Raw genomic sequence first — 57,671 nt, forward strand, 5'->3', positions numbered from 1 at the left:
GCGAAGACCACGGCAGACAAGAGCGCGGCACGACGCGAGCAGGCCGCCGCACTGCACGAGAGCATCACCGCGAAAGTCGCCCAGCTCACCGACACCGACGCATGGGCCGCCTACCTGACCGCCGCACAGCGTTCCACTCCTACAGCTTCAACAACGTCATGTTGATTTTCTCGCAGGCCCCGGACGCCAGCCAGGTCGCCGGATTCCGCAAGTGGCAAGAACTTGGACGCCAGGTCCGCAAGGGCGAAAAGTCGATCAAGATTTTCGGCTACTCGACCAAGAAGATCACCGAAACCGAAACCGAAACCGAAACCGACACCGACACCGAGACCGGCGAGGAAACCACCTGCCGCGCAGCAAGGTTCCCGATCCTGTCCGTGTTCGACATCGCCCAAACCGACCCGATCGAAGGACACCCCGCAGCAGCCGCCGACACCATCATCACCCGACTTGAAGGCGAAGACCCCGCCGCGATCTACACCCGCATCGCGGACGTGATGACCGAGCAGGGATGGACCGTCACCCGCGAGCACATCGCCGGAGAATCGAACGGCCGAACCAGCCTCGACGGATCGCGCCGCATCATCGTCGACGACACGATCAGCGACGCCCAAGCCGCTAAAACGATGATTCACGAAGCCACCCACGCGCTCATGCACGCCAGCGGAGACATCGCGCCCGCCGAGCTGCACCGAGGCCGCGCCGAAGTGGAAGCCGAATCAGTCGCCTACGTCCTGGCCGGACTGCTCGGACTGGATACCACCGATTACAGCATCGGCTACATCGCCGGATGGGGAAACGGAGACCTCGAGGTCATCACCGACACAGCCCGCGCAGTCCTGGCGACAGTCCACACTCTCGCCGAGGCACTCGAACCCGACGCCGAGGATGCCGAGGACACCGCAGCCGCATAGACGCCAGCGCCCCGAACACAGGTGCGATACCGGGCGGTAGGAGACCGCCCGGTGTCGCACCCGAAAGTCTACGAAAGGGCAACGACATGAGCACCACGACCGACGAGCTGCGCGCCGACACGATGTACAGCAACACCATCGACGCCGCGTACCCCGCGATCACACCCTCAGGAATGGCGGCCCCCGAGATCCTCGAGACACTGACCGCAAAGATCACCGCCGCCACGAGCGCGGTAGGGATGCAAGCCGAAATCGGGTGGCTCACCTTCGCGCACGAAGTGACCGCTCGCGAAGCCGTCGCCCTGCTCGCCGTCGCGACCCGCCGCGCCTACGACGCCGGACAGATCGCACCCTCACGGGTGAATCGGGTTTACGGCCGAGTCGAGCGCGCCGCTGCACCGCACGGAATCCGATTCCGATGGTGAATGCCGCGAAGGCAGAGACGATGGTGGATCCGCAGATGTTCACGGGATGCGTTCTCGCGGGATGCTCGAACATCGTGGCCGAGGTCGGAGAGATCTGCTCGGAGTGCCGCCGCATTTTCGGAGACATGATCAGGCCCGTATCCGAGCGAGAGCGCGCCGAGGACTCTGACTACCCACGGCCCGCCGCGACCGGAGGTCAGGTGTTGAGCCGACGCAATCAACGGTGCTGGCGGTGCGAGCAACGCCGCACCTGTACCCGCGTCGGTGGTCAGTGGGAGTGCCGCGACTGCACGCTGCCGGCGGAAAGGTGACGCCTGCCCGGCGGCCGGCCACCTTCGGTGTCCCCCGACATGAACTCCGCTGCGCTCCGTTCTGTGAAGAACATTGATTTGTTTCTCCTTCTGGCCTTCCGATTCTCGTCGGCGGTGACCTGCGCGCAACCCCTCGCGGCGCAAGCGCCGGCCGATGGCTCCGAGAAATTTTCGCCACTCGCAAGCTCCCGTCAAAATTTTCTCGGCCCAGGGGTGGCACTCCGGCCCTTCATGCCGACGCGATTCTCCTTTGCCAGAAGGCGAAAAGAATTGGCGGGGCACGAGGCCCGGTCACTTTCACAGCAAGGGGAACGACATGCAGAACATCCGTTTGAGGACCGCCACCGATGTCTTGGCCGCAATCCCGGCATTGCTCGGATTCGTCCCCGCCAATTCCGTCGTGATGATCGCTCTCACCGACCACCCTCGCGCTTGTCGCGAACCGATGTCATCGGTGCCGATGCGGCAACCCACTACCGCGTCGCACTTGAGCAAGCCGTAGCCACGTCCGTCATCTGGCATCTGGGTTGTCATCGGCACCGGTCCGGGGGCAGCCGCCGGACTTGACCAGATCGAGGCAGCTCAGCGCGAGCTCGACAGCATGGGAATCCGCAGCATCCGCACTCTTGTCGCGGAATCCCTCGAGGTCGGAGCGGGGTAGTTCGACACCAACAGCGAGGTGCCTGACCAGCAATGCATGTTCTGCGTCTCATGCCATTAGTTGCTCTGTCGTGGGTTCGCTGCGGCCACTGGGCCGGGCATCTTCGTTTCGTCCGTGTGGGCCGGCTGAGTCAGGGACTCCTCCGAAGGCGTTGTCCGAAATGTCGTCCCCATCGGGGACGCCTCAACCCCGAGCTTTCAGCGCCGCCCGCGCAGCATTGAACCCACCCATCCCGTGGACCCCGCCGCCCGGGGGAGTTGCGGACGAGCAGAGGTACACGCCCGGGGCGCCGGTGGCATAGGGGTCGAGCCCGAACCGGGGGCGCGCGATGATCTGCCGCGCAGTGTTCGCCCCCGCGGAGATGTCGCCGCCCACGTAGTTGGGGTTGTAGGCCTGCATTTGCGGCACATTGCGCACGTGGATGCCCACGATCCGGTCCCGGAACCCCGGCGCAAACCGCTCGATCTGACGCGTGATCGCATCGGTGGCGTCACCCGGATAGCCGTGCGGCACATGCGCATACGCCCACACTGGGTGGATGTCTCCGACGGAACGGGAGGGGTCGGCCAAGAACTGCTGGCCCAACAGAATGAAGGGCTTGTCCGGCATCTGACCCCGGACGGTCTGGCGTTCGACAGCAGCAGTTTGCGAAATCGTCCCGGACAGGTGCAGGGTGCCGGCCTTGCGGGCGTGCGGATTCGTCCACGGCACGACGCTCCCGTCGGAGTCACCACGCACGGCGTAGTCGACCTTGTACGCGGCGGTGCCGTAGCGGAATTTGCGGTAGGCCCGGGCAATGCGGTCGGGCTGCCGGCCGTCGAGCAGACGACCGGCCGCGTCGGGGGCGATGTCGAGCATGACGATGTCGTAACCGGCGATCTGGGAGTAGTTGGTGACCCAGTTCCCGGTTTCGATGGTGCCACCGAGGCTGCGCAGAATCGACGCGAGCGCCGCAGCAATTGATCCTGAACCACCCTGCGCCACAGGCCAACCGTGAGCATGAGCGGCCGCTGTGAGCATCGAGCCGACAGCACTGGAGAGTGGAAGGGTGAGCGTCCCGAACATGTGCGCCGCGACGCCGCCGAACAGCGCCCGCCCCTGTGGAGTCTTGAACATCCGCGCGAAACCCGTCGCGGGAAGCAGAGCGCCCGTCCCGAAACGGGCGAGCATCAGCGGGTGCTTCGGGACGTGGACGATCGGCTTGAAGACGTCCTGCACCAACTCGTCGAAGTTCTCGGCGAGGTATCCGAAGACGTCGAGCCACCTCTTACCGTCGGCACCCAATTCGTCAGCGGTCCGGTTGATGTCACGCCACAGAACCCCGGCGGTGCCGTCGTCGAGTGGATGGACCAGATCGATCTCGGGCCACAGCCACGTCAGGCCATGCTTGGCGAGCCCGAATTCGCGATCGAGTTCCTTGAAGTAGGGAGAAGCCAAGGCCGTGGGATGGAAGGCGGAGCAATCGTCGTGGACGAGTCCGTCGACTATGTATTCGCTACTGCGGGTGCCACCGCCGATCTTGTCCGCACCCTCGATGACATGGACGTCGATTCCGGCGCGGGCGAGTTCGATCGCCGCCGCGAGACCGTTGGGACCACTGCCTACCACTACTGCTGTTGTCATTTGCTCTTCGCCACCCGTCTTCTCAAGGGTGAGCCTACGGAAATTACAGCGATGGCATTCTGCGAGCAAACAATTCAGGCCTAGACCTTGGTTGATCGATCAACTTTTGTTACAGTTCGAGGCGCACTGGCCGCAGCTGATTCTTATCGCTGCGGCCAGTTGTTGCATTCATCGCCCATCGCGCCTGTTTCCTGCGGATTCGGTATCCTGTGAATCGGAACTTCTCTGCACAGACGCAGCTCCGAAATCTGTCGAGGGGCCTTCTGGCTCCCTGCATCGCCGCAGTTCAGAGCAATTATAGGGCTACCTTAGTTGCGCCCGTGCCGGGGTTCTGAATTATCGTTTTCGTTACACGGTTGACTCACAAAAGTTTCAACCGACCGAAGACTCACGTCGCCGGGTGGCAGAACGCACACCATCGCGTCTGCGCAGGGCGGCTACTTCGGTGGTACCGAACACATCGTCGTGTCGGTGCTTTGAAGGACTTGCATTGCAAGTTGATGGCCATCAGCGCTGCTGGTCGTCGGTGCATCTTTATGGCATACGAAGGCTGGGTATGAAGCAACTTCCAGGCCCCCAGGGCCTCTATCACCCGTCCAATGAGCACGACTCCTGTGGAGTCGCATTTGTTGTCGACATGCATGGTCGCCGCAGCAGGGACATCGTCGAAAAGGCGATCACCGCTCTGGTCAACCTCGAGCATCGCGGCGCTGCCGGATCAGAACCCAACACGGGTGACGGTGCGGGCATTCTGCTGCAGGTTCCCGACAAGTTCTTCCGAGCTGTCGTGGACTTCGCGCTGCCCGCCGAAGGCGCGTACGCAACCGGTATCGCATTCCTCCCGCAGGGCGACGCCGATGCACACGAGGCTGCTGCTGCAGTCGAGAAGATCGTCGTCGAAGAGGGCCTGAAGGTTCTCGGCTGGCGCGAGGTCGGAACCGACGACTCCTCGCTTGGCGCATTGGCGCGCGACGCGATGCCGACGTTCCGTCAGATCTTCATCGGCTCCGAGGGTGACAAGTACACCGGCATGGATCTCGAGCGTCGTGCATACGTGGTGCGTAAGCGCACCGAGCACGAACTCGGCTCCGAAGGCGCCGGCAAGGGTGGCCCGGGTAGCGAGACCGTGTACTTCCCCAGCCTGTCCGGCCAGACGTTCGTCTACAAGGGCATGCTCACCACCCCGCAGCTCAAGGGTTTCTACCTCGATCTGCAGGACGATCGTGTCGAGAGCGCACTGGGCCTGGTCCACTCGCGCTTCTCCACCAACACGTTCCCGTCGTGGCCGCTGGCGCACCCGTTCCGCCGGGTCGCTCACAACGGTGAGATCAACACCGTCACCGGCAACGAGAACTGGATGCGCGCTCGCGAGTCCCTGATCGACAGTGACGTCTTCGGCGGCCGCGAGAACCTGGACAAGATCTTCCCGATCTGCACCCAGGGCGCCAGTGACACCGCTCGTTTCGACGAGGTGCTCGAGATGCTGCACCTCGCCGGCCGCAGCCTCCCGCACGCGGTTCTCATGATGATCCCGGAAGCCTGGGAGAAGCACGAGAGCATGGACCCCGCACGTCGGGCGTTCTACGAGTACCACTCGGCACTCATGGAGCCCTGGGACGGACCGGCGTCGGTGTGCTTCACCGACGGCACCGTCATCGGCGCCGTGCTGGACCGCAACGGTCTGCGTCCGTCGCGTCTGTGGATCACCGAAGACGGCCTCGTCGTCATGGCGTCGGAGGTCGGCGTTCTGCCGATCGATCCGTCCACCGTGGTCCGCAAGGTCCGCCTCCAGCCCGGCCGCATGTTCCTCGTGGACACTGCGCAGGGCCGGGTCATCAGCGACGAGGAACTGAAGAACGAACTCGCTGCCGAGCACCCGTACCAGCAGTGGATCGACGAAGGTCTGATCCACATGGACGACCTGCCGGACCGTCCGTACACGTACATGTCGCACGAGCGCGTCGTGCTGCGTCAGCAGCTCTTCGGTTTCACCAACGAAGAGGTCAACCTGCTGGTCAAGCCGATGGCACTCTCCGGTGCCGAGGCACTGGGCTCGATGGGTACCGACACTCCGATCGCCGTGCTCTCGTCACGTCCACGGATGCTGTTCGACTACTTCTCGCAGCTCTTCGCTCAGGTCACCAACCCGCCTCTCGACGCGATCCGTGAAGAGGTTGTCACCAGCCTCGGCGCGACCATCGGCCCCGAGGGTGACCTGCTGCACCCGAATGCGGACTCCTGCAAGCAGATTGCGCTCCCGCAGCCGATCCTGCACAACGACGACCTGTCGAAGCTCGTTCACGTCAACGACGACGGCGAATTCCCGGGCTTCCGCAGCGTCGTGATCCGCGGCCTGTACCCCGTCAAGGAAGGCGGCGACGGTATCCGTCGTGCGCTCGAGGGCATCAAGTACCAGGTCTCGCAGGCAATCGAGGGTGGCGCACGCATCGTCGTGCTCTCGGACCGTGAGTCCACCGAGGACTACGCGCCGATCCCGTCGCTGCTCCTCACCTCGGCCGTGCACCACCACCTGGTTCGTGAGAAGTCGCGCACCAAGGTCGGTCTCATCGTCGAGGCCGGCGACGCCCGCGAGGTGCACCACATGGCGCTCCTCATCGGCTTCGGTGCCGCAGCGGTCAACCCGTACATGGCTTTCGAGACCATCGACGAGTTCCTGCAGAACGGCGAGCTCGAGGGTCTGACCCTCGAGAAGGGCATCGCGAACTACATCAAGGCAGCCGGCAAGGGTGTCCTGAAGGTGATGTCCAAGATGGGCATCTCGACGCTCGCGTCGTACACCGGTGCTCAGTTGTTCCAGGTCATCGGCCTCTCGCAGGAGCTGACGGACGAGTACTTCACCGGTCTGCAGTCGCAGCTCGGTGGCATCGGCCTCGACCAGATCGCAGCCGACGTCCAGGCACGTCACGCCGTCGCATACCTCGATCGCCCCGAAGAGCGCGCTCACCGCGAGCTCGAGGTCGGCGGCGAGTACCAGTGGCGTCGTGAAGGCGAGTACCACCTGTTCAACCCGGACACCGTCTTCAAGCTCCAGCACGCAACTCGCACAGGTCAGTACGAGGTGTTCAAGGAGTACACGACCATGGTCAACGACCAGTCGGAGCGCCTTGCCGCTCTGCGTGGTCTGTTCGACTTCAACATCGGCAAGCGGCCGTCGATCTCGATCGACGAGGTCGAGCCGGCCAGCGAGATCGTCAAGCGTTTCTCGACGGGTGCGATGAGCTACGGCTCCATCTCCGCCGAGGCTCACGAGACTCTCGCCATCGCGATGAACCGTCTGGGCGCCCGCTCCAATTCCGGTGAGGGCGGCGAACATCCGTCGCGCTTCACGCCGGACGAGAACGGCGATCTGCGTCGCAGTGCCATCAAGCAGGTCGCGTCGGGACGCTTCGGTGTCACCTCGCACTACCTGAGCAACTGCACCGACATCCAGATCAAGATGGCGCAGGGAGCCAAGCCCGGTGAGGGCGGCCAGCTTCCGGCTCACAAGGTGTACCCGTGGGTGGCCGAGGTTCGGCACTCCACGCCTGGCGTCGGGCTGATTTCGCCGCCGCCGCACCACGACATCTACTCGATCGAGGATCTCGCTCAGCTGATCCACGACCTGAAGAACGCCAACCCGCAGGCCCGCATCCACGTGAAGCTGGTCTCCGAGGTCGGCGTCGGAACCGTCGCGGCCGGTGTCTCCAAGGCACATGCCGACGTCGTTCTGATCTCCGGTCACGACGGCGGCACCGGTGCCACCCCGCTGACCTCCGTCAAGCACGCGGGCGCACCGTGGGAACTCGGCCTCGCCGAGACCCAGCAGACGTTGCTGCTCAACGGTCTCCGTGACCGCATCGTCGTGCAGGTCGACGGCCAGCTCAAGACGGGTCGCGACGTCGTCGTCGCTGCCCTGCTCGGCGGCGAGGAGTTCGGTTTCGCCACCGCACCGCTGGTTGTCTCGGGCTGCATCATGATGCGCGTCTGCCACCTCGACACCTGCCCCGTCGGTGTCGCGACGCAGAACCCGTTGCTGCGTCAGCGTTTCAGTGGCAAGCCGGAATTCGTCGAGAACTTCTTCATGTTCATCGCCGAAGAGGTTCGCGAGCTTCTCGCGGAACTCGGTTTCCGCACGCTGCTCGAAGCCGTCGGCCAGGTCGACATGCTGGACACCACGCGCGCTCTCGATCACTGGAAGGGAAGCAAGGCAGGCAATCTCGATCTGTCGCCGATCCTCACCCAGGTCGAGTCCGCGTTCATGGACCAGGACGTCCACTGCACCGGCACGCAGGATCACGGTCTCGACAAGGCACTCGATCAGCAGTTGATCGTTTCGGCCCGCAACGCACTCGACAAGGGTGAGGCGGTCTCCTTCGAGTCCGCGATCACCAACGTCAACCGCACGGTCGGCACCATGCTCGGCCACGAGGTCACCAAGGCGTTCGGTGGAGAGGGCTTGCCCGACGGCACCATCGACATCACGTTCACCGGTTCCGCCGGTAACAGCTTCGGTGCTTTCGTGCCCAGCGGTATGACCTTGCGCCTGCACGGCGACGCCAACGACTTCGTCGGCAAGGGCCTCTCGGGTGGACGCATCGTCGTACGCCCGCCGCTCGATGCAGCGGAAGGCTTTGTCGCCGAGGACAACATCATCGGTGGCAACGTCATCCTGTTCGGCGCCACCAGCGGCGAGGCTCTGCTTCGCGGTGTCGTCGGCGAACGCTTCGCAGTCCGTAACTCCGGCGCCACTGCCGTCGTCGAGGGTGTGGGCGATCATGGTTGCGAGTACATGACGGGTGGAAAGGTGGTCATCCTCGGAGCCACCGGACGTAACTTCGGCGCCGGCATGTCCGGTGGCGTCGCGTACATCTACAACCCCGACAAGGCATTCGAGAAGAACCTCAACACCGAACTGGTGGACCTCGAGGATCTTTCGGGCGACGACTTCACCTGGTTGAAGGGCGCCATCGAACGTCATCGCGACGAAACCGGCTCCGAGGTTGCCACGCGCATCCTCGCTGACTGGTCGCAGCAGGTGGGTCACTTCGCAAAGGTGATGCCCCGCGACTACAAGAAGGTTCTTTTGGCCATCGCGGCCGCAGAGAAGGATGGCAAGAACGTGGACGAGGCAGTTATGGAGGCAGCTCGTGGGTGATCCAAGCGGCTTCCTGAAGCACACGTCGCGCGAACTTCCGGTTCGCCGGCCGGTGCCGTTGCGCCTGCTCGACTGGAAAGAGGTCTACGAGGAGTTCCCGAAGGAAACCCTCAAGACCCAGGCCAGCCGTTGCATGGACTGCGGAATTCCTTTCTGCCACAACGGTTGCCCTCTCGGAAACTTGATTCCCGAGTGGAACGACCTGGTCTACAAGGACCACTGGCACGACGCCATCGAGCGTCTGCACGCGACCAACAACTTCCCGGAGTTCACCGGTCGTCTGTGCCCCGCACCCTGTGAGGCGTCCTGTGTCCTGGGCATCAACCAGGATCCGGTCACCATCAAGCAGGTCGAGGTCGAGATCATCGACAAGGCCTTCGACGAAGGGTGGGTCAAGCCGGTTCGCGCCGCGCACGCCACCAACAAGAAGGTTGCGGTTGTCGGCAGTGGTCCGGCCGGTCTGGCTGCAGCGCAGCAGCTGACCCGCGCCGGTCACGCAGTGACGGTCTTCGAGCGGGCAGACCGCATCGGCGGCCTGCTGCGCTACGGCATCCCCGAGTTCAAGATGGAGAAGCGGCACATCGACCGCCGTCTCGAGCAGATGGAAGCCGAAGGCACCGTCTTCAAGACCAACGTCAATGTCGGCGTGGACATCACCGCGGACGAGCTGCGTGAGCAGTTCGACGCAGTGGTTCTGGCCGGCGGCGCCACCGCAGCTCGCGATCTTCCGATCCCGGGCCGCGAACTGGACGGCATCCACCAGGCGATGGAGTTCCTGCCGATCGCCAACCGCGTGCAGTTGGGTGACCTCGACGCTCCCACCATCACCGCTGAGGGCAAGAAGGTTGTCATCATCGGCGGCGGCGACACCGGAGCGGACTGCCTCGGCACCTCGCACCGTCAGGGTGCGGCCAGCGTCCACCAGTTCGAGATCATGCCGCGTCCGCCGGAGACTCGCGCCGAGCAGACTCCGTGGCCGACGTACCCGCTCATGTTCCGCGTGGCTTCGGCTCACGAGGAGGGCGGCGAGCGTCTGTTCTCCGTCAACACCGAGAACTTCGTCGGTGAAAACGGCAAGGTCACCGGACTCAAGGCTCACGAGGTCGAGATGAAGTCGGGTCGCTTCGAGAAGGTGGAGGGCTCGGACTTCGAGCTCGAAGCCGATCTCGTGCTCCTGGCAATGGGCTTCGTCGGTCCCGAGAAGCCGGGTCTGCTCACCGATCTCGGTGTCGACTTGAACGAGCGCGGCAACGTCGCCCGCACGTCGAAGTGGAACACCAACGTCGACGGCGTGTTCGTCGCCGGTGACATGGGCCGCGGTCAGTCCCTGATCGTCTGGGCCATCGCCGAGGGACGTTCCGCAGCAGCCGCTGTGGACACCTACCTCGAGGGTGTCACGGCCCTTCCGTCACCGATCCACCCGACAGCGGCTCCGCAGCGCTAGAGGCTCTCACAAAACCGCACCCCACCGCATTCGGTGGGGTGCGGCTTTGTTTCTGCAAGCAATTCGCAAGATCTGTAACAAACCTTCATCAATCGTGCATCGGACAGACACAACGCCCAGACAGTATGATTCCGGAGCACCGATAGTGGTGTATGGGTTGCTGAAGGTAAAACAGGGGAGTTTCATGCGTGCGAGGCGTCTCGTTGCGGTGTTGTCGGCACTTGCTGCGGCAGTAGTGGTACCGGTTGTCAGTGCTCCCGTGGCGTCGGCTGATCCCTGCCCCAGCCTGTACGTCGTGGCCATCCCGGGAACCTGGGAGCCCTCGGGCACCAGGCCCGGCGCCGGCATGCTCGCTCCGGTGACCAACGGGCTTCCGGGCTCCGTACGCACCGATTACGTCACCTACTCGGCGACGGCCTTCCCGTGGGAGTCCAACGTCTACGCCAAGTCGAAGCAGCAGGCCGTCGACAATGCCCGCGGCATGATCGGCGCCATGGCCGCCTCGTGCGGTGACACTCGCTTCGCCATCGTCGGATACAGCCAGGGCGCGGACGCGGCAGGCGATCTCGCCGCCGAGATCGGAACCGGCATCGGCGTGGTCCCCCCGACTCGCGTCGAGGGCGTCGGCTTGCTGTCCGATCCCCGTCGTTCCGAGTCCGACGTCCTGATCGGCCCCGCTGTCGGCGGTAACGGTGCCAGCGGCCCTCGCATCGGTGGATTCGGTTGGCTGTCAGGCAAAACGGTGACGCTCTGCGCGGTCGGTGACCTGTACTGCTCGACGCCGAAGGACGATTTCGTGATGCGTCTGGCCGGATTCATGGCTCAGGCGTCCGATCCCACTCCGGCCAGTGCGCTCGCGCTGCGCGACGAGGCCGCCGTGATCGTCAATGATCTGATCACCGCAGGCGGTCTCCCCGCTTTGATGGCCCAGCTCGATCCGGGCGCGAACTCGCGGCGCATCGATCAGTTGGTCGACTTCTACGGCTCGCAGGTCCACACCGACTACACGCGTTACGTCGTTGACGGCGCAGGCAATTCGGCTACATCCTGGCTGCACGGCTGGTTGGCCGGCAAGGCCTGATCAGCAGTACGTCTGCTCCGCCGTGTCGACGTAGATCTCGGCAACGCGCTGCGAGGACATCGGCGTGATCTGTGAGTACACCTCGCCGACGGAGTTGAACTCCGCCAGCACTTCGGACCGAGGCATACCGTCAGCGAGCGCCTTGCAGGTGCCGTCGGCGTAGAGGATCTCGGCGGAATCCATTCCGGCGGGCGGGATCCCGGCCAGACGCAGAGCGGCGATGTACCGCTGTCCCTTCTCGCCCGCGTTCGCGACGATCTCTTCCGGTGAGCGTGCGTCGATCGGTGCGTTCGCCGGAGGCGCTACCGGTAGTGACACCGCCGGCGGAGTCGATTCGACGATGCTCGGCGCTGCTTCCGCAGGTGCGGCGAGTGGGCTGGTCGGCAATTCGGGGAGCGAACTGGGGGCAGTCGAACTCGACGTCGCCGCAACCGACGTGCTGGTGGCCGCAGAAGTGGATTCCGATGCGTCGCTGTCGGACTGGCTGCTGCAGCCGCTGAGGAGTAGGCCCGCTGCCGCGACGCAGAGGACCAGTCTGTTCGTGTTCATCACCCGTGAGTGTTACACACCGTACCGCTTATTTTGTCCGTTTTAAGGAAACTCCCTTTTGCCCTGTTTTTAAGTCGAAGTCCTGTGATATACATCTGTTCAGTTGTTACTTGTGAGTAGGAGCACACCGCGAAGACCTTGTCGGCGGCGGTCGAAACACAAGCAATGACTGCGAGTTTCGTCCCCCATCACATAAACGGCAGGGAGAAATCAGTGCAGAAATCTCACAAGAACGGCAACAGACGTCTCAGCACGCGCGTGGCCGTCATTGCAGGTACCGCAGGTGCGGTCCTCGCGTTCGCAGCGCCGATGGCCTCGGCTCAGGACCCGGTCGACAATTCGGTACCGGGCGCCGCAGTGTGTCCGGCTACTGCCGAATCCTGTGTGTCGGTTGTGGTTCAGAGCGGAACCTTCGACAACAACGGCTTCAACCTCCCGATCGGAAAAGGCGACATGATCATCGCCGCCGAGGCCGGCTCCGGTGAAGGTGAGTCCACCGTTCTTCTCCCGCGCGACGACGGACACCACGGTGTCTACTCCAAGCCGTTGACCGTTCCGGGTGGAGTCCTGGGAATCGATCTTCCGTTCGGCAATCTCTTCGGCCTGGCCGCAGTAACGGCCGAAGTGGAGGCAACGGCTGCGCCGACCCTCAACGGAATCATCACCGACATGGATCTGAGCATCCCGGTGCGGATGAAGATCAACAACGCGTTCCTCGGTGACAACTGCTACCTGGGTTCCGCGGCGGCGCCGGTGAATCTTCGTCTCGCGCCTGACCCGTCGGTGGTACCGACCTACACGGTGCTGCCGGACAATGCACTGAAGGTGAGCCCGGTCGGGAACGAGGCAACCGGCTTCGCGCTGCCCGCCGCCAGTGGTTGCGGACCGTTCGGAGTGCTGAACCCGATCGTCAACTGGCGAGCAAAGGTACCGGCCACGTCCGGAACCTCGCTCAGCACGATCTCCGACGCCTACCTGTACCCGGGCGGCCTCACCGGTAGCGATCCTCTCGACGATCTCGGCGGCGGAACAGGATCCAGCGGTTCCAGTGGCTCGAGCGGTTCGTCCGGAAGCTCCGGTTCCTGAAAAATCGGAAGCCTAGACGCAGCGGTGGTGACGGAATGTCACCACCGCTGCGGCGTCCGACCTGTAATAACCTGTGCCTCAGGGTGGGCGAAGGCGGCACTCCATCAGGAGCACCTGCGCGGCCACGAAATCACAGGGGAGTCCTCAAACATGTTTCGAGACAGCGTTCTTGCCGGTCCGGTCCTGCGCCGGGGTGTGATGGCACTGGCAGTTGCGGCCGCAGCCACCATGTTTGTCGGTACTGCAGCGACGGCGGAGCCGGCGGCAGTTGTCGGTGAGGTGTCCGCGGACTCCATTGCGGCAGCCCGTGCGAAGGCCATCGGAACGACGGTCACCGTCGTGGGAACCGCGACAACGCCGTCGGGAGTGTTCGAATCCAGCTTCTACGACAAGGGCTTTGGTCTCCAGAGCGGCAATTCGGGCATCTACATCAGCGATCCGGACAACTCCGGGATTGCTCTCGGCGATCGGGTTCAGGTCACCGGAGTCCTCGCGGATCAGGAAGGCCTGCTCGTCGTCCGCCCGACTGCCGTCGAGGTAATCGGCACGACCTCCCAGATCAGCCCGGCGCGACTGCCCCTCAATGCAATCGGTGAGGGCAGCGAAGGTCGTCTCGTGACGGTGTCCGGAATCGTGAGCGGACCCGTCGTCGACGATCTGCCGTACGGCCACAAGATCCTGGTCTCGGGCGCCGAGGGAAACACCGTCATCTTCGTCAACACACAGACGGGAATCGACGTCGATGCCGTCGCCGTCGGACGCCCGATCACCGTCACCGGTTTCAGTGGCCAGTACGCCAGCACCTACGAGGTTCTTCCCCGCTCGGAAGCCGATGTGCAGCAGGGTTTCACGGGCAGCCTGAGTTTCGGAAGCTGACCTAGATCTCGAACCGAGCTCCGACGCGCATCGACCCGGGAGACAACCGGCTGATGGTGCGTCCGAGCTTGGCTTCGACGGTCACGGGTACGACGGCCTTGTTCGTGCGAACTGCTTTCACGATGGCACTGGCCACTCGATCAGGAGTGAAGTTCCGCTTGCGGTAGAAGTTGTCGACCTTGGTCTGGTTCTCGAGCTGCTCCTCGGCGGTCGTCCCGGCGAACTCGGTGGTCTTGAGGATGTTCGTGTGAACGAGGCCGGGACAGATGGTGCTGACGCCGATGCCGTGTGGAAGCAGCTCTGCCCGTAGGCAATCCGAGAGCATGAATACCGCTGCTTTGCTTGTCGAATACGCGGTGAGGGCCTTCTGTGGTGTGTACGCGGCGGCCGAGGACAGGTTGACGACGTGCCCTCCTGTTCCGCGGTCGATCATCATCGGGGTGAATGCCCGGCAGCCGTAGACAACTCCCCAGAAGTTGATGTCCATGACGCGCTCGAACTGGCGCTGCTCGGTGTCGGCGAATGTCCCGGAGAACCCGATTCCGGCGTTGTTGACGACGATGTCCGGTACGCCGTGATGTGCCGCGACGGTCTCCGCGAACCGAATCACGGCCTGTTCGTCGGACACGTCCACCTGATAGGCGTGGGCACCGCCACCGAACACTGCTTCGGCGCCGCCGGCTTGCGAAGGGATGTTTACAAGTGCCGCAGTGTCCTGCGCGCTTTCGAGATTGATGTCGGAGACTACGACGATAGCTCCCTGGGCGGCGAAGGCGAGGGCCGTTTCACGCCCGATGCCGCTGCCCGCACCGGTGATCACCACCAGCGTGCCGGTGAGATCGCGCAGTCGACGCTGCAACTTCGTTCCGCGTCGCCAGCCGGTGACGTCCTTGAGTAGCCCCATTGGTTGCCCTTTTCGTGTGTACGTTTGTGGCGTGTGTCTCTAGCTGACTTCCCCTCTGCGAAAGGTATCCGATGAGCGAGCTTCGTGTAGTTGCAACCATCCCGGCCAAGTCCGGTTCCGAGGACGACGTCCGATCGGCTCTGACAACTCTCGCGGAGGCGAGTCGGTCCGAGGACGGCTGTGTGTCGTACGAGTTGTTCGAGTCAGCGGCTGCGCCCGGCACGTTCGTCACGATCGAAACTTGGCGCGGGCAGGAGGAGTTGGACGCTCACATGCAGTCCCCGCATCTGCAGGCCGCGCTGGCCGCTGCCGGACCACTTCTCGACGGCGCTCCGGCGATTCATCCGTTGAAAGGCGCCTGAATCAGAATGAATTCCTGACCTTCGCTAAGGGTCTGACCTGCGAATGTCGCTCGAAAACTGACCAATCGTCGCGCTTCATTCCACTGAGCGGGACCTGCGACTAATACCTGTGCCTTAAGTCACAAACTGTCTCGACAATGCTTCACATCACAGTTTCTGACCTGGAGGTTTTGAATGAGTCGCAGTTCTCGGCGCGGTCACCGCAAGGTTGCCGCCGTCGCGCTGGCAGTCTCCGCCGGCCTGTTCGTCTCGTCGTGCGCTGACAGCGGGAACGGGGGTGGGAGCGGCGACGCACCGGACTCCGGTTCGGGATTGTCCATCGGCCCGGTCAACGAGCAGTCCGGCGAGGGCGATCCGGTCAAGGGCGGCACCCTCACGTTCAGCGGGTACTCCGCCGTCACCAATCTCGATCCGGCGAAGACTCAGATCGCCGGTTCGGTCGCCGGTTCGGAGTTGGGCGCGATCTACGACACGCTCCTGCGGTACGACCCGGCGTCCAAGGAATTCGTTCCGAAGCTCGCAGAGTCGATGGAGCCGAGTTCCGACTTCAAGACGTGGACCCTCGAACTGCGTGACGGTGTGAAGTTCAGCGACGGGACGCCGGTGGATTCGGCGGCCGTCTCGGCGAGCCTCAATCGCTACGTCACCAACAAGGGACCGCAGTCGAGTCTGTACGCGTCGAAGGTCGCGTCGGTCGACACTCCGGATCCGTCGACGGTCGTCTTCAATCTCGTCGACCCGTGGACCGGTATCGAGTCACTGCTCTCGACGGGCCCCGGCATGATCGTCGCGCCGAGCGCCCAGCAAGGTGATCAGTTCACCCCGATCGGCGCGGGTGCCTTCACCCTCGAGAAGTTCGCTCCCAACGAGGAATTGATCCTCGACGCTCGGGAGGACTACTTCGACGGTGCCCCGAACGTGGACAAGCTGCGGTTGATCAGCATCGTCGGTTCGCAGTCCACCACCGAATCGCTCAAGAGCGGCGGCACGGACGTCGCATACATGCGTTCGCTACCGAACGTGCTGGATCTGATCGACTCCGGCTACCCGGGCTTCGTCGACATTCCGTCGCTGTCGTACCTGTCGCTGGTCAACACGGCACCCGGTCGTCCCGGTGCCGACGTGCGCATCCGTCAGGCATTGGCGCTCGCAACCGATCCCGTCGCACTCGACAACCGACTCAACGAGGGCAAGGGTCTGCCCGGACAGGTCATCTTCCAGGACACCTCCCGCTGGCATAACGACGTCGCTCCGATCGGCGTCGACACCGCCAAGGCGAAGCAGCTTCTCGACGAGGCCAAGGCCGACGGTTACGACGGCAAGATCACATACCTGACGCTGCAGGAGAATTCGGCGCAGGCGATGGCTCTCGCACTGCAGTCGATGGCCAACGCCGTCGGATTCGATTTCCAGATCGAGTACGTCAACTCGGTTGCCGACGTCGTCAAGCGTTTGTACGCCGACCGCGACTTCGACATGGCAACAGGTTCCGCCAGCCTCGCGGAAGCCGATCCTTTCGAGCGTCTGTACTCCAATCTCAAGTCGGGTGGACGGAACAACGCCACGAGCTTCTCCGACCCCGAGATGGATACGCTGCTCGATCAATTGGGTGTCGCGACGTCGACCGACTCGAAGATCGAGGTGCTCGCCAAGATCCAGGAGCGCGCCAATGAGGTTGTGCCGTGGCAGGTTTACGGCAACACCCCGTGGCTCGGTGTGTGGGGACAGAACGTCCACGGCATTCAGCAGAGCCTGGACGGAATCATGTTCTTCGACAAGGCCTGGAAGAACTAGACACCTGAATGACTGAATGGACCCGAGAAGCGTCCCTGCGGGGACGCTTCTCGGCATCAGAGAGTGGGATAGATCAAGAAGTGAGATCGAGGGCAGCGCGGACGATGCTGTCGGAGTCGAGGCCGTGGTATCGGTAGACGTCCTCGAGCGAACCGACCTGACCGAACCGGCTCACTCCGAGCGCAGCACCCGGAACGTTGTTGATTCCCGTCAGGAACGCGAGGGTGTGCGGGTGCCCGTCGAGAACGGTCACCATCGGCGCGGACCGGCTACTCGGAAAGACCTGATCCAGGATCCACGACGGACCGTCCGCGAGACCGCGCCGAGACTGGAGTGCTTCGAAGAGCAAGCCGGGGCTGGTCACGCAGACGACGTCGGCGGAAATGCCCTGCTCGCCCAGTCTTTCGGCTGCGACCAGTGTTTCGGTGACAGTGGCACCCATGCCGACCAGGGTGACGGCCGGATCAGGGTTGTGCCGCAGTGTGTACGCGCCGGCCACCACCTGACGTCGACGGCGTTCTCGCGCAGCCGGATCGGTCGGTACCGCGGCCAGGGCCTGATCGACCGGACGGGTCGACAGGCGCAGGTACGACGAGCTGCCGTCCGGTCGGCCCAGGCGTCCGATGCTGTCGAGGAGCGTCCACTCCACGTCGACGGCGAATGCCGGTTCGAAACTGGTGCAACCCGGCTGTTCCAGTCCGATGGACGGGGTCTTGATCGACTGGTGCGCACCACCTTCGGCGGCCAAGGTGACGCCCGACGGAGTGCCGACCATGATCGACTGTCCACCGGCGTAGATGCCGTACGACCACGGTTCGAGAGCCCGCTCGATGAAGGGGTCGTACATCACGCCGATAGGGAAGAGTGGCTGGCCCCAACGACTCCAGGTTGCACCGAGTTCGCCCATCAGTCCGACCAGGTTGGTCTCGGCGATACCGAGTTCCATGTGCTGACCGGTGGGCTTCTCACGCCAGTGCATGATCGTTTCGGCGTCGTCGGCAAACCAGTTGTGCCGCTCGTCGGGGGACCAGACCCCGACCTTGTTCAGCCAGCCTGCGAGGTTGGTGGTGGAACTGACGTCCGGGCTCAGTGTGACAACACGTTTCGCGGCGTCCGGCGCTTCGCGGCTCAGGTCGAGTAGTACCCGGCCGAGAGCTGCCTGAGTGGTGGACGTGCCGGAGGGCGTACGGCCGATGTCTTTCGGAACTGCCGGGGGCACCAGATGCTCCACCTTCGGGCGAGTCAGGCGCCCAGCGGTTTCGGCGCAGATGCGGCCGGACGGGCTGTCGGTCTCGAACCGTTCCCAGGGCTTCGACGGATCCATGCCGAGTTCCGCCGCCAGGTGCTCGAACTGCTCGGCGGTGAGCAGCGACGAGTGGTTCTGCGGATGACCCTGCGTCGGCAGACCCCGACCCTTGATCGTGTACGCGATGATCACGGTGGGACGGGTGTCGTCGATCTGTGCGTACGCCTCTCGCAGAGCGTCGAGGTCGTGGCCACCGAGATTGCGGATGGCCTCGAGCACCGTGGCGTCGTCGAGGTCGTCGATCAGCGCCGTGATCGCGTCGGCGTCCGCCGCGTCGCCGGGCAGTCTCAGACGTACCTCGTCGGCCGTGCATCGCAGCAGACGCTGATACTCCGGATTCGGCATGTCCAGGATTCGTTCGCGCAACGCGGTGCCGCCCGGCCGGGTGAACAGTGATTCCAGCAGCGCACCGACTTCACGGTGATGACCTGCCAGCCGGCACCCGAGAACATGCGCTCCAGGCGGGTTGCCGCGATGTTCGGCACCACCCGGTCGAGTGATTGGCGGTTGAGGTCGACTATCCACACGATCTCACCCAGTTCGGCAACCGAATGATCGAGAACTGCTTCCCACACAGCGCCCTCGTCGAGTTCGGCGTCACCGACCAGGGAGTACTGACGCCCGGTTCCGGCGCCGCCGAGGGAGGCGTCGACGTATCGGCGAGCGATGGCGCCCCAGATGGGAGCCGTCGCGCCGATGCCCACCGAACCGGTCGAATAATCCACCGGATCAGGATCTTTCGATCTACTCGGGTAGCTCTGCAGGCCCCCGAATTCGCGCAGAGTCGTCAGGTAGGACTCGTCGAGTTCACCGAGCAGATAGTTGATGCCGTGGAGCACCGGCGCCGCATGCGGCTTGACGGAAACCCGGTCGCCGGAACGAAGTTGGCCGAACCACAGGGACGTCATGATCGAGACCATCGACGCGCACGAGGCCTGATGGCCGCCGACCTTGAGCCCGCTGGGATTCGGACGGACACGGTTGGCGTGATGGATCATCGCGGTCGACAACCACAGAACGCGCTTCTCGATCTCCGCCAGTGACTCGGGAGCGTTCTGGTCGATGTTGGGGCTGTTCACGGCCGGTCCTGCCTTCAGTAGTGGACATCGATCACCGCACCGCCTGTACCCCAGATCGTGGGGCCGACGATGTGGTTGTGATGTTTGGCAGGACTTCCTGAGGCCGAACCGTTCGGTGCGGCAAAGTCCAGCCGCACCTGTCGATCTGTTGTGCAGATTCTGCGTCAAAGTCCATCATCGGCATACAGATTGAGCAATAGCTACCCGGTGGATTGAGCAATGTGCGCAACACCGAGGGCTGTGCGCCGTGACAGGTGGGCACTATGCGCAGTGCACTGCCAGTCGCGCGCGGTCAGTCCATCAGGTCGTGGACGTAGCACCAGCGCCAGGATTCGCCGGGCTCGTGTGAGCGCATGACCGGGTGCCCGGTTTCGCGGTAGTGGTTGGTGGCGTGCTGATGAGGGCTGGAATCGCAGCATCCGACGTGGCCGCAGGACAGGCACATGCGCAGGTGAGACCAGTTATCCTCACCCAACTCGGCGCACTCCTGGCAGACGCCGGGCGTCAGCGCCGCCGGGTCCGTTTCGGGCGCGTTGGTTAGTTCCTCGCAACCGGTGGGAGCGGGTGCGGGCTGCTGTGTGCGAGCTGTTGCTCGCTTCAGGATTTTCTTCATCGCCTTCCATACTGCATGCTGCCAGGGTGAACGGCATATTACTGGGGGTTGTAGTAGCGGCGTTGCTGGTGGCGGCGGTCGCGCGAAGGTTCGGGCTGTCTTCGCCGCTGATCCTCGTCCTGGTCGGTTTGATCGCCTGTCAGATACCGGGTGTTCCGGAATTGGAACTCGATCCCGACCTCGTCCTGTTCGTCGTGTTGCCTCCACTTCTGTACTCGGCAGCACTGGACAGTTCATACCTGGCTTTGCGCTCGAATCTGCGTCCGATCGGATTTCTCGCGGTGGGGCTTCCGCTGGCGACGACGGCTGCGGTGGGCTTTGTCGCCTTCCTGATCGTGCCGGAGTTCTCGATAGCGGCTGCTCTGGTTCTCGGCGCCATCGTGGCGCCGCCGGACGCGGTGTCCGCGAGCGCAATCGGACGCAAGCTCGGCCTGCCGCGCCGGATCATGACCCTGCTGGGCGGGGAGAGCCTGCTCAACGACGCCACCGCTCTGACGGCGTACAAGGTCGCTCTCGCGGCTGCCGTCGGTACGGGTGCGACGCTGATCGGCGGCTTCGAGACCTTCCTCGTCGCGGCGGTCGGTGGAACGGTGATCGGCCTCGCGGTGGGGTTCGTCATCTCGAAGGTTCGCGGCAAGCTCCAGGATCCGGTGATGGAGAGCGGAATCGGATTGGTGGTGCCGTTCTTCACCTACCTCGCTGCGGAAGAGGTCCACGCGTCGGGCGTCATCGCGGTCGTCGTAGCCGGATTGTTCCTCGGCCAGCGCTCCACCCGCGCGAGTTATGCGACGCGTTTGCAGGACACGGCAGTGTGGAGGGCCGTCGACCTGATCCTGGAGTCGTTCGTCTTCCTGTTGATCGGTCTCCAATTGCCCAGTGTCGTCAACGGATTGCAGGGGTACAGCACTTCGATCGTCGTCTGGGCGTCGGTTGCCGTTCTCGTGACCGTCGTGGTGGTCCGAATCGCCTGGGTGTTCCCGTTCACGTACGTACCGCGCTGGCTGTCGCCGCGTATTCGAGCGAGGGAGCCGGAGATTTCGGCGCGGGCGGTGTTCGTCGTGTCGTGGGCCGGTATGCGAGGGGTCGTGTCGCTGGCAGCTGCCTTCGCCATTCCGCTGACGGTCAACAGTGGGGAGGACTTCCCGGGCCGTTCGCTGATCCTCTTCCTGACGTTTGTCGTCGTGGTCGGCACACTGTTGCTGCACGGCCTGACGTTGCCGTGGGTGATCCGTGTCCTCGGCGTGCAGGGGGACGAAGAGCAGTCCGACGCCCGCGCCGAGGCGGCAGCCCAGGACAAGGCTGCACGGGCCGCTGCGGCGCGGCTGGACGAATTGGTCGGAGCCGACGCCGACGACGTCCCTCAGGTCCGCAATCGTGCCGCGGACATCTTGCGAAGCTGGAACACCCACCGCGCGAACTCGGCGTGGGAGCGACTGGGACGCAGCGACGAGGATCTGGGGGAGAGCCCGTCGAACGCCTTCCGCTCGCTGCGCCTCGAGATGATCGATGCCGAGCGAGGCGTCTTCATCGCCGAACGCGATGCCGGCCGGATCGACGACGAGGTCCTCCGGAAGGTGCTTCGCGAGCTCGATCTCGAGGAAGCGACGCTCGACCGGGACTAGACCGGCTGGTCTGCTGTCCACGAAGGTAACCGCTGGCCAGGGTCGGTTTACCTGACTGTTGAGGCCTGCAACTTAACCGATTCCACTGAGCGAGACTCGATCCAATTTTCTGTGCCTCCCATCACAGACTGTTTCGTGTTCAACATCACGTCACGGTCTTACCCCGCCTTGGAGGCATTCGAATGAGTCGTAGTTCCCGCCGCGGAAGTCGCAGATTGGCTGCGGCTGCGCTGGCGATCACCGCAAGTATGTTCCTGGCGTCGTGCGCCGACAACGGCTCGAGCAATGGCGGCGGCGAATCCGCTGATTCCGGTTCCTCGCTGAAGATCGGCATGGTCAACGAGCAGGCTGATCCCGGCACTCCCACCAAGGGCGGCACGCTGACGTTCAGCGGTTACTCGGCGGTCACGACTCTCGATCCCGCGAAGGCTCAGGTTGCCGGCGCCACCGGTGGCAGCGAGCTCAGCGCCATCTACGACGTGCTCATGCGTTACGACCCCATCGGGCAGAAGTTCGAGCCCAAGCTCGCTCAGTCGCTCGAAGCGAGTTCGGACAGCAAGACCTGGACGCTGAAGCTCCGCGACGGTGTGAAGTTCAGCGATGGTACAGCTCTCGACTCGAAGGCCGTCGCCGACAGCATCAACCGCTACGTCACCAACAAGGGACCTCAGTCGAGCCTGTGGGCTTCCAAGGTTGCCTCGATCGACACCCCCGACGCGACGACCGTGGTCTTCAACCTCGTTGATCCGTGGACAGGCATCCAGTCGATGCTCGCCACCGGACCCGGCATGATCGTCGCCCCGAGCGCCCAGCAGGGTGACCAGTTCACCCCGATCGGCGCCGGCGCCTTCACCCTCGAGAAGTTCGCTCCCAACGAGGAACTGCTGTTGGCTGCTCGCCCCGACTACTACGACGGCGCACCGAACATCGACAAGCTCAAGCTGATCAGCATCGTCGGAGCTCAGCCCACCGCCGAAGCACTCAAGACGGGCGGCATCGACGCCGCGTACATGCGTACGCTCACCCCGATCCTGGATCTGATCGAGTCGGGTTACCCCGGCTTCGTCGACATCCCGTCGCTCGGTTACATCGCCAACGTGAACATGGCCCCGGGCCGCCCGGGCTCGGATGTCCGTGTCCGCCAGGCGATGGCGCTGGCCGTCGATCCGGAGACGCTCAACACCCGCGTCAACAACGGCAAGGGACTGCCCGGCCAGGAGATCTTCCAGGACACCTCGCGCTGGCACAACGACGTCGCACCGATCGGCGTCGATCCCGCCAAGGCGAAGGAACTGCTCGATCAGGCCAAGGCCGACGGCTACGACGGAAAGATCACCTTCCTCTCCATCCAGGAACCGTCCGCACAGGCAACGGCTCTGGCCATCCAGGCGATGCTCAACGCAGTCGGCTTCGACGCTCAGATCGAATACGTCACCGGTGCAGGTGATCTGGTCAAGCGGATGTACGCCGATCACGACTACGACATGAGCACCGCAGCACTGAGCCTCGCCGAGGCCGATCCCTACGAGCGTCTGTACACGGGCATCAAGTCCGGTGGCCGTAACAACGCGACCGGCTACTCCGACGCCGAAATGGATGCTCTCTTGGACAAGTTGGGCGTCGCAACCACCGACGAGGACAAGAAGGCAGTCCTGGCACAGATCCAGGAACGCGCCAACGAGACCGTCCCGTGGCAGGTGTGGGGCAACGTCGCCGCACTCGACGTGTGGAACCAGAACGTTCACGGACTCGAGCAGAGCCTCGACGGAATCGTGCTCTTCGACGGAGCTTGGAAGTCCTAGAGAGCCTGAAGTTCACAGCCGGCCCCGCGCCCGTATTGCAGCGGATCGGGGCCGGCTGCGAACGAAGAAATGAAATCAGAGGAACTGCTGTGTATTGCGAGCTCGCTGTCCGAAGGAGACGAAATCGATGAACATCGGCGCAATAGGTAAGAAATTGGGCCAGCTCGTCATTGTGATCCTGATCGTCAGCTTCGGAACCTTCGTGCTGGCATCACTGATCCCCGGCGATCCCGCTGTCTCCGTTCTCGGTGAAGGCCGAACGCCTGCCGAGTACGAGGAAGTTCGGCAGCAGCTCGGACTCAACGATCCACTCCTGGTTCGCTATTGGGACTGGCTGACCAGCGCTCTCCAGGGCGACCTCGGCAACTCGCTCGTTCCCCCGCAGCAGGACGTCCTCACCGCGATCAGTTCCGCTCTCCCCGTCAGCGTTCAGTTGGCAGTGATGGGTCTGGTCATCGCACTCGTCGTCGCAGTTCCGCTCGCACTCTGGTCGGCGCACCACGAAGGCGGCGTCATCGACCGCGTCATCAGCGCCGCGACATTCGGTGTTCTTTCCGTCCCGAGCTTCCTCGCCGGTCTGTTGCTGATCATGGTCACCGTCAACTGGCTCGGCTGGTTCCCGCGATCACAGTGGGTGCGCATCGGCGACAGCCTCTCCGGAAACCTCTCACACGCAATACTTCCCGCGATCACCATCAGCCTCCTCGAGATGGCGATGTTCACTCGCGTTCTCCGATCCGACCTGGTGACGACGCTCCGTGAGGATTACATCCTCGCGTCGAAGGCCAAGGGAATGCCCACGCTGCGAGTGCTTTTCAGTGACGCGCTCCGCCCGTCGTCGTTCTCGCTCATCACGATGATGGGTCTGGCTCTCGGCGGCATGATCGGCAGCACCGTGATCGTCGAGACGCTGTTCTCGCTGCCCGGAATGGGCACGCTCATCGTCCGCGCAGCGCAGCAGGGTGATTCGCCGATGCTGCTCGGCGCGGTGGTCGTGATCGCGGTCATCTACGTCCTCGTCAACAGTGCGATCGATGTTCTGTACACCTATCTTGACCCGAGGAGTCGTCGTGTCCATGTCTGAAGTGACGCCAGACGGAGCGGCCCCGTCGCCGGCCCCGTCCGAGGTGATGACATACCGGCAGCAGACAGTCCTGCTGGCTCCCGGTCCCGTCGAGACGCTGGAACAGCCCAAGAATCTGGTCCTGATCGGATCGATTCTCACAGTGGTCGGCGTTGCGCTGCTCGGCACCGCACTCTTCGGTTCAGCGATCATGATGACCGTCCGCATCGTGCTCGCGCTCGTTGCCCTGGTTTTCCTCTTCAAGGGGCTCGGCAAACTCGGTACGTCCAAGTGGGGCAGTCAGTTCGATCTCTCGTACTGGTTGGCGTGCATCTGGCTGGTCGCGCTGATCCTGGCCGCGATCTTCGCGCCGCTGCTGCCGCTCGGTGAGTACAAGGACACGGTCAAGACCTTGGCCGAGCCGGGCTTCGCATCGCCGAGCCTGCTCTCCGATCATCCGTTGGGTACCAACAACTTCGGTCTCGACCTGCTCGCCCGCGCCCTGTTCGGTGCGCGCGCTTCCTTGACTGTCGCCATCTGCGCCGTGCTGATCGGCATGATCATCGGTGGCACCATCGGCGTCATGGCCGGCTATTTCCGTGGCAAGGTCGACGCCGTGGTCGGAATCCTGACCAACTCGCTGCTGGCCATTCCTTCTCTGGTGCTGCTCATCGCACTGGCCGCGGTGCTCACGTCGAACCTGCGCAACATCACCCTCGCACTGTCGATTCTCTGCATTCCCAGCATGGTTCGAATCGCCAGGGCAAACACCATCGTCGTCGCCCAACGGGAGTTCGTGCTTGCCGCGAGAGCCATGGGCGCCACCAAATGGCGCGTCATCTGGCGCGAGTTGGTTCCCAACGTCCTCGTTCCCGTCGCCGCGCTCGGCCTGGTGGCCGTCTCCGGCCTGATCGTCGCGGAAGCATCACTGAGCTTCCTCGGACTCGGTATCGCACAACCTGATCCGACCTGGGGCAACATGATTGCGGAAGGTCAGGGCGGGATCGTGGAGAAGCATCCGTTCATCGTCCTGGTACCAGGCGTCTTCCTCTTCCTGACGGTGTTCTCCTTCAACCTCATCGGCGAGAAGTATCGGAGTAAGCTGTGACCACTTCAGCTCAGCACGGCGTTCCGCTACTGCAGGCGGACAACATCAGAACCGTATTCGCCACTCCCCGTGGCCAGTTGCGAGCAGTCGACGGTGTCTCGATCCACGTCTCCGCCGGCGAGACTCTCGGCATCGTGGGTGAATCCGGTTCCGGCAAGTCGGTTCTCGGGCGCACCATCATGGGACTGCTCCAGAAGGGTCCGGCTCTCGACATCAGCGGGACGGTGACGTTTGCCGGCCGCGACATGTCGACGATGAAGAAGTCGGAGATGAAGCACTTCTGGGGACCCGAGATCGCCATGGTCTTCCAGGATCCGATGACCTCGCTCAATCCGTTCAAGCGCATCGGTACCCACATCACCGAATCCTTGAAGTTCCACCTGGGTCTGAAGAAGGACGCGGCGCGCGATCGCGCAGCGGAACTCCTGTCGATGGTGGGTATCCCCGAGCCCAAGCGTCGGCTCGACCAGTACCCCCACGAACTTTCGGGAGGTATGCGACAGCGTGTGGTCATCGCGATGGCGCTGGCCTGCGAGCCGAAACTGCTGATCGCCGACGAGCCGACCACCGCTCTCGACGTGACGGTGCAGAAGCAGATTCTCGATCTGCTCGCCTCACTGAATGACAAGCTCAACATGGCCGTCATCCTGATCAGCCACGACCTCGGTGTGGTCTCGGGGCGATCGGACCGTGTCGCCGTCATGTACGCCGGTTCCGTCGTGGAAACGTCGGCAACCGAAGAGTTGTTCACTCGTCCTCGCCACCCGTACACCGAAGCGCTGATGGCCGCGATTCCGCGACTCGAATCACCGACGCACACAGTGCTGCAAACAATTCCGGGTGGGCTCCCGGACATGACGAAGCCGATCACCGGTTGCCGCTTCGCCGCTCGCTGCCGGTACGCCCAGGACGACTGCCTGACCGGCGACCCGGCCCTGGCTCCCGGCGGACCGGGGGACAACACAACCGAAAGCCACACGTTCGCGTGCCACTACCCGGTCGACACCCCCGAAGGCACAACGGCATTGGTCGCCAACGAGAAGGCCGGCACTACCGCAGCGGGCCTGACGCTCGCGGTGAAGGAGATGGTCTGATGACTGCATCAGTGGATACCAGGAAGTCCGAGACGGTGGACGCGGCCCTGACGGTCGAGGACTTGGTCGTCGAATTCAACGTCGGCAAGGGCCAGACCGTTCACGCCGTGTCCGGGATCAGCTTCACCGTCGCTCCGGGCGAAACCTTGGGCGTGGTCGGTGAATCCGGCTGTGGCAAGTCCACGGCGGGCCGGGCGATCATGCAGTTGCCCTCACCGACCTCGGGCTCGATCCGCCTCGGAGAGACGGAAATGACGGCACTGGGCGCGGAAGAATTGCGTCGCAGCCGCACTCAGTTGCAGATGATCTTTCAGGATCCCATCTCCTCCCTGAATCCCCGTCGCAAGGTCAAGGCTCTCATCACCGAGGGTCCGTCGATCTGGGGTGGAAAAGACAAGGCTGCCATCGAAGCTCGGGCGCGCGAGGTTCTTGCCGAGGTCGGTCTGGACCCGGACATGGTGTGGGATCGAACCCCACGCGAACTCTCGGGTGGTCAGTGCCAGCGCGTGTGCATCGCCCGCGCATTGATGCTCGACCCCAAGGTCCTGATCTGTGACGAGCCGGTCTCGAGCCTCGACGTGTCCGTGCAGGCGCAGATTCTGAACCTGCTCGAGGACGCGAAGAAGCGTCACGGGCTGTCTTTGCTGTTCATCGCGCACAACATGGCCGTCGTGAAGAACATCAGTGACCGCGTGATGATCATGTACTTGGGTCGCGTCTGCGAAATCGTTCCCGCAGAAGACATGCAGAACCGCGCGCTGCACCCGTACACGCAGCTACTGCTGGCGTCGATTCCCGATCCCGACGCCACCGTCACCGCGGCGCAGAACGTCGAGCAGAAGGTCATCGAACTGCCCTCGCCGCTCAATCCGCCCAGTGGCTGCCGCTTCCGCACGCGGTGCCCGCTGGCTACTGATCTCTGCGCCGAGGAAGTTCCCGAGCTGCGTCTCGTCGAGGGCGGCCATCAGGTGGCGTGCCACAACGTGTGACTACACGCGAAGCATGTTGCGTACGTGACCGGTTTCGTTGATCGACCCGACCCTGCGGCTTCCGTTTCGCGACACGAGAATGCGCGTGACGGACACGTACTCGATCGGGAAGGTCAACGGGCGCTCCAGTCCGAGCAGTTCCTGCAGAACGATGTTGACGACGCCGCCGTGGCAGAAGATCGCCACGGTGGCGTCGTTGTCCGTTGCCGCGACGATCTCGTCGATCGCACCGAGGACTCGCGCACGAAAGGCGTCGCCGTCCACCGACTCGGGGAGCCAGCCGGCTTTGATTCGCGCATAGGTTTCCGGCGCCCGCTCCAGGACCTCGTGCATCGGGATGTAGTGCGGCTGCTCGTAGTCGTATTCCGCCAGACCCTCGCGCTGGGTGACCGGAAGGCCCAATATCTGCGCTACCGGGGCTGCGGTCTCGAGTGCGCGCTTTTGCGGGCTGCTGAAGAGCCCGGTGATCCGGTACGGCGCCAGTGCTGCGGGCAGCCGTAGTGCCTGGGCACGACCTTCGTCGGTCAGCGAGGGATCTGCGCGGCCTTCGGTGACCTCGGCCAGTTCGGGGAGCGCGTGTCGGATCAGGAGTAGTTGCACCTACGTCACCTTGCCATGTAGAGATCGAACGCCACCACGAGGTTTCGGCCGTCGCGTTTTGCCTGGTACATCGCGTTGTCGGCGATATCGAGCAGAGTCTCCATGCCCGGCATCGCGCGATCGGCCCAGGCGACGCCGATACTGACCGTTCCCGCGAAACCGCGAATGGATCGCGCGTGGGCCTCTTGCGCCTCTCTGATGCGCTCCGCGAGCTGGATGGCTTCCTCGAAGGTGCAGTCGGCGGCGGCGACGGCAAATTCTTCACCACCCAGTCGGCCGGAGAGTCCCAGTCCTTCGGTAGCGGCGAGGAGGGTGTTTCCGAACTGTTCGAGGACCGAATCGCCGGTGAGGTGGCCGAGGTTGTCGTTGATCGATTTGAAGTGGTCGAGATCGAGCATCATGACGGCGATCGGTCGTTGTGCCGCGTGCTGGGCGTCGAGGAGTTCCTGCGATTGGGTCCAGAACGCGTGGCGACTCAGCGTTCCGGTGAGGGCGTCGCATTCGGCGATGCGTTGGAGTTCTCGCTCAGCGCGCCGCTGTGCGCCAGTGGCGACGGCTACGGCGATGGGGGAGAGTGCCATCAAGATGACGGAGATCCGGGTGGTCACCCCCTCACTGAGTAGGTGCACCGGATCTGCCAGCGCCAGACGTCCCTTACCCGCCATGACCAGTGCCCACGCGCTCCATCCGGCTGCCAGGAGCGAGGTGCTGAACAGTGAGACACGCATTGCGCACCACAGGAGCGCCGGCATCGGCAGCAGCAGCGCAAGGGCTCCCTGGACCTCCAGGGCGAGTGGCAGACAGGCCAGGAGAGCGGCCAGAGGTGCCAGGATCTGTGCGAGCCGCCTCAAGCGCAGACTCTGCCGCACGGACGGCCCGCAGGTTCTTCGAATGTGTTCGAGCGTCGGTGCCGACAGAACGATCGGCAGCACGATCAGATACGTACACAGATCGGCGAAGAACCACCCCACCAATTCCGTTGCCGCACCGCTTCCTTCGTGGAGTTGAGTGCGTAGTGCGCTGGCGGACCCGGCCGTGAACGACGCCAGAACCGAGATGAGGAAGATTCTGGCCGTGTACTTCGTCTCGGAGATTCGCCGTGGAAAGCAGCCGAGCAAGTTCGCGGCGATCAATCCTGTCGTGACGCCGACCAGATTGATCGCATTCAGTTCGAAGGCCCTCTGCACGGGGCTTCCGGTCGCAAGATCCGCCGTCAGCAGCGCGGCGCCGCCGACAGCGAGTCCGATCGGCGCAAACGAGCGCGGGTTACGGAGGAGAATGCCCAGAAGGATCGCGTTGGCGGGCCAGAAGGTCGACAGAAAACCGGGCGGACGGGCGGCGATGCCCGCCAGGGCGACAACGAGGATCGCCACGAAAATCAGGCACGAGCGCACCCGACGTGTCGAACGGTCCATGGTCAGCCTGTCGTAGAAAGCAGAAGCTGTCCGAGACTAGCAATGATCCGGCTACTGTCCGAGTTGTAACTTTAAGTGTCATCCCCGACGGTTCGGCTGCGTGAGGCGCCGAATCAAGTTCGCCAACTCCTCGGGCTGATCGATCATCGCGTGGTGATGCGCCGGGCGCAGGACGTGAAAACTCCCGCCGAGGTAGGTGGCGAGTTTCTGCTGCTTTGCCATCCAGGCGATGGACCAGGGAGTGGTGTGGCCAGTGTGTGCAGCGACGACGCTGAGGTCGATGTCGGGCAGTGGATGCTTGCTCGAGCGTCGTAAAGCGGTGAGCTCCAGCGCCATATCGGTGTACGCGACGTATTCGATCATCGCCGCTTCCAGATAATGAGGCTCGCGGTAGATCTTCCGGACCCATTCGAGAGTGGCTTCGGACGACCCGCTCGGCGGCACGGACTGGTTGAGGATCTTGCGCGTCGTCGTACCGAGGAGTCGTTGGAGCCCGGTGGTGCTGAACGAAGCCGCGGCGGCTCGGGAGGCGATCAGCAGCAGGTCGCGGGGGAACAGACGTTTCGGCTCCTTCTCGGCACTGGAATCGAGGAGGAGCATCCCCGCCGCCCGGTCGGGGAACAGGCGCGCGAAGCCTTCGACGTAGAAGCCGGCGATGGAGTGGCCGACCACCACGGCCGGACCACTCAGTCCCAGAGTGTCGAGCACGTCGCGGATCCGCTCAGCTTCGCCGCGGACGGTCGGAACTTCGGAAGACGGCTCGCTGAGCCCGAAGCCCGGGCGATCGAAGCGGACGACGGTGTGGTCCGACTGAAGATGACGCGCGCAGTCATCCCAGTCGAACCAATTGCCCGCCAGCCCGCCGCACAGGACGACGACGGGGCCGTCGCCCTCGGCAAGAACATGCAGTCGGCTCTCGCCGACCTGCAATATCTCGCCCGGTGGTTTCACGTGGAACAATTCCGGCACGCGAGAATCCGGACTACTGACGCGGTTTCGCGAGGGGGAAGGCCAGCGTCTCGCGGATGCTGCCACCCGTGATCAGCATGACGATTCGGTCGACGCCCATCCCGAGACCACCCGTCGGCGGCATCGCGTGTTCGAGGGCTTGGAGGAAGTCTTCGTCCAATTCCATCGCTTCCGGGTCGCCGCCGGCCGCGAGCATCGACTGCTCGGTGAGCCGGTTGCGCTGATCCACAGGGTCGGTCAGCTCGCTGTATGCGGTTCCGAGTTCGACGCCCCACGCCACCAGGTCCCACTTCTCGGCGACGCCGGGGATGCTGCGGTGCGGCCGGGTGAGCGGCGACATCGAGGTGGGGAAGTTGGTGTAGAACGTCGGGAACTCCGTGTAGTCCTCGACCAGGTGCTCGTACATTTCCTGCGCGATGGCGCCGGTATCCCAGCTGGACTGGTACGGGATCTCGTTGGCGTCGCACAACTTCTGCAGGTCTTCGAGACTTGTCTCGGGGGAGACGTCGACACCAAGTTTTTCGGCGACGGCGCCGTGCATCGTCTTCACCGGCCACTCACCGGAGATGTCGACCTCGACCAGTTCGCCGTCCGGGCCGGGACGCATGATGATCTCGCGACCGAATGCTGCGACGGCCGCCGCCTGGATCAGCTCGCGGCACATCCGCATCATGCCCTCGTAGTCGCTGTGGGCTTCGTATGCCTCGAGGATCGTGAACTCGGGATTGTGTTTGAAGTCGACGCCCTCGTTGCGGAACACGCGGCCGATCTCGAACACCTTCTCCATACCGGCGACGCACAACCGCTTCAGGTACAGCTCGGGTGCGATGCGGAGATAGAGGTCGAGGTTGTACGCGTTGATGTGTGTCAGGAACGGAGCGGCATTCGCGCCGCCATGCACCTGCTGCAGAATCGGGGTCTCGACTTCGAGGTATCCGCGACCACCGAGTGAATCGCGCAGCGACTTCACGACGGCGCTTCGGGCCTCGAGCAGTTCGCGGGCCTTCGGGTTGAGGGCGATGTCGAGGTACCGCTGGCGGACGCGGGTCTCGGGATCCGAGAGGCCCTTCCACTTGTCCGGCAGCGGGTGCAGGCACTTGCCGTTCATGCGCCACTCGACGGCAATGAGCGACAGCTCGCCCTTGCGGCTGCGCCCGATGGTTCCGCTGACTTCGATCAGGTCACCGAGATCGAACTCGGCAGCGAACTCCGCCAGCTTCTCGCGGCCGACGTTGTCCTGGTCGACCAGGACCTGAATGTCGCCGGACCAGTCGCGCACGTCCGTGAACACCACTCCGCCGTAGTCGCGGACCCGCAGGAGGCGTCCCGCGATTCGCACGCGGGTGCCCTCCGGTGACTTCGCTGCGGCCGCGATCGTGTGCGTCGGTGGATAGGCGACGGGGTAGGCGGCGATCCCTTCGTCGGCCAGTTGCGCGAGCTTGTTCATGCGCACGCGGACCTGCTCGGGTCGACGCGGACCGTTGGTCGTGAACGTCGGCGCCGAGTCCGGCGGGCTGCCGTCGGCATGCAGTCCTTCGGAAGTCACCAGAGCTGCCGGCACCGCCGCATGCGTACCGGTGTGCTTGACGACCTGGCTGGACTTGCGCCCGAAACTGGGCAGCACCACAAAGCCTTCGGCGATGGCCGACGCGAATCCGACGCGCGGCAGTTCGCGGTTGTCCTCGAAGCAGAGGAAGCGCGGCGCCCAATCCGGCTGGTATTTCACGTTCGAGCGGTACAGCGCTTCGAGCTGCCACCAGCGGGAGAAGAAGACGAGCACCGAGCGCCAGATGCGGAGGATCGGGCCCGCACCGATGCGCGAACCTTCCTCGAACACCGAGCGGAACACGGCGAAGTTGAGCGAGACTCGCACGACGCCGATCTCGTCTGAACGTGTGGCCAACTCCGAGACCATCAATTCGACGACACCGTTGGGCGCCGTCGGCTTACGGCGCATCAGGTCGAGCGAAACACCGTTCGGTCCCCACGGCACGAGCGAGAGCATGCCGACGACGCTTTCGTCCTCGGTGCCTTCACCCATGACGGCTTCGACGAGGAGGCAGTCGCCGTCGAGGTGATCGCCCAGTCGGCCGAGCGCCATGGAGAAGCCGCGCTCGGTGTCGGTGTCGCGCCAGTCGTCGGCGCGGATGATGACGGCCGCCATGTCCTCCGGCGGGACGTCGCGATGGCGTCGCATCCGCACGGTGACGCCGTGACGCCTGACGCGGGTGACCGCCTGGCGCACCGGGCGCATGTCGCGTCCGTTGAGATTGAACTCGCGGGTGCGCAGGATCGCTTCGTCGCCGAGCTGCAGGACGCTCAGGCCCGCCTTCTTGTATGCCGTCGCCCCGGTTTCGCTGGCGCCCATGACGGCCGTCGCCCAGCCGTACTGCGATGCGAGCCCCTGCCACGCTTCGATGGCGTGCGGCCAGGCTTCGGGATCACCGATGGGATCACCACTGGCGAGGCAGACGCCGATCTCGACGCGGTACGTGATCGCGGCCTTGCCGCTCGGCGCGAAGATGACCGCCTTGTCGCGGCGGGTGGCGAAGTAAGCGAGAGAGTCGTCGGCACCGAAGTTCTGGATCAACCCGCGGATCGCGGACTCGTCGTTTCCGGTGAGCGCGTTGTTGGAGCGTTGCGCGCGGAAGAGCGTCATGACGGCGGCGAGGAGCGCGATGGCACCGAGGAGACCGAGGACCGTGTTGACGAAGACACGCGGGTGGCCGTCGAACACCTCGTTGTCGACCGAAGCTGCAGCGGTGACGCGGTTCAGGGCCCAGAGGAATCGCTGGTTCTGCGGTAGGTCACCTGGGAAGAGTTCGACAAGGCCCCAACCGATCACGGTCGCTACAGCCATGCCGCCGATCAGCACGCCGAGTGCTTTCCAGCCGGCGCCGCGCCGTACGCGTGTGTAGAACTCGGGCCTCGCCGCGATGAGGATTCCGATCACGACAAGCAGAACGACAACCGCCACGGCGTTGTTCGGGTTCTTGTCGACGATCGCGGAGGCGATGTTGGTGAGGGTGATCAGTGACAGGTAGATCGTCAACAGCCACCAGGCGATGCGCTTGCGGCTCGCGAGGGCGGCGGCGAGCAGGGCGACGACGAGCGCCCACGACAGGCTCGTATCCGGTGCGTCGAAGTAGTAGCTGTCGATGTATTCGCGTGGGACGCGGAGGATGTGCCGCAGTACCGGCGAGATGCTCCACAGGAACACCAGTACGGAGAAGACTCCGAGGATCAGTCCCGAGATATGGGGAACCTGGCTGAACCGCCCTTTGCGGAATCGACGCGCCTGGCGCGGATTTTCGGGTGGCGATTCCACCAACTCTGCAGTGGTGTCCGATACCTCGGTCAATGGTGCCATCGAGCTTCCTCTCCTACCGGTCGATCAGATCCTCACGCTAAGTGTGGTCTGTCGTGTCCAGTTTTGTGGGAGGAGGAAGATGATTGACATGACCGACAACATTCCAGCAGTACCCATCCGCGACGAAATGATTCGGCTCGGTCAGTTTCTCAAGCTCGCGAACCTCATCGAATCGGGCGCGGAGGCGAAGGAAGTGATCGCCGACGGCATGGTTTCGGTCAACGGTGAGGTCGAGGATCGTCGGGGCCGTCAGCTTCGTGACGGCGATGTCGTCGAGATCGGCGGGATGGCCGCCAAAGTGGAAGCCCCCGCCTGATCCCGCGACTTCTGACTAGCTTTCGCGAACGACGACGCCGTCCTGGTCGCTGTAAACGATCTCGCCGGGGTTGAAGGTGACTCCGCCGATTTCGATCGGCACGTTCTTCTCGCCCGAACCGGTTTGCGTGCTCTTGCGCGGGTTGGTGCCCAAAGCCTTGACGCCGATGTCGAGGGTGCGCAGGATCGCGGAGTCGCGGACGGCTCCGTTGACGATGACGCCGGCCCAGCCGTTGTCGACGCCGCGGCCGGCAATGATGTCGCCGACCAGGGCGGTGTGGATGCTCGCGTCACCGTCGACGACGAGGACTCCGCCGTTGCCCGGTTCGCTGAGGGTCTGCTTCACGAGCAGGTTGTCCTGGAAGCACTTGATGGTGGTGATGGGGCCGGCAAACACTTCACGTCCACCGAACTGGGTGAACTGCGTGTCGCAGCTACGGATGTCGGGTCCGATCTCGTCGGCAAGGTCAGCGGTCGCTACAGGCTCGGTCATGCCCACAGGATAGTCGGCGGGGTTGGCGCCTAGTTGTCGTCGGGGAGTATGCCGTTCAGCACTATGTCGGCAAGAGAATCGGCAAACGGTCCCGGGTCCGAGACGTCACGAACCGACAGCGCGAAGATGGCCGCGCCCGCCATGATGTCGAGAAGAGCGTCGGCGTCGACGCCGCTTCGGATGTCGCCGCGCTCTCTCGCCGCCTCGAGTCGACGGTTCAGCTCGACGCGGACTCCGGCCAGTTGCCGCACCACGAGAACGTCGCGTAATTCCGCGTTTGTTCGCACTTCGCTCATCAATCCGGGAGCAGCGGCTCGTGTGGCGGGAGCTGCGAACAGAGCAACCGCGCCGTGCACCAGCGCGCGGATCTGATCCGTGATCGTGCCCTCGGTGCCGAGTTCGGTGTCGATGTCCGCGCCCTGTTCGACGTCGAGTACGGGGTAGATCGCGTCGTTGACGATGTGTGCCTTCGACGGCCACCGACGGTAGATGGCTGGACGTCCTACTCCCGCACGCGTGGCTATGGCGTCGATGGACGTGCCCGCGTACCCCTTTTCTTCCAACAGTTGCCTGGTCGCGTCCAGTACTGCGTCGTCGATTGCAGGGTTTCGCTGCGGGCCCAGGCGGTGCTGAGTTTCGGAATCTTTGGACATTTTGGGCAAATCCCTTGCGGTATCGCTGTGATGGCCGTTACATTCTGTCACGGCTTTAGTCGATACATATTGTATCGACAATCGGCACGTGCGCATCGGCGCCACCGAACCACGAGGAGTGGTGATGAACCTTCGAACCGAAACAGAAACCTCCGGCGAAGATCCCGACTACGCCGAATTTGCCAGGCCCGGCGAATCCCGCAACGACCCGGCGGAGATGCGGCGCAGCCTCGAAGGCTGGCTCGCGACCGTGCTGTGGCGAGGTTCGAAACCTTCCGTGACCTCGGTCGAGGTGCCGGCCGCGAACGGCATGTCCAACGAAACTGTGCTTTTCGATGCGACGTGGATCGAGGACGGGATTCGAGCCGAGCATCGCTTGGTCGCCCGTATCGCCCCGCGGGACAGTGCGGTACCGATCTTTCCGTCTTACAACCTGGACCAGCAGTTTCGGGTCATGAGCGCCGTCGCCGCTCACACGTCGGTGCCGATCCCGCGGGTGTACTGGTCCGAGAGCAACCCGGACGCGCTCGGCGGCGAGTTCTTCGTGATGGAACGGCGTGAGGGCGAAATCCCGCCCGATGTCATGCCGTACACGTTCGGATCCTGGCTCTCGGAAGCTTCGGCCGACGACTGTTCTCGACTCCAGCAGTCATCGGTCCGGGTGCTCGCCGAGCTACACGCTATGGCCGATCCGCACCTCGCACTCCCCGAGTTGTGCCGCGATGGTGCCGAACCGACTGGGGCAGAAGCACTTCGCGCGCACCTCGAGGACCAGCGGCGCTATTACGAGTGGGCAACAGCCGACGGACCAGGATCTCCTTTGATCGAGCGCGGTTTCGACTGGATCGAAGCGAACTTTCCCGTCGATTCCGGTTCCGCAGTGCTCTGCTGGGGTGACTCGCGGATCGGAAATGTCATCTACCGCGACTTCGAGCCGGCGGCGGTCCTCGATTGGGAGATGGCCACACTGGGGCCGCGTGAGCTGGACCTCGGCTGGATGATCTTCCAGCACAGGTTCTTCGAGGATCTCGCTGCCATGGCCGGACTCCCCGGAATGCCGGACTTCCTTCGTCGCGAGGACGTGGCAGAGGCCTACGGCTCGCTTTCCGGCCACCAGGTTGCGGATCTAGATTTCTACATCCTTTACGCCGCGCTGCGGCACGCGGTGATCATGTTCCGAGTCCAAAGCCGCGCAGTGGCTTTCGGTCAGGCCGAATTCCCCGACAACCCGGACGAGATGATCCTGCACCACAAAACACTCGAAGCCATGCTCGACGGCACCTATTGGGAGTCGCTCGCAACATCCCCGCTCACAACAGGAGATGCACGATGACACTGTCCCCGCTCGACGACTACCCGGTACATCAGATCGCCGAGACCATCCGCCACGTGGGCACCTCGGATCGAAACTTCTACGACCGCTACTACTTCAACTGCCATGCCGGCGTCGACGGCGACACCGAGCCGCTGTTTCTCATCATCGGTCTCGGTCAGTACCCCAATCTTGGTGTATGCGACGGCTTTGCGGTTCTTCGGCGCGGCGAAGACCATATTGTCTTCCGGGCATCCCGAGCCTTGGGTGACGATCGTATGGACCTGTCAGTAGGCCCGCTGCGAATCGAAATCATCGAGGGTCTGCACCGCCTACGTGTGGTGTTGGACCCGAGTCCCGAAGCGCCGGACCTGAGCTTCGACCTCACCTTCGAGTCCGACGGCCCCGCCAATCTCGAGGCCAGACATTTCCATCGCCAGCTCGAACGAGTCACCTTCGACACGCAACGATTCGTGCAGACCGGAACATGGTCCGGATCCCTGACCGTCGACGGCGACGTCATCCCGGTCACCCCGGAGACGTGGCGGGGTAATCGCGATCGGTCCTGGGGTGTGCGACCGGTCGGCGAAGCGGAACCGCCTGGACGCAAGGCAGATCCGGCGATAGCCGGCAGTCAGAACTTCTTCTGGATTTACTCGATCATGCAATTCGGCGACTTCACCATCGTCACGATCGTTCAAGAAGATCAGCAGGGACGCCGAATCCTCGAAGATGCGACTCGCGTCTGGGCGGACCGCTCGCGCGAGCCGGAGTGGTTGGGTCGACCGGACCACCAGCTCACGTTCATTTCCGGTACTCGCGAGGTGAAGAGCGGAACTCTGTACTTCCGGCGCCCCGGTGCACCAGGCGAATCCGACCACATCCTGGAGATCACCTGCGAACCGATACTGCCCAACTACATCGGTGTCGGCACGGGCTACGGACTCGAGCAGGATTGGCGCCACGGGATGTGGCAGGGCGAACTGGTGGTTCAAGGCCTGCGGGAAAAGGTTTCGGACATCGAATCGTGGAAGAAGATGCTGTGCCCGGTCGACAACCTGGCTCGGTTCACCCTCGTCGAGGACGGCGTAACCCGCACCGGGACAGGCCTGTTCGAGGTAGCAGTCATCGGACCTCACCAGCGATACGGATTTACCGGCATCGGTGATGTCGCTCCGTAACTCCAGATCACCACACCACAAATCCCAAACTGCAGAGAAAGGCACTGCCACATGTCCACACGCACACGAATGTTGTTCGCTCGCACTGCAAAGGCCGCCGCATTAGTTGTTACAGGTGGTCTGATGTTTGCTGCTCCCGCCACGGCAATCCCGCTCGACCTGGGCTCTCTCAACACAGGCTCGCTTGGAGCGGTCGATCTCGGCTCGCTCGATCCTGTCCTCGCGCCGACACCGAATTTGGCCTCCGTGGCCAACTTTCGCGACGTTGCCGGCAACGACGGTAGGGGATACGCCACCGTCGACGGCTCACACCTCAAGCGCGGCGTCATCTACCGGTCCAATGCGCTGACCGCTACCACCGACGCAGACAAGACGACACTCACCGGCCTCGGGCTTGCCGACGCCTATGACCTGCGCGGCGCAACCGAGATCTCCAACCCGTTCATCGGTGGCGCGGACAAACTCCCGGACGGTGTGACGTACACGAACATCCCCATCGAGTTCAAGGATCTCACCCAGCTCGCGACGACGATCAAGTCGCCGGAGGAGGCCAAGCAGTTCTTGGTCGACACCAACCGCAGTTTTGTCACCGATCCCGTTCGCCGTGCCGGCTTCAAGCAGGTCCTCTCGGACATCGCTGCGAGTGACGGGGTGCAGTTGTTCCATTGCACCTCAGGCAAGGACCGCACGGGTTGGACCGCGATGTTGCTGCAGTCCATCGCCGGTGTCCCCGCCCAGACGATCATGGACGACTATCTGTTGAGCAACACCTACCTTCAGGCGACCAACGAGAAGATCCTTGCGCAGATCTCTCAGGCCCTGAGCCCGCAGGTAGCGACCAATCTCGAACCGGCCCTAGGTGTCGACGCTTCGTACCTGGAAGCTGGACTCGCGCAGATAGCCAGCGATTACGGAACCGTCGACGGTTATCTCACCGAAGGTCTCGGACTCACTGCGGACACGATCGCACTTCTGAAGGCCAAGCTCGTCGACTAGTTGCGGGCCGCTAAAACGCTTGAACGAACGAGTACCAGTCGCCGTCGAACTCCTGGTATCCGATCTCGCCGTCGCGGCGGGGCTTGCCGAGATATGGTGCGCCGTCGGGTAAGTACGCCAATCCGATCGAATCGATCAGACCGCCCTCGATGTGGAAGCGACACCCGTTGCCGACGGGCCAGACCTGCAGGACCCGGTAGACGCCAATTGTTCGGTTTTCCAACGACTTCTGGCAATCCGCGGCCACTGCTTCGAGCGAATCTTTCGACAATGCAAACGCAACATGCGAAGGGACGGACAAGGTCACGAGCGCACCGGTGACGAGCACGATCACCGGCGCGATCGTGCTCAAACGCAGAGTTTTGTACTTCATCCAGCCAATCAGGCTGAGTATCAACCACACTCCGCCCAAACCGAGCAGTACTGAGGCTGCGAGCGCAAAGAACGGAAAGTACGCAACCGGCGGCATGAAGGACCACACGATGACGCCGCATGTGAGAGTGACAAGCACTGCGGTGACAATCGCTGTCACCTTCCACCAGGATGCCGGACCTCCACGCTCAGTTGTCGGATCACCGTCAGTCATCGGACAACCCTTGCACAAGGCAGTAGCCGCGGAGTGGCAAGTGGAATTGTTCCCGCTGACGCACCGAGGAAGCCAGTGGCGCTTACCAGGCCATTTCGGTGCGGCCCTCGCGTCGCAGTTGGGAAAGCTGTCGTCCGTCGGCGAGCTGCCAGTCTCTCCAGCCGTGCCTCTGTTGCCCCATGAGTTCTGTCAGTGGCGCTGACGGGGAACCGTAGCGTTTTCCGTTTACCTCGAGCGCTCCGTCCCGTGTGACCGTCGCGGTGAAGTTCAGCCCGCGCCCGATGTCGTGGTAGCTCAGCTGCTGGTCGACCTGCAGATACCCGAATAGCATGAGCTGCAGAATGTCGTCGTCGTAGGTGACTTCAGGATCGACGACTGCGTTGGAAGCTGGTTGTTCCGGCGGAGGTGTGTGCGTGGCGCCCGGGGCTCCGGCGACATGCTGGGCGGTGGAGATATCGCTGGTGGCACGTAGGTCGATCTTCTCGGGTTGCGGCTGCTGCGATCCGACCAGATTCCCAATTCCACGCCCCAATCGCCCGAATCCGGCACCGACCCCTGACACACCGGAGCCGATCGCCCTTCCTGCCGCACTGCCGGCGGCGACAGCTCTACTTCCCACCTCTGCGAGTGCGTCGATAACACTAGGACTCTCGTGCTCGGTCCACCCCATGACTTGACTGCCGCGTGCCTGCGCAAAATCGTCGAGATCGCTTTTGAGCGTGACAATATCGTGGGTGAGGTTGTGGGCGGCGCCCCAACGAAATCCATCGAGTCGGCGCATCTGCGCAAAGTTCGACAGCTCCGAGCGAGCATGGAGTAGGAGTTGGCCGTCGCGTTCGAAATGCTCAGCCAGCAGGGCGCGCGAATCGTCGAGCACCGTCTGCAGATGCTGCGGTTCGGTTGCCTGAACGCGGGCGATCCGCAGTCGTTGCCACAGATACAGCGACTGCTCGCTGACCACCAACAGGTGCAAGGATTCTCCGAGCCGATTTTCTTCGATTGCGCGGCGTAGGTAGTCAGCCCGATCCTGTACCGGGCGCGTGGGATCGAACCCGGCGAGGGTGCGCTTGACGTGTTCGCGGAGGCGTTCGATGGTCACGCTCAGGGCCGGACGGAGTGCGGCAACCGATTCCCAGTCCGCAGTCGGAAGCGCGTCGTGGTCGTCGAGAGTGGCCACGAGTCGTTCGAGGGTGGAGAAGTGCCCGACTACGTCTCCGACGCGGGTCGCTTGAGCAAGGACGAGTAGCTGTTCGACTTTGCCGTCGACGCGGGCGATCGACTCGTTCACCGACGCGATCGCGGCCGAGAGTGCGACCTGCACGGCGAGTAGTTGCAGGGACAGCGCCTGCGTGGGACCGAGAGGCACCTTCTGCCATTGCAGTTGATTCCGGAATTTCCCGCTCTGATCGACAACGGTCATTCGGAAGAAACCGTTGTCCCCAGGGAGGACCCGGTGAGTTTTCAAGGCTTGAACGCTTTCCGGGGACAGTCGCACGAACTGACCGGCCTGGGCGAGAACGGACTGCACGCCGAACACAGCGGCCGCAGCACCGGCCATCGATGACTTGCTGACTCCGGACACGTCCAGGGCTTCGCCGGCGAGATCGGTCATTCGTGCGAGATACCCGGCAACGACCTCTGGGTCTCCGGCGACAAGAATGCCTTCGGGCTCAACGGATATAGCGAGTTCGGTTCCTGGACCACTGCCATCGGCAACGGCAGGGGAAAGGGAGTTCTCTACGGCCGGTGTGTCATTCATCGGGGCATGCATCCTGTCGGTGTCGTGTTTCTGGGGGCGAGTCTGTGGGCGACCGCGGAGACCGCGGTTTCGAATCGCTCTCGTCCTCCGGGTGAGTTCAAGCCCCGGTCAGAGCAGTGTGGAACCTTTCCCGGGATGATGTACAGGTCCCGTTCGATTCCTGCACGGTTCCATCCATCTCGGGCTGCGACGCCCAGCAGCAGCACGATCTCCAGGTTTGGGCACAACCCCACGAATTCGGTAGTCCATTGGGTCCCGCGGGCGCGTTCGGCGGGCGTCGAACCACCGTTCTTGACGCCGGAAACGGGGAAGGGGACGACATTCCAATGCACGACGTCTGAGGACGAGATGCCGGCACGTGAGCCCGCTTCGCGGCAGTTACGTGCAGTGCGGTCGTTGTTGTCGAGGCTGAGTAGGCCAGATCCCGTGCCGGCTTCGGCTTTCGTGGACGGATTATCGAGCAGGACAAGGACCCGTGCATCGATTCCGCCCTGGTCTGGATCTACGTAGGGCACGTATCCATGAGGAAGGCCTTCAGCGTCGGCTATCCGATTCGCAAGCGCGTTCAACGGCGCTACATGGGGATCGTGGATGCGGCGCTTCTTTTCGGCGACAGCGGCCGGGTCGGCGTTGCGTCCGTTACTCATAGCGGTGACCATGCATTGATGTCAGTACTCCTTGGAACGGCGGAGGTCGGTATTTTGTGCAACGAATGACGATCAGGAGCATGCGGCGACGATCCCGCCGATGACAATCGCCAGGACGATGAGAAAACTGATGAATTCCACCACCCCTTCAGCGGATGAATTCTTTTTCGTGGCACTCATCTGTTCTCCACTCCAGGTCTATTCTGCGCAGCGCACTGCCAAATGCCGTAACCGCCATCAGATTGAGACTTCTTATTCGAACCGTGTGTCGCTGGTCAACTTTCCCGTCCTTCGAGGAGTTCTCGATCGAACCCTCGCTTGTGCTCAGTGCTGCTGGTTCACGGGTCGGCCGGATTCGAATCGCCAGATCGCATGATCAAGATGTGTGACATTGCGGCCCGACTTCTCGGCCACCGCTTTCACCAGGGTCGCGGCATCAGTGGGACTGACATTCTCGGGCGCAGATCCGATCGCATCCGCCACAAAGCGGATGACCATGCGGTCAGCTTTCACACCCCCAATACCCGCGAGCATCAAGAAGTAGTTCCAGGTGATCCCGGAGCGCTGTCCCGGCACACTGATCCACGCCTTCTTTGCCTCCTCAATTTTGCTTGGGGCGGCGTTGAAGAGGTCATAGGTACTGTTGATTCCCTGCTCACGCAGCTGAACAGCAGCCTCGTGAATAGCCGCAGCCTTGAGCGGAGCACCCTTGCTCGTCGAGGTTGGTTTGCGATTGTTCGTCATCTCAGCCCATTGCTGTGGACCGCCAAGTTCTGTGAAGGTGCCCAGTAGAGCTCCCGCATTGTCGGTATCCGCATTGCCGCCTTGGGCCTGCCGATATTCGATGTAGTGACGCAGGACGTTCTTGACAGAGTTGTAGTGCGCGCCGGTGGATGCAATCGAGTCGATGATGCACAGGGCAAGACTGTGCGGATAACCGTCGGGTCGGAACCACAGGTCGGGGTCGCCGAGATCGCTATCGCAGCGCTTTGCGAGAAGGTCAACCCGATCATCTGTTGTTGCGGGCATGCTAAGTCCTCTGTTCTGAATATGCGCTCGGTGAAGTTCTCGATGCACTATGCACCACCCCTCTGACATCGCTGAAAGATCAGGCAATGAACAAGGCGATTTTGCCGCATGGTGCAATGATTACGTAACCGATTTCGATGAGAGTTTCCGTTCGGGGTCTGTGTAGCTGAGGCGCTACCTCCACGACATTTGAAAATAGAGGTTACATGTGCTGCCACGGGTGTGGATAAGTCTCATGCGTGCCACCCGTTCGCGGCGGCTGTAGGGTCTCGAAAACTTTCGATTTCTGTTACCGAGCGATAAAACAGGAGAAAAATGATTCAGTTCACGGATTTCATGCCAGTCCCAGTGCCGAGCAAGACGAAGGTGAAGCTCAATATACGAGCAGGCGTCGGCGGTGCGGCGGCATGGGACTTACTTTTGGCGGAGGACTCCGAGGAGTGGTTGAACATGAGCCGCCATCGTGAGCGACACCAGAACAATAATCTCGATCACGCGGAGTATCTGCTCGCGTTCGCGCAGTACTACCCTTATGGGCCCCAATACTTCATCTTCGGTGGGTTCTTTCGGGTTCGCCCGATGGCCCCGGAGATCATCGGCGGCCCGGGCTACGAGCTGGAGCTCCTCGACCAGTACTCGGAGTACATCAAGCGGCTCATCGTGAAGCTGGAGCAGCCGGTCGGCAGAGACTTGTATCTCCGGTGGTACGACAAGATTCAGGACAGCAAGCTCAAGCCCGAGGTGTACGAACTTGCGCCGGACACTAAGCTCGGCACGTTCCCGGGTTACCAGAACGTCAGGCTCAGGCACGCCGAGTTGCAGCGCATCATCGCCAACGACGAGCCGAGCTGGAAGGACGCCCTTTCCAGCGTCAAGGGCGTCTATGTCATCACCGATCTCACCGACGGGCGTTTATACGTCGGGTCGGCCTCGGGCGAGGCGAACGGGCTGTGGCAGCGTTGGTCTAGCTATGCGCACCTGCGCAATCTGACCGGCGGCAACAAGGAACTGGAGAGTATGCGAGGAGACCTTGGCGACTCGCACATCATCGAGAACTTCCAGTATTCGATTCTGGAGATCTTTGACCCGAAGACGAAATCAGAGACGATCCTCCAGCGGGAGTCGTTCTGGAAGCTGGCCCTCGACAGCCGCGAACACGGGATGAATCTGAACTGATCCCGACGGGCTCAAGGCGCAGTGCCCAACGCAATCGAAAGGTATTGTTCATCAATGCTTTCCGCTTGATTGCTTGCGGATCGGTCTGAGATCGAAACGATTTCGAATGGATCGCCTCCGACACCAAAGAGTCCTCCGAGGCCGGAATGTATGGTCGGATTGTGAACCAGGATCTGATCATTCGCCGCTACGTATCCTCGGATGAGGATGTGGTCGTCGACTTGTGGTCGCGCGCTGCCCGTGAAGCCCACCCGTTCCTTGCGGGTGAGGGAACGGGCGAACGGGAGCAGAAGATGCGAGAGGTTTATCTGATTCAGGCCGACAATTGGGTCGCTGAGCACAACTCCGCTGTCGTTGGACTGTTGGGAATGATCGGCTCCGAAATCGGGGGACTGTTCGTCGCGCCGGCGTCACAAGGGTTGGGCGTCGGGCGGGCGTTGGTCGAACACGCCACAACCATGCACGGCGAGGTGACACTCGAGGTCTACACCCTCAACGATCGCGCCCGCAGGTTCTATGCGCTGATGGAGTTCGAAGAAGAGGGGCGTCGACACGACGCCGAGACGAACCATGAATTGATCACCCTTCGTCGTACTGGTCGCGACTCCTCCCTCATCTAGGCATGAGAAACGCGAATCAGCCCGGGTGCCAGGAGTTCCACCACTCCACGATGGGGACCAGCCAGGGAGTCCAGATCTTCCAACTGTCGCCGAGTCCGTACGGCGGTATCGGAATCATGACCATCGTCTCCTGAACGTTCCGCGGACAAACTCGTCAGTGAATCCGATGCGTTCCAGCGTGCTTACGCTTGGGCCTGCTGGTCTGCCTGCAGGTGCTTGACCGGGCATGCCGTGGGGAAGGTGCCGAGGTCTTCGACCTTGTAACCGTTCGGGTAGCTGCGGATGTTGGGCAGCTCGCGGGCGAATTTCCGCTTCGTACGCACGGGGAAGAACCGCAGCAGGCGCGCGCGGACCTTCAGCGCACCGCGTGAGACGACGCGCATCGCAGTGCTCGGGTGCCTGTAGTGGAAGGCGTCGAGTAGGTGATCGTCCATGAGAGCGAAGGCGAATCCCTTGACCAGAGCCTTCGGTGCCAGGTTGTTGGGCGGGAAGGTGCACATCAGGTCGAGGGTGGAATCAGCGACGGCTCGGGCGCCGGGATCGAATGAAAAGTGTTCGCGCTCATAGTCGTCGAGAAGTTTGACGAAGCCCTCGTAGGTGTCCGGCGTGTCTTTGATGTTCATGTACCGACCCAGGTGGCGGTAATAATTCGTCGACCCGACGATCTCGTTGTCGGTCATCTTCCGCCAGCCGTACTCGTCGAGCCATCTGACCGGCGTGACGACGAAGGTGGCCAGGACATAGAGCATGTCGTCGTTGGAGATGTCGTACGAGCCGTGCATCTGATTCATTCGACGCACGCTCTTGCGGCCTTCGGTGCTGCTGAGGCCGTGCTCGAGGATGGCGTCGAGGATCAGGCTGGTGTCGTCGTAGCGCTTCTGAACCTTGTCGGTGAACTCGCCTGTGGAGAAGAGGAGCTTGCCGATCGAGGGGACAGCGTATGTGCGGAACAGTGCGAAGCTGAGCGCCTGATTGATGTCCCAGGGAAACTCTTGCGCCGCGAGAATGCGCGACATCTCTTCGTAATCGGTTTCGGGATCGAGTTGATCCGTGCGACTGCGGAGGTCGTAGCGCTTCATCTGAACACTCCCTGGGACTGGTCTGCGCGCGGCAGAGATAGGTGTGAGCTGCACCACCGACTGTAGTTCTGACAACACGCGTTGTCTAGGGGGTGTGAATAGTCGTCTTTCCTTCGTTTCGGGCGTTGTACCAGGGGTATCCGGAAAGTGTTGTCGACCCGAGGAGCAGCTATGAGCGTCACACGCACGGCCGGGGTTTTTGCGGCCATCGGACTACCGATTGCCGCGAGCGTCATGTTCGCCGGAGTCGCCTCGGCTGATCCGCCCCACCCTTTCGGCGGCGCCGCCGTCACTATCGGGTGCCCGAATCAGGGGTCACTGGCCTCGTTGACCGGGCTCACCGGCCAGTCCGGACCAGAGTCCAATCCGCCCATCGCCAAGGGTGACATTCGCTTCGATTCGTTCCCGGCCGCTGCACCCATCCCGGCGGCGGGTCAGGTGACCGTTGCGTGGGTCAACACCGACACGGGCAAGTCTGGAATCGTCGACCTGGTCGGTACTTATCCGTACCTGTCCGCGACGGTGAACACCGGCGTCGGCAATGTCGTTGCGACGGCGTTCGGTTCGATCAACTGGGGCAGTAGTCCCATCTGCCAGTCGAATCCGACGATCGGCAGGTTCATAGCCTGATCTTGAGCCTCATCGTCGCGGCCTGGACGGGCACAGGGTTGGCGGTATCGCGTGATTATCTGTCATCTCGGAGATACCGCCGGGTCCGCCCCATCCCATATTCTGAAACATGTTAGGTGAAAGCATATTTCAGGGATGGAAAAGGTGGCGACGTGAACGGGTCGAGCGCGCGTCAGTTGATGAGCCAGATGCTCGTCGAAAAACGAAACAGTCTTGCGCCCGAAAAGGTCGGCATGCGCTGCGAGGGTGCTCGCCGAATGCACGGCCTCAGTCGGCGCGATGTCGCGCAGATTGCCGACATCAGCTTCAATCACTATCAGCGGCTGGAACAGGGTACGTCCGTTGGTGTTTCGGCTCCGGTTATCGTGAGGATCTGCGACGCCTTGTTGATGGAAGACGACGAGAAGGCGCGCATGCTGGCATTGCACCAGGTATGGGCGCGCCCTCGTCGACCGCTGGCTGGATCCCGAGTTGCCGGATCTCAGGCTGCCGGTGAAATCTCCGGCAGGCAGCGGGCCAGTTCGTCCGGCGTGTAGAAGAAACTCCCGGCGCTCACCGGAGCGCACGGGGCAGCAAATGCTGTCTCGCGCTCGTTGTAGAGCATTCGGACCAGACGCTTACCCTCCGGTCCGGCGTAGACGTCCCACTGCACGTTCGCAGCCATCGGGCTGACCTGTGATCCGCGCCAGGGGTTGTTCGCATAGGTGTAGAGGTCGCCCTCCGCCTGCGAGACGGTGCTTCCCGGCAGTTTCAAGAGTGCTGCGAAGGGGATGATCGTTTCTGCGTGTGCAAACCGGAAATCCGCTCCCGGGACGGCGTCGTCGCCGGTATGTTTCTGCAGGCCGCGCAGGAACTCGTCGCGCAGGACAGTTGCCATCCGGTAGGTGACGTCTTCACCGGTGAAGCCCGGGCCCTTGGCGTAGAAGTCCTCGGCATCGTTCGTGTATGCGAGCCACTGCGCGTCAGCAGGTTCGATGAACCGCTCGAAATTCCACTTGCCTTCTTCGGCCATGCCCGGAGTGATGATGTACGTGTTGTACAGCATGTACGCGGCGTCGACTTCGTTGTCGATCGTGCTGGAACCCTTGCCACGGTCGACGAGTGAGAACTCGCCCGCACTCAGCCGGTTCACGAAGTCCTCCGAGTAGAGCCTGAGCATCATGTGCCGCGAGACTTCGCGGGTGCGGGGAAGATCGGCGATCTGGTCGTCGACGGCTTTCAGTCGAGGATCGGACTCTTCGTAGTCCTTGTAGTCGGCGTTTGCATCCGAGTCGTGGAAGTAGAGAAGGTCGGCATCCGTGGTCACCGGTGCAACATCGCCGGCGACGGCTGGAAACGCACCGGTCAGCCCTTGCGCGAAGTTCTCGGCGCTGTCCACGGCACGGTCCACACCCGACGAGGTCAAGGTGATGGTGCCCTGTTGCGCTGCGATGGCGTCGAACAGTTGGGGGAGGCGTTCAGTGACCCGCGCGCCGAGCTGTCTGTGTTCGGTGATCCCGCGTCCGCTGAGGTTGCCGTACCCCAGCTTCTTGTTGGCGGCCATGAGATCACGGAGGGCCGGGCCGAATTCCTTGCCGACGGGAGTCAATGCGTTCTCGGCTTCGGCGATTTCCCACAGCTGCAGGCTCAGGTCGTCGTACTTCAGGCTCGACAGTGCTCTGGAACCATGGCGCGCAACACTTTCCGTGTACACGGGGGAGTATCCCGTCGGCGGCGCCTGATAGTCGGCGATGCGCTGGCCGGGAGTGTAGGGCGTCTTGGACGTGAAGCCGCCGTCGCTGACGGTTGGTATCTCTGTCGAACCGGAGCTCGAACCGGCGTCGAGCGAACCGAACGGTGACGCCGTGGCGATGGACTGGACGCTGCTGGTGACAAGCACTAGTCCGACAGCGCCGGCAGCGGCCAGCACGCCGAAGCGTGAGCTTCGCATGGTGAGTTGATCCTCTCCGTCGGTGCCGAGGTGACACGACGGAAGGAAAGTTAGAACAGCTAAGCGTCCGAATTGCACCTATTTGCCCATGTGCAGATGGACGCGGGGTTACAAGTTTCGGATTCGCAGAGCTCAGGAGGGTTTGGCGGCAATCCCGATCGACACGGAGAGCGACAACGCGATGAGGGTCATGGCCAGCCACTGGTAGCTCTTGGGCGTGGGCTGCTTCTTACGTCCGAACTTGCTCACTGATGTCTCCCGTTTGTCCGTGGGTACTCAGCACATATTACTGTTCCATTACCCCAATGGCGCGGTCGACCGGAAACTGTGCGCGATCAGACAGCAGGCGGACCGCGAAGTCCGCCCGCTGCCCCGCGATCAAGAGATCGTGCGCAGTTCCCGTCGCAGTATCTTGCCGGTGACGGTCTTGGGCAGTTCCTCCACCAGCACCACGGAGCGTGGGTACTTGTACGCCGCCATCCGCTGCTTGCAGTGATCGATCAGATCTTCCGGGGTGACGGACGCCCCCGCGACGAGGCTGACAAACGCCTTCACCGTCTCACCGCGGTATTCGTCGGCGATCCCGACGACTGCCGCCTCACGGACTGCGGGGTGCTCGGCAAGAACGTCCTCGACCTCGCGTGGCCACACCTTGTAGCCGGACGCGATGATCATGTCCTTCTTACGGTCGACGACGTAGAACCAGCCGGCTTCGTCCATGAACCCCACGTCGCCGGTGTGGAACCACCCGTCGCGAATGGCCGACGCACTCTCCTCCGGCTTGTTCCAGTAACCGCGCACCACCTGTGGACCTCGGACGACCAGTTCGCCGATCTCTCCGATCGGCAGGATCGCACCGCCCTCGTCTTCGATGCGGACCACGGTGTTGGGTACGGGAACGCCGACAGACAGTGCTCCGGATGTGGGGTCGACCGGCGTATCCGCACCAACGGGAACGGCATGGGTCGGCGACGTGGTCTCGGTCAGCCCGTAGATGTTGTGCAGCGCAGCACCGGTCATGGCGCGGACGGCCTCGGCGGCAGTCGGCGAGATGGGTGCGCCGCCGGAGTAGAGCAACCGTATGGAGGTGAAGTCTTCCGGCGCGCAACCCGGAGTGTTGAGCAGTGCCGTAAAAGCAGTGATGGCGCCGACTGTGAATGTCGGTTGGTGCTCACGAATCGCGTCGAGCATCACCTCGGGGTGGAAGCGATAGGCCAGCACCAGCGGCATTCTCGCCAGGACGGACACCGCGATGTGACCGATCAACCCCGTGATGTGGAAGAGCGGTGCAACTCCGAGAACCGTGTCTTTCGGGGTGAGCCCCAGCCAGTCCCGGTAGACCTGGGCGTTGAAGGTCATATTCGCGTGAGAGGTCATCGCTCCCTTCGGCGGACCCGTGGTTCCCGACGTATACGTCAGTACCGCAATGTCTTCCGGTGCAGCGTCAGTGGTGATCGGATCGCCGAGACGATGTTCGTCGATCAGCGTCGCAAGATCGTCGGTACCGAGATCCTTCTTGACGATTCCGTCGAAAATCCTCGGATCGTTGCGACTTTGATACTCGAGTTCCGAGGTGGTGATAACTCGCCTGACCGGCGAGTCGGAGACGACATTGCGGCCGACGGACTCGTAGAGCCCCTCGAGAGCGATCAGAACCGCTGCTCCGGAATCTTCGAGTTGGTATCCCAGTTCTCGTTCACGGCTCATGGGATTGATCGAGACTGCGACGCCGCCGGCTTTCCAGATTCCGGCGAGCGCAAGCACGAACTGCGGAACGTTCTGGAGGAACAGAGCGACGCGGTCACCCTTCACCAGTCCACCGGCTCGGAGTGCTCGGGCCAGCGCGTCACTCTGCTGATCCAGTTCGGCGTAACTGAGTTGACCGTCGAAGTACTTCACAGCCGTGGCGTCCGGATCAGAGCGGACCGCCGCTGCCAACATTTCGAGCATCGTGGGGTGTTCGACGTCGATGTCGGGGGGAACGTCGTTGCGGTACAACGCCAACCAAGGGCGATCTTCGTATGTCATTTGATGGCAACCGGATTCACGGGAGAGCCGCTGGCCTTTGCGACCTTGAGTGGCGCGGCGACGTACAGGAACGTGTACTGGCCGTCGGCCGCGCAGTCCGCGGCCAACTTCTCCAGATCGCAGATCTCGGTGAACACCACTCCGAGGTTGCGCATCAATGCGTTGTGGAGAACCAGTGCCACACCGTTTTCGGGGTCGGTGGTGACCTCGTTGGCAATGGTGTCAGTGACAAGGTTGGGGATCTCCATGTCCTGGAACCACTGGACGAGTTCGGGGCTGTAGATCAGGCCGGGCTCGCAGAAGCCCTCGTAGAAGGCTTCGCCCTGGTCGAAGAACAGCTTGAGGAAGTTGGTGCGGATGACGAGGATGTCACGCTTCTCGATGGTGACCCCCTGCGCTTCGGCACAGGCCAAAAGATCATGGTGCGTGAAGGTTTCGGCCTTGTCGAGGTTTTCCTTGCCGCGGAACTTTGCCATGTCGAGAAGCACTGCGCGTCCGACGACGCCACGGTCGGCAATCGGTTCGACGCTGGCCTTCTCCAGGCCGCCGACAGTGGTGTCAGCGGAGTATCCGTTCCACAGCGCGCCGTCGTACCAGACGTGGCCGAGCGCGTCGTACTGCGTCGAACCCTGCAGGAACGCGTCGATCTTGTCGTCCGCGTAATGCAGGCCACCGGGGAAGTTGGGGGCGTCGTCGCCGTCCCAGCTGCTCTCGTCGAAGATCTGTGTGCGCTCGGCAGGGCTGCGTCCCGGCCACACCGGATCACCCTTGGGATCGCCGATAAGACGTTGGAGTGTGAACACGGAACCCTGCTTGATGGTTCCGACGCCACGAAGCACCTGTCCGGCGTCGAGGTAGTTCAGTGAACCGACCTCGTCGGACTCTCCCCACTTGCCCCAGTTGCTGGGTGCGTCGCGCAGGAGTTCTCCAAGATATGGCGCCTCGGTCATGGTGATTCGATCCTCTCGCTACCGACACCGAACGATCGCTCGGGCGGACCTGGGTCTTTGTGATCCACATCATGTTCAGGCCGATAATCAGTAGTCAACAGGTTCACCGATTGCCGTGGTCATCGCATTGTTGGAAATCCAATGTTCGGGAATACTGAACACTGTGACCGAATTCGAGAATGCCGTCCTGATCGGAGCGTCGATCCGGCAAGCCCGGCGTCACCGTGGGCTCTCGCTGCGCGAATTGGCCAGGCGTCTCGGCGTCAGCGCAGCTACCCTCAGCGCCGTCGAGACCGGAAAGACCAGAGTCAGCGTCGACAGGTTGGCGGCAATCGGCGGGATTCTCGGAGTGCGTTTCGACGCTCTGCTCCCGGCTGCGATAGTGCGTCCGCCAGAACAGCCACGATGGGGAGGCGACGACGCCGACCCGAACGCACATTTTCGCCCGAACGAGTGGCGAAGGTTCGGCCCGAGTTCGTTCGATCCGGTGTTGGCGGCCGCGCTCGCGGAGATGGTGAAGACCGGATATCACGGTGCTGCGATGCGTGAGATCGCCAATCGTGCGCAGATGAGTGTTCCGGGTCTGTATCACCACTATTCCAGCAAGCAACAGATGTTGGCCGAAATTCTCGACCTCACCATGGCTGAACTGAACACGAGATCGTTGGCGGCTATCGACGAGGGCGAAAGTCCCTCCGAAAGGCTGGCTTTCCTCGTCGAATGTGTGACCTTGTTCCATATCTATCGGCGTGATCAAGGATTCCTCGGCGCCAGCGAAATGCGCAGTCTCACAGCCGAGAACAGGTTGCGCATCACGGAATCACGCAACTACCAGCAATGGTTGATGACGAAGCAGGTCGACGACGGAATCGCTGCCGGTGTGTTCGGGACGGATCGGCCGCGACAGGCCGCGCGTGCAATCGTCGTGATGTGTGTCTCTGTCGCGCAATGGTATCGGCCGAGTGGGCCGCAAACGCCCGAGGAAATTGCACGCGACTACGCGCGTTTTGCACTGGATCTGGTGCGCCTTCAGCGACCGTGACGGACGTCATCCGGTTCGGGTGATGCGCCAGCGGGCAAAGGGGTCCATGCTTGGAAGGTATCCGTACCGCGACTCGAGTAAGGAACGAAACCCAATGTCTTCCAAGCTGTCTCACAAGGCCTACATGATCGGTGCCGGCATCGGAAACCTCTCGGCTGCCGTCTATTTGATTCGAGACGGTGAGTGGAGCGGTGAGGACATCACCATCATGGGGCTGGACATGCATGGAGCGAACGACGGCGAATCTGCCGCTACCTTCCAGCACCAGTACGGTCATCGCGAGCTGGGCAACGACGCGGGCTTCATCAATCGTGGCGGTCGCATGCTCAACGAGGAGACCTATGAGAACCTCTGGGACGTGCTGAGTGTGGTTCCGTCGCTGGACAACCCGGGAAAATCGGTGACGGATGACATTCTCGATTTCGACCACGCGCATCCAACGCACGACGTCGCACGATTGATCGATCGCGACGGCATTCGCAACAAGGGTGAAAACGACTACAAGCACATGCAATTCGACAACAAGGATCGGTACTTGTTGACGAAGCTGATGACGATGCCGGAGTCGGACGAGGCAAAACTCGACGACATCAGTATCGAGCAGTGGTTCGAGGACACTCCGCACTTCTTCACCACCAACTTCTGGTACATGTGGGAGACCACATTTGCTTTCAAGCGGGTGAGTTCGGCGATGGAGCTGCGCCGGTACATGAACCGAATGATTCTCGAGTTCAGTCGCATTCAAACTCTTGCCGGTGTCACCAGATCCCCGTACAACCAGTACGAGAGCATCATCTTGCCGATGCGGGCCTTCCTCGAAGGCAAGGGCGTGAAGTTCGTCAACGAACTGAAGATCACGGAGTTCGTGTTCAAGGACACCCCGCTACGAGACGAGATCATCGTGACGGGACTCGATTACGAAAACGTCCGCACCGGTGAGAAGGGCCGAATCGACGTGGCGGAGGGCGATTTCGTCTTCGACACCAACGGCAGCATCACCGACAGTTCTTCGATCGGCGATCTGGATACCCCGATCGTCGAAGACATGAGATACGCACCGAGTGCGCTGCTGTGGAAGCAGGCCACCGAGCATTTCTACGATCTCGGGAATCCCGACAAGTTCTTCGGGGACCGGGCGCAGAGTGAGTGGACCAGCTTCACCGTCACCACTTCGTCACACGAGCTCATCAACGAGATTTCCCGAATCACCAAGCAGCTCCCCGGAAATGCGCTCAACACATTCGTGGACTCGAACGTGCTTCTCTCGATCGTGGTTCACCATCAGCCGCACTATCACGCGCAGAAGGAGAACGAAGGAGTCTTCTGGGGTTACTGTCTGTTCCCGCGCAAGGACGGCGACTACGTGAAGAAGCCGTTCATCGAGATGACCGGGCGGGAAATGCTGGAAGAGACGCTCGGACACCTCGAGGCGCTCGACGAGAGCGGTGCGCTCGCCGCGCGTCGACAAGAGATTATGGACAGCGTCGTGAATTCGATACCCAGCCATATGCCTTACGCCAGTGCGCTGTTCAATCGGCGCGCCGTCGGCGACCGGCCGCTGGTGGTGCCGAAGCACTCCAAGAACCTGGCGTTCATCAGTCAGTTCGCGGAGCTGCCGTTCGACATGGTGTTCACCGAGCAGTACTCGGTGCGCTGCGCTCAGGTAGCCGTCTACAAGTTCCTGGGGATTCCGGAAGACAAGCTCACCAAGATGCATCACTACGAGAAGGATCCGAAGGTCCTCGCCAAGGCCGCAGTGACGATGTTCCGCTGAGGGGTGCTCAGCGACCGTGCCGCTTCTCGTAGTCCTCGCGAGTGCGATCGGCACGGCGCTGGGCCTTCTCGTCGAGCAGTTCGGGATCGAGTCCGTGGCTCAGCAGGCGGTGACGGCGGTAGATCGTCCCGAGCGCCACGACGAAGTACGCGAGCGGGATGAGCAACAAGGCCATCATGGCCAAGGGAATCCAGATCGGTCCCGGGATCAAGAGGAACAGCAGAAGGATCAGCGTCGCCGGCACGGTGAAGCGGATGATGTAGCGGGCCTGGGCGCCCGGGCCGACCAGATCGTTCCGTACCCAGTCCTGATACCGGTCGGGGAGCGTCTTCCCCAGGAGGTATCCGCAGTACTGAGGAAAGTTCGGGCGAGTCTGTTCGGCCATGGCATCCAGGATAGTGCCTGGTACTGCCGCTTACACCGGTGCCTTGAACGTGCGTCGGTAGGCGCTCGGTGAAACGCCGAGGGCCTCGTTCATGTGTTGACGCATGGATGTCGCAGTCCCGAAGCCGGTTCGAGCAGCAATCGCATCGATCGACAGATCGGATTCCTCCAGTAGTTCCCGCGCCCGATCGACGCGTCTGCTGGTCAACCAGCGGTTCGGTGTGGTTCCGACTTCGTCGCGGAATCGACGGCTGAACGTGCGGACGCTCATGTTGGCGCGCGTCGCCAGGTCCGCCAGGGTGATCGGGTCGTCGAGATGTTCGAGGGCCCAGTGCCGAGCGTCGGCAGTCGATTCCGAAGGTTTGTCGGCCAGGGGGCGTCGGATGTACTGAGCTTGGCCACCGTCGCGCCACGGCGGTACGACGCAACGCCTCGCGACGGTGTTCGCCACTTCCATGCCGTGGTCACGCCTGACGATATGCAGGCAGAGGTCGACTCCCGACGCCACCCCGGCCGAGGTCAGGATGTGGCCTTCGTCGACGAACAGCACGTCGGGATCCACGTTCACCTTGGGATAGACACGCTGGAAATGGTCGGTGTTGCGCCAGTGCGTCGTGGCGCGGAGTCCGTCGAGCAAACCCGCCGCGGCGAGGATGTACGACCCGGTGCAGATCGAGACCAGCCGAGTGCCCGGCCGGATGTGTTGGAAAGCCGCGGCCAACTCGGGGGAGAGGTAGCCGTCTTCGTAGGCCGGACCCAACTCGTACGACGCGGGTATGACGACGGTGTCGGCGGTGGCGAGCAACTCGCTCCCGTGGTCGACCGAGATGCTGAAGTCTGCGTCGGTCTGCACGGGATTGCCGTCGACGGTGCACGTCAGGATCTCGTACAGCGGCCGATCCTCGACGTCGAGGGCACGTCCGAAGATGCGCGCCGGGATGCCGAGTTCGAAGGGAATGACTCCATTCAGAGCCAGTACGACGACGCGATGCGGACCAGACATGGCTTGATTCTTTCATATATTGGCAATCCGGCCACTGTTCTCGATCGAATCCGAACTGCAGAATTCTCTCTGTGACTTCTGAGACCGCTCTCCCCGAATCAGGCCAACAGCAGGTGAGCCCGCCGCGCTTTCACCGCGCCTGGTCCGTCGCGATCGTGGCGTTCCTGGCGTTGGTCGGTGCGGCGAGCTTCCGCGCTGCCCCATCGGTGCTGATCGATCCGCTGCACGAAGATTTCGGGTGGTCGCGCGCCAGCATCTCGGCGGCCGTCTCGGTCAACCTGATTCTGTACGGGTTGACCTCGCCGTTCGCTGCTGCCTTGATGGAGAGGTTCGGTATCCGGGCGGTCGTCACCTCGGCGTTGGCGCTCATCTCGCTCGGCAGTGGTCTCACCATCTTCATGACCTCGAGTTGGCAGCTCATTCTGCTGTGGGGTGTCTTCGTCGGTCTCGGTACCGGTTCGATGGCGCTGGCGTTTGTCGCCACCGTCGTCGATCGCTGGTTCGTCGAGAAGCGTGGTCTCGTGACCGGCATCCTGACGGCCGGTGGTGCTGCCGGTCAGCTGGTGTTCCTCCCGGTCCTGGCGAAGATCGCCGAAACGTACGACTGGAAGAGCGTCGCCTTCACAGTTTCGTTTGCCGCACTGGCCGTTGTGCCGTTCGTTCTGCTGTTCCTGCGTAACTATCCGTCAGACGTGGGTACGACGCCTTACGGCGCGCCCGCCGATTACGCCCCACCAGCCAAGCCTGTCTACCAGCGCGGCGGTGCCGGAGGCCGGGCGATCTCGGTGCTGGTGATGGCGTCGAAGACCAAGGTGTTCTGGCTTCTCGCCGGTACCTTTGCGATCTGCGGCGCGAGCACCAACGGCCTGATCGGCACGCACTTCGTCCCGGCGTCGCACGACCACGGAATGCCGATCACGACTGCCGCGTCCCTGTTGGCGTTGATCGGAATCCTCGACATGGTCGGCACCATTGCTTCGGGTTGGTTCACCGACCGGATGGACTCGCGAAAACTTCTCGGCATCTACTACCTGTTCCGCGGAATCTCGCTGCTCTTTCTGCCGTTATTGCTCGCCAACACTGTGAATCCACCGATGATCGCGTTTGTCATCTTCTACGGGCTCGATTGGGTGGCGACGGTTCCGCCGACCGTCGCGCTGTGCCGTCAACACTTCGGCGCCGACGCCCCCATCGTGTTCGGTTGGGTGCTGGCATCGCACCAGATCGGTGCGGGTCTGGTGGCCTTCTTGGCCGGTCTCGTTCGTGATCAGATCGGCTCGTACGACGCTGCCTTCTTGGTGGCCGGCGCGCTCTGCGCGATCGCTGCAGTCATGTCGTTGTTGATCGCAAAACGTCCGAAAGAGGCAGTATTGGTTGACTCTGTCTGATTCGGCACTGTGATCGGTACCACCGACGGGGTAAGTTGTGTGTAACTCCAAGAACTACTCACCAGTAGGGGTACTGAAATGCCTGCTCCGTCCGCTGCGACCTTCTCGCGGCTCGCCGATCTGATCGCCATCGACAATGTTGCCGATCGCCCGACGAAGTCCATCACCGAGGTGTTCACCGGCAAGGAGCTGGCGATCATCCCCGTCGGCACCGCCGACGACGCACTTGCGGCCATCGCCCGTGCCCGCGTCGCCCAGAAGGAATGGGCCAAGCGCTCCGTCCTCGATCGGGCCGCCGTCTTCCACCGCTACCGCGATCTCATCCTCGAGAACCGCGACGCCCTCATGGACATGGCTCAGGCCGAGACCGGAAAGTCGCGTACCGCAGCTCAGGAAGAAGTCCTCGACATCTCGATGACGTCGCGGCACTACGCACGTGTGGCTCCGAAGCTGCTGCGTCCGCGTCGCGTCTCCGGCATGC

The 57,671-nt window shown here is 62.7% G+C and carries 50 protein-coding genes and 1 pseudogene (1 of these 51 running past the window's edge); 30 read left to right on the forward strand and 21 right to left on the reverse strand.

Going from position 1 to position 57,671, the window contains the following annotated elements:
* Positions 1-101 precede the first annotated feature (101 nt).
* From QM609_RS04695 to QM609_RS04710, 4 genes are all read left to right on the forward strand, one after another.
* Positions 102-914: an ArdC-like ssDNA-binding domain-containing protein gene (locus QM609_RS04695; RefSeq protein WP_228232350.1), complete on the forward strand. Its 813-nt coding sequence runs from the start codon at positions 102-104 to the stop codon at positions 912-914.
* A gap of 86 nt (positions 915-1,000) precedes the next feature.
* Positions 1,001-1,339 (forward strand): hypothetical protein, encoded by a 339-nt coding sequence (locus QM609_RS04700; protein WP_050656370.1) that lies wholly within the window; start codon positions 1,001-1,003, stop codon positions 1,337-1,339.
* Positions 1,333-1,650 (forward strand): hypothetical protein, encoded by a 318-nt coding sequence (locus QM609_RS04705; protein WP_050656371.1) that lies wholly within the window; start codon positions 1,333-1,335, stop codon positions 1,648-1,650. The genes QM609_RS04700 and QM609_RS04705 overlap by 7 nt, the downstream gene beginning before the upstream one ends.
* A 316-nt stretch (positions 1,651-1,966) precedes the next feature.
* Positions 1,967-2,152: a DUF4192 family protein gene (locus tag QM609_RS04710; RefSeq protein WP_228232351.1), complete on the forward strand. Its 186-nt coding sequence runs from the start codon at positions 1,967-1,969 to the stop codon at positions 2,150-2,152.
* Between the two features lie 342 nt (positions 2,153-2,494).
* Here QM609_RS04710 and QM609_RS04715 read toward each other — a convergent pair whose 3' ends face one another.
* Positions 2,495-3,934, reverse strand: a complete 1,440-nt coding sequence (locus tag QM609_RS04715) for a phytoene desaturase family protein (protein ID WP_050656373.1) — start codon at positions 3,932-3,934, stop codon at positions 2,495-2,497.
* Positions 3,935-4,490: 556 nt separating this feature from the next.
* On the opposite strand from QM609_RS04715, the gene gltB reads away from it, so the two are divergent.
* From gltB to QM609_RS04730, 3 genes are all read left to right on the forward strand, one after another.
* Complete coding sequence (gene gltB / locus QM609_RS04720; protein ID WP_031332633.1) at positions 4,491-9,089, forward strand: glutamate synthase large subunit; 4,599 nt, start codon at positions 4,491-4,493, stop codon at positions 9,087-9,089.
* The gene (locus QM609_RS04725) at positions 9,082-10,533 is read left to right on the forward strand and encodes a glutamate synthase subunit beta (protein ID WP_003943594.1); all 1,452 of its coding nucleotides are present in this window, start codon (positions 9,082-9,084) and stop codon (positions 10,531-10,533) included. The genes gltB and QM609_RS04725 overlap by 8 nt, the downstream gene beginning before the upstream one ends.
* 184 nt (positions 10,534-10,717) lie before the next feature.
* Positions 10,718-11,614 carry a cutinase family protein gene (locus tag QM609_RS04730; RefSeq protein WP_007735797.1) on the forward strand — a complete coding sequence of 299 codons (897 nt, stop codon included), beginning with the start codon at positions 10,718-10,720 and terminating at the stop codon, positions 11,612-11,614.
* Here QM609_RS04730 and QM609_RS04735 read toward each other — a convergent pair whose 3' ends face one another.
* Positions 11,615-12,163 carry a DUF732 domain-containing protein gene (locus tag QM609_RS04735; protein WP_050656374.1) on the reverse strand — a complete coding sequence of 183 codons (549 nt, stop codon included), beginning with the start codon at positions 12,161-12,163 and terminating at the stop codon, positions 11,615-11,617.
* 213 nt (positions 12,164-12,376) lie between these two features.
* Between QM609_RS04735 and QM609_RS04740 the strand changes: the two genes are divergently transcribed.
* Both QM609_RS04740 and QM609_RS04745 read left to right on the forward strand, forming a co-directional pair.
* Positions 12,377-13,249: a hypothetical protein gene (locus tag QM609_RS04740; protein ID WP_050656375.1), complete on the forward strand. Its 873-nt coding sequence runs from the start codon at positions 12,377-12,379 to the stop codon at positions 13,247-13,249.
* A 150-nt stretch (positions 13,250-13,399) separates the two neighbouring features.
* Positions 13,400-14,125 carry a single stranded DNA-binding domain-containing protein gene (locus QM609_RS04745; protein WP_050656376.1) on the forward strand — a complete coding sequence of 242 codons (726 nt, stop codon included), beginning with the start codon at positions 13,400-13,402 and terminating at the stop codon, positions 14,123-14,125.
* A gap of 1 nt (position 14,126) precedes the next feature.
* Here the strand turns inward: QM609_RS04745 and QM609_RS04750 are convergent, their stop codons facing one another.
* Entirely contained in the window at positions 14,127-15,029 is a 903-nt protein-coding gene (locus QM609_RS04750) for an SDR family NAD(P)-dependent oxidoreductase (RefSeq protein ID WP_003943614.1), read from the reverse strand.
* 71 nt (positions 15,030-15,100) lie between these two features.
* On the opposite strand from QM609_RS04750, the gene QM609_RS04755 reads away from it, so the two are divergent.
* Positions 15,101-15,391, forward strand: a complete 291-nt coding sequence (locus tag QM609_RS04755) for a putative quinol monooxygenase (RefSeq protein WP_003943546.1) — start codon at positions 15,101-15,103, stop codon at positions 15,389-15,391.
* 174 nt (positions 15,392-15,565) lie between these two features.
* Positions 15,566-17,185: an ABC transporter substrate-binding protein gene (locus QM609_RS04760; protein WP_042453342.1), complete on the forward strand. Its 1,620-nt coding sequence runs from the start codon at positions 15,566-15,568 to the stop codon at positions 17,183-17,185.
* A 73-nt stretch (positions 17,186-17,258) separates the two neighbouring features.
* Here the strand turns inward: QM609_RS04760 and QM609_RS04765 are convergent.
* Both QM609_RS04765 and QM609_RS04770 read right to left on the reverse strand, forming a co-directional pair.
* Positions 17,259-19,570 (reverse strand): annotated as a pseudogene (locus QM609_RS04765) (thiamine pyrophosphate-binding protein).
* A 292-nt stretch (positions 19,571-19,862) separates the two neighbouring features.
* Positions 19,863-20,183, reverse strand: coding sequence for a UBP-type zinc finger domain-containing protein (locus QM609_RS04770; RefSeq protein ID WP_076948833.1), 321 nt, complete (start codon positions 20,181-20,183; stop codon positions 19,863-19,865).
* A gap of 26 nt (positions 20,184-20,209) precedes the next feature.
* On the opposite strand from QM609_RS04770, the gene QM609_RS04775 reads away from it, so the two are divergent.
* The 6 genes from QM609_RS04775 (at position 20,210) to QM609_RS04800 (ending at position 27,861) form a co-directional block, all read left to right on the forward strand.
* The gene (locus QM609_RS04775) at positions 20,210-21,805 is read left to right on the forward strand and encodes a Na+/H+ antiporter (RefSeq protein ID WP_050656378.1); all 1,596 of its coding nucleotides are present in this window, start codon (positions 20,210-20,212) and stop codon (positions 21,803-21,805) included.
* Between the two features lie 182 nt (positions 21,806-21,987).
* Positions 21,988-23,607, forward strand: a complete 1,620-nt coding sequence (locus tag QM609_RS04780) for an ABC transporter substrate-binding protein (RefSeq protein WP_003943605.1) — start codon at positions 21,988-21,990, stop codon at positions 23,605-23,607.
* Positions 23,608-23,734: 127 nt separating this feature from the next.
* Positions 23,735-24,691, forward strand: coding sequence for an ABC transporter permease (locus QM609_RS04785; RefSeq protein WP_003943571.1), 957 nt, complete (start codon positions 23,735-23,737; stop codon positions 24,689-24,691).
* Entirely contained in the window at positions 24,684-25,778 is a 1,095-nt protein-coding gene (locus QM609_RS04790) for an ABC transporter permease (RefSeq protein ID WP_007735813.1), read from the forward strand. The genes QM609_RS04785 and QM609_RS04790 overlap by 8 nt, the downstream gene beginning before the upstream one ends.
* Entirely contained in the window at positions 25,775-26,872 is a 1,098-nt protein-coding gene (locus tag QM609_RS04795; RefSeq protein WP_021342346.1) for an ABC transporter ATP-binding protein, read from the forward strand. The genes QM609_RS04790 and QM609_RS04795 overlap by 4 nt, the downstream gene beginning before the upstream one ends.
* Complete coding sequence (locus QM609_RS04800; protein WP_050656379.1) at positions 26,872-27,861, forward strand: ABC transporter ATP-binding protein; 990 nt, start codon at positions 26,872-26,874, stop codon at positions 27,859-27,861. Before QM609_RS04795 ends, QM609_RS04800 begins: the two co-directional genes overlap by 1 nt.
* Here the strand turns inward: QM609_RS04800 and QM609_RS04805 are convergent, their stop codons facing one another.
* From QM609_RS04805 to lysX, 4 genes are all read right to left on the reverse strand, one after another.
* Positions 27,862-28,461: a histidine phosphatase family protein gene (locus tag QM609_RS04805; RefSeq protein WP_003943544.1), complete on the reverse strand. Its 600-nt coding sequence runs from the start codon at positions 28,459-28,461 to the stop codon at positions 27,862-27,864.
* Between the two features lie 5 nt (positions 28,462-28,466).
* Entirely contained in the window at positions 28,467-29,876 is a 1,410-nt protein-coding gene (locus QM609_RS04810) for a GGDEF domain-containing protein (protein ID WP_003943555.1), read from the reverse strand.
* 78 nt (positions 29,877-29,954) lie between these two features.
* Positions 29,955-30,845: an alpha/beta fold hydrolase gene (locus QM609_RS04815; RefSeq protein WP_082239123.1), complete on the reverse strand. Its 891-nt coding sequence runs from the start codon at positions 30,843-30,845 to the stop codon at positions 29,955-29,957.
* Positions 30,846-30,858: 13 nt separating this feature from the next.
* Positions 30,859-34,215 (reverse strand): bifunctional lysylphosphatidylglycerol synthetase/lysine--tRNA ligase LysX, encoded by a 3,357-nt coding sequence (gene lysX, locus QM609_RS04820; protein WP_050656380.1) that lies wholly within the window; start codon positions 34,213-34,215, stop codon positions 30,859-30,861.
* Positions 34,216-34,303: 88 nt separating this feature from the next.
* Between lysX and QM609_RS04825 the strand changes: the two genes are divergently transcribed.
* Positions 34,304-34,531: an RNA-binding S4 domain-containing protein gene (locus QM609_RS04825; protein ID WP_003943569.1), complete on the forward strand. Its 228-nt coding sequence runs from the start codon at positions 34,304-34,306 to the stop codon at positions 34,529-34,531.
* Positions 34,532-34,546: 15 nt separating this feature from the next.
* Here QM609_RS04825 and rraA read toward each other — a convergent pair whose 3' ends face one another.
* Positions 34,547-35,023, reverse strand: a complete 477-nt coding sequence (rraA, locus tag QM609_RS04830) for a ribonuclease E activity regulator RraA (RefSeq protein WP_003943552.1) — start codon at positions 35,021-35,023, stop codon at positions 34,547-34,549.
* Between the two features lie 29 nt (positions 35,024-35,052).
* On the reverse strand, positions 35,053-35,676 hold the full coding sequence (locus QM609_RS04835; protein ID WP_003943532.1) for a TetR/AcrR family transcriptional regulator: 624 nt from the start codon (positions 35,674-35,676) through the stop codon (positions 35,053-35,055).
* A 124-nt stretch (positions 35,677-35,800) separates the two neighbouring features.
* On the opposite strand from QM609_RS04835, the gene QM609_RS04840 reads away from it, so the two are divergent.
* Genes QM609_RS04840 through QM609_RS04850 form a run of 3 tightly spaced genes read left to right on the forward strand, consistent with a single transcriptional unit; the run spans position 35,801 to position 39,165 of the window.
* On the forward strand, positions 35,801-37,009 hold the full coding sequence (locus QM609_RS04840; protein ID WP_050656388.1) for a phosphotransferase family protein: 1,209 nt from the start codon (positions 35,801-35,803) through the stop codon (positions 37,007-37,009).
* A complete protein-coding gene (locus QM609_RS04845) occupies positions 37,006-38,169 on the forward strand; it encodes an Rv3169 family protein (RefSeq protein ID WP_003943541.1) in 1,164 nt (387 codons plus the stop codon). Before QM609_RS04840 ends, QM609_RS04845 begins: the two co-directional genes overlap by 4 nt.
* A 51-nt stretch (positions 38,170-38,220) precedes the next feature.
* Entirely contained in the window at positions 38,221-39,165 is a 945-nt protein-coding gene (locus QM609_RS04850; protein WP_050656381.1) for a tyrosine-protein phosphatase, read from the forward strand.
* 10 nt (positions 39,166-39,175) lie between these two features.
* On the opposite strand, the gene QM609_RS04855 is transcribed toward QM609_RS04850, so the two are convergent.
* The 4 genes from QM609_RS04855 to QM609_RS04870 form a co-directional block, all read right to left on the reverse strand.
* Complete coding sequence (locus QM609_RS04855; RefSeq protein WP_238588006.1) at positions 39,176-39,751, reverse strand: hypothetical protein; 576 nt, start codon at positions 39,749-39,751, stop codon at positions 39,176-39,178.
* Positions 39,752-39,833: 82 nt separating this feature from the next.
* Positions 39,834-41,510 (reverse strand): restriction system modified-DNA reader domain-containing protein, encoded by a 1,677-nt coding sequence (locus QM609_RS04860; RefSeq protein WP_187781779.1) that lies wholly within the window; start codon positions 41,508-41,510, stop codon positions 39,834-39,836.
* On the reverse strand, positions 41,507-42,157 hold the full coding sequence (locus tag QM609_RS04865) for a uracil-DNA glycosylase (protein WP_050656389.1): 651 nt from the start codon (positions 42,155-42,157) through the stop codon (positions 41,507-41,509). The genes QM609_RS04860 and QM609_RS04865 overlap by 4 nt, the downstream gene beginning before the upstream one ends.
* A 324-nt stretch (positions 42,158-42,481) precedes the next feature.
* Entirely contained in the window at positions 42,482-43,186 is a 705-nt protein-coding gene (locus QM609_RS04870) for a DUF8548 family protein (RefSeq protein WP_042920659.1), read from the reverse strand.
* A 315-nt stretch (positions 43,187-43,501) separates the two neighbouring features.
* Between QM609_RS04870 and QM609_RS04875 the strand changes: the two genes are divergently transcribed.
* The 3 genes from QM609_RS04875 to QM609_RS04885 all read left to right on the forward strand — a co-directional run bounded on the left by QM609_RS04875 (position 43,502) and on the right by QM609_RS04885 (position 45,116).
* Positions 43,502-44,362, forward strand: coding sequence for a GIY-YIG nuclease family protein (locus QM609_RS04875; RefSeq protein ID WP_042920657.1), 861 nt, complete (start codon positions 43,502-43,504; stop codon positions 44,360-44,362).
* A gap of 161 nt (positions 44,363-44,523) precedes the next feature.
* A complete protein-coding gene (locus QM609_RS04880) occupies positions 44,524-44,982 on the forward strand; it encodes a GNAT family N-acetyltransferase (RefSeq protein WP_042920782.1) in 459 nt (152 codons plus the stop codon).
* Between the two features lie 2 nt (positions 44,983-44,984).
* Positions 44,985-45,116 carry a hypothetical protein gene (locus QM609_RS04885; RefSeq protein WP_256718246.1) on the forward strand — a complete coding sequence of 44 codons (132 nt, stop codon included), beginning with the start codon at positions 44,985-44,987 and terminating at the stop codon, positions 45,114-45,116.
* A 48-nt stretch (positions 45,117-45,164) separates the two neighbouring features.
* Here QM609_RS04885 and QM609_RS04890 read toward each other — a convergent pair whose 3' ends face one another.
* Positions 45,165-46,061, reverse strand: coding sequence for an oxygenase MpaB family protein (locus tag QM609_RS04890; protein ID WP_050656383.1), 897 nt, complete (start codon positions 46,059-46,061; stop codon positions 45,165-45,167).
* Between the two features lie 171 nt (positions 46,062-46,232).
* On the opposite strand from QM609_RS04890, the gene QM609_RS04895 reads away from it, so the two are divergent.
* Together QM609_RS04895 and QM609_RS04900 are read left to right on the forward strand one after the other, a co-directional pair.
* The gene (locus QM609_RS04895; RefSeq protein ID WP_003943607.1) at positions 46,233-46,691 is read left to right on the forward strand and encodes a hypothetical protein; all 459 of its coding nucleotides are present in this window, start codon (positions 46,233-46,235) and stop codon (positions 46,689-46,691) included.
* A 152-nt stretch (positions 46,692-46,843) separates the two neighbouring features.
* Entirely contained in the window at positions 46,844-47,227 is a 384-nt protein-coding gene (locus QM609_RS04900) for a helix-turn-helix domain-containing protein (protein ID WP_058227381.1), read from the forward strand.
* Here the strand turns inward: QM609_RS04900 and QM609_RS04905 are convergent.
* From QM609_RS04905 to QM609_RS04915, 3 genes are all read right to left on the reverse strand, one after another.
* Complete coding sequence (locus QM609_RS04905; RefSeq protein ID WP_003943593.1) at positions 47,173-48,621, reverse strand: histidine-type phosphatase; 1,449 nt, start codon at positions 48,619-48,621, stop codon at positions 47,173-47,175. The genes QM609_RS04900 and QM609_RS04905 overlap by 55 nt on opposite strands.
* A 378-nt stretch (positions 48,622-48,999) precedes the next feature.
* On the reverse strand, positions 49,000-50,649 hold the full coding sequence (locus tag QM609_RS04910) for a class I adenylate-forming enzyme family protein (protein WP_042920653.1): 1,650 nt from the start codon (positions 50,647-50,649) through the stop codon (positions 49,000-49,002).
* Positions 50,646-51,599, reverse strand: coding sequence for a cyclase family protein (locus QM609_RS04915; RefSeq protein WP_007735859.1), 954 nt, complete (start codon positions 51,597-51,599; stop codon positions 50,646-50,648). The genes QM609_RS04910 and QM609_RS04915 overlap by 4 nt, the downstream gene beginning before the upstream one ends.
* Before the next feature lie 163 nt (positions 51,600-51,762).
* Here QM609_RS04915 and QM609_RS04920 point away from each other — a divergent pair, with 163 nt between their 5' ends.
* Together QM609_RS04920 and QM609_RS04925 are read left to right on the forward strand one after the other, a co-directional pair.
* Positions 51,763-52,641 (forward strand): TetR-type transcription factor C-terminal domain-containing protein, encoded by an 879-nt coding sequence (locus QM609_RS04920; protein ID WP_371683563.1) that lies wholly within the window; start codon positions 51,763-51,765, stop codon positions 52,639-52,641.
* 46 nt (positions 52,642-52,687) lie between these two features.
* The gene (locus tag QM609_RS04925) at positions 52,688-54,415 is read left to right on the forward strand and encodes an oleate hydratase (protein WP_073512952.1); all 1,728 of its coding nucleotides are present in this window, start codon (positions 52,688-52,690) and stop codon (positions 54,413-54,415) included.
* A gap of 7 nt (positions 54,416-54,422) precedes the next feature.
* On the opposite strand, the gene QM609_RS04930 is transcribed toward QM609_RS04925, so the two are convergent.
* Together QM609_RS04930 and QM609_RS04935 are read right to left on the reverse strand one after the other, a co-directional pair.
* A complete protein-coding gene (locus tag QM609_RS04930) occupies positions 54,423-54,800 on the reverse strand; it encodes a DUF5313 family protein (protein WP_003943558.1) in 378 nt (125 codons plus the stop codon).
* Positions 54,801-54,830: 30 nt separating this feature from the next.
* The gene (locus QM609_RS04935) at positions 54,831-55,802 is read right to left on the reverse strand and encodes a GlxA family transcriptional regulator (protein ID WP_007735863.1); all 972 of its coding nucleotides are present in this window, start codon (positions 55,800-55,802) and stop codon (positions 54,831-54,833) included.
* Between the two features lie 71 nt (positions 55,803-55,873).
* Between QM609_RS04935 and QM609_RS04940 the strand changes: the two genes are divergently transcribed.
* Together QM609_RS04940 and QM609_RS04945 are read left to right on the forward strand one after the other, a co-directional pair.
* Positions 55,874-57,190, forward strand: a complete 1,317-nt coding sequence (locus QM609_RS04940) for an MFS transporter (RefSeq protein WP_030536659.1) — start codon at positions 55,874-55,876, stop codon at positions 57,188-57,190.
* A 78-nt stretch (positions 57,191-57,268) separates the two neighbouring features.
* Positions 57,269-57,671, forward strand: partial view of a succinic semialdehyde dehydrogenase gene (locus QM609_RS04945; protein WP_042920647.1) — the 5' portion only. 1,151 nt of this gene lie beyond the right edge of the window; 403 of the gene's 1,554 nt are visible here — the first part of the coding sequence; it begins with the start codon at positions 57,269-57,271; its stop codon lies beyond the right edge, outside the window.

The sequence above is a fragment of the Rhodococcus sp. IEGM 1302 genome, from assembly GCF_030056935.1.
GTDB lineage: Bacteria > Actinomycetota > Actinomycetes > Mycobacteriales > Mycobacteriaceae > Rhodococcus_F > Rhodococcus_F qingshengii.

What these genes read in the sequence shown, in the direction of transcription:
- QM609_RS04695 (WP_228232350.1), top strand. Translation starts at nt 102, where the DNA reads ATGGGCCGCCTACCTGACCGCCGCACAGCGTTCCACTCCTACAGCTTC.
- QM609_RS04700 (WP_050656370.1), top strand. Translation starts at nt 1,001, where the DNA reads ATGAGCACCACGACCGACGAGCTGCGCGCCGACACGATGTACAGCAAC.
- QM609_RS04705 (WP_050656371.1), top strand. Translation starts at nt 1,333, where the DNA reads ATGGTGAATGCCGCGAAGGCAGAGACGATGGTGGATCCGCAGATGTTC.
- QM609_RS04710 (WP_228232351.1), top strand. Translation starts at nt 1,967, where the DNA reads ATGCAGAACATCCGTTTGAGGACCGCCACCGATGTCTTGGCCGCAATC.
- QM609_RS04715 (WP_050656373.1), bottom strand. Translation starts at nt 3,934, where the DNA reads ATGACAACAGCAGTAGTGGTAGGCAGTGGTCCCAACGGTCTCGCGGCG.
- gltB (WP_031332633.1), top strand. Translation starts at nt 4,491, where the DNA reads ATGAAGCAACTTCCAGGCCCCCAGGGCCTCTATCACCCGTCCAATGAG.
- QM609_RS04730 (WP_007735797.1), top strand. Translation starts at nt 10,718, where the DNA reads ATGCGTGCGAGGCGTCTCGTTGCGGTGTTGTCGGCACTTGCTGCGGCA.
- QM609_RS04735 (WP_050656374.1), bottom strand. Translation starts at nt 12,163, where the DNA reads ATGAACACGAACAGACTGGTCCTCTGCGTCGCGGCAGCGGGCCTACTC.
- QM609_RS04745 (WP_050656376.1), top strand. Translation starts at nt 13,400, where the DNA reads ATGTTTCGAGACAGCGTTCTTGCCGGTCCGGTCCTGCGCCGGGGTGTG.
- QM609_RS04750 (WP_003943614.1), bottom strand. Translation starts at nt 15,029, where the DNA reads ATGGGGCTACTCAAGGACGTCACCGGCTGGCGACGCGGAACGAAGTTG.
- QM609_RS04755 (WP_003943546.1), top strand. Translation starts at nt 15,101, where the DNA reads ATGAGCGAGCTTCGTGTAGTTGCAACCATCCCGGCCAAGTCCGGTTCC.
- QM609_RS04760 (WP_042453342.1), top strand. Translation starts at nt 15,566, where the DNA reads ATGAGTCGCAGTTCTCGGCGCGGTCACCGCAAGGTTGCCGCCGTCGCG.
- QM609_RS04770 (WP_076948833.1), bottom strand. Translation starts at nt 20,183, where the DNA reads ATGAAGAAAATCCTGAAGCGAGCAACAGCTCGCACACAGCAGCCCGCA.
- QM609_RS04780 (WP_003943605.1), top strand. Translation starts at nt 21,988, where the DNA reads ATGAGTCGTAGTTCCCGCCGCGGAAGTCGCAGATTGGCTGCGGCTGCG.
- QM609_RS04785 (WP_003943571.1), top strand. Translation starts at nt 23,735, where the DNA reads ATGAACATCGGCGCAATAGGTAAGAAATTGGGCCAGCTCGTCATTGTG.
- QM609_RS04790 (WP_007735813.1), top strand. Translation starts at nt 24,684, where the DNA reads ATGTCTGAAGTGACGCCAGACGGAGCGGCCCCGTCGCCGGCCCCGTCC.
- QM609_RS04800 (WP_050656379.1), top strand. Translation starts at nt 26,872, where the DNA reads ATGACTGCATCAGTGGATACCAGGAAGTCCGAGACGGTGGACGCGGCC.
- QM609_RS04810 (WP_003943555.1), bottom strand. Translation starts at nt 29,876, where the DNA reads ATGGACCGTTCGACACGTCGGGTGCGCTCGTGCCTGATTTTCGTGGCG.
- lysX (WP_050656380.1), bottom strand. Translation starts at nt 34,215, where the DNA reads ATGGCACCATTGACCGAGGTATCGGACACCACTGCAGAGTTGGTGGAA.
- QM609_RS04825 (WP_003943569.1), top strand. Translation starts at nt 34,304, where the DNA reads ATGACCGACAACATTCCAGCAGTACCCATCCGCGACGAAATGATTCGG.
- rraA (WP_003943552.1), bottom strand. Translation starts at nt 35,023, where the DNA reads ATGACCGAGCCTGTAGCGACCGCTGACCTTGCCGACGAGATCGGACCC.
- QM609_RS04835 (WP_003943532.1), bottom strand. Translation starts at nt 35,676, where the DNA reads ATGTCCAAAGATTCCGAAACTCAGCACCGCCTGGGCCCGCAGCGAAAC.
- QM609_RS04840 (WP_050656388.1), top strand. Translation starts at nt 35,801, where the DNA reads ATGAACCTTCGAACCGAAACAGAAACCTCCGGCGAAGATCCCGACTAC.
- QM609_RS04845 (WP_003943541.1), top strand. Translation starts at nt 37,006, where the DNA reads ATGACACTGTCCCCGCTCGACGACTACCCGGTACATCAGATCGCCGAG.
- QM609_RS04850 (WP_050656381.1), top strand. Translation starts at nt 38,221, where the DNA reads ATGTCCACACGCACACGAATGTTGTTCGCTCGCACTGCAAAGGCCGCC.
- QM609_RS04855 (WP_238588006.1), bottom strand. Translation starts at nt 39,751, where the DNA reads ATGACTGACGGTGATCCGACAACTGAGCGTGGAGGTCCGGCATCCTGG.
- QM609_RS04860 (WP_187781779.1), bottom strand. Translation starts at nt 41,510, where the DNA reads ATGAATGACACACCGGCCGTAGAGAACTCCCTTTCCCCTGCCGTTGCC.
- QM609_RS04865 (WP_050656389.1), bottom strand. Translation starts at nt 42,157, where the DNA reads ATGAGTAACGGACGCAACGCCGACCCGGCCGCTGTCGCCGAAAAGAAG.
- QM609_RS04870 (WP_042920659.1), bottom strand. Translation starts at nt 43,186, where the DNA reads ATGCCCGCAACAACAGATGATCGGGTTGACCTTCTCGCAAAGCGCTGC.
- QM609_RS04875 (WP_042920657.1), top strand. Translation starts at nt 43,502, where the DNA reads ATGATTCAGTTCACGGATTTCATGCCAGTCCCAGTGCCGAGCAAGACG.
- QM609_RS04885 (WP_256718246.1), top strand. Translation starts at nt 44,985, where the DNA reads ATGAGAAACGCGAATCAGCCCGGGTGCCAGGAGTTCCACCACTCCACG.
- QM609_RS04890 (WP_050656383.1), bottom strand. Translation starts at nt 46,061, where the DNA reads ATGAAGCGCTACGACCTCCGCAGTCGCACGGATCAACTCGATCCCGAA.
- QM609_RS04895 (WP_003943607.1), top strand. Translation starts at nt 46,233, where the DNA reads ATGAGCGTCACACGCACGGCCGGGGTTTTTGCGGCCATCGGACTACCG.
- QM609_RS04905 (WP_003943593.1), bottom strand. Translation starts at nt 48,621, where the DNA reads ATGCGAAGCTCACGCTTCGGCGTGCTGGCCGCTGCCGGCGCTGTCGGA.
- QM609_RS04910 (WP_042920653.1), bottom strand. Translation starts at nt 50,649, where the DNA reads ATGACATACGAAGATCGCCCTTGGTTGGCGTTGTACCGCAACGACGTT.
- QM609_RS04915 (WP_007735859.1), bottom strand. Translation starts at nt 51,599, where the DNA reads ATGACCGAGGCGCCATATCTTGGAGAACTCCTGCGCGACGCACCCAGC.
- QM609_RS04925 (WP_073512952.1), top strand. Translation starts at nt 52,688, where the DNA reads ATGCTTGGAAGGTATCCGTACCGCGACTCGAGTAAGGAACGAAACCCA.
- QM609_RS04930 (WP_003943558.1), bottom strand. Translation starts at nt 54,800, where the DNA reads ATGGCCGAACAGACTCGCCCGAACTTTCCTCAGTACTGCGGATACCTC.
- QM609_RS04935 (WP_007735863.1), bottom strand. Translation starts at nt 55,802, where the DNA reads ATGTCTGGTCCGCATCGCGTCGTCGTACTGGCTCTGAATGGAGTCATT.